This window comes from Pseudolabrys sp., assembly GCF_050250095.1.
GTDB lineage: Bacteria > Pseudomonadota > Alphaproteobacteria > Rhizobiales > Xanthobacteraceae > Pseudolabrys.
Genome location: NZ_JBFWPH010000003.1, coordinates 279795 through 335735, shown reverse-complemented (window position 1 = coordinate 335735; position 55941 = coordinate 279795). Strand labels below are relative to the sequence as shown.

Below are 55941 nucleotides of genomic sequence, written 5' to 3'. Positions count from 1 at the left end.
GCTCGCCTCGGCAAAACGTTGGTGGAAGTGCTGAAAGGCTGATCCTGCGGGGCCGAGCGGCCCGGCGATCAAAAACTCAAAAATTTTTTGCGAAGCCCTCGGACCCTCGCGGTCCGGGGGCTTTTCCATGTGTGCCAAGGACGCTCGTATTTACGGGCGGAAAATGCATTTAGTGCCCATGTTCTGCCTACTTCCGGCACGGCATAGAAATGAATTTATATTCAGTTCTTAACCTCCCCTTGTCTTACAAGCGTCCTAAATAGGTTGAAGGATCGAAACCTAGCAATTGAGCCGCCGCTCGCCGGCCCGCGCTCAAGGATCGGGGCAGCCGTCCCGTCAGGATCAGGATTTCCATGTCACGCCAGGACGCCAACGCGACGTTCGCCCGTACATCCTTTTTGTACGGCGGCAACGCCGCCTATATCGAAGACCTCTACGCCCGCTATCAGAACAATCCCGGCTCGGTCGATGCCGAGTGGCAGGTGTTCTTCCAGGCGCTGCAGGACGATCCCGGCGCCGTCGCCAAGAGCGCGCAGGGCGCGTCGTGGCGAAAGCCGAACTGGCCGGTGCGCGCCAATGGCGATCTCGTCGCTGCGCTCGACGGTCAGTGGGCCGAAGCCGAGAAGGGTCTCGGTGACAAGATCAAGGCGAAGGCGCAGGCGAAGGGCGTCGACATTTCCGCCGGCGACGTGCAGCAGGCGACGCGCGACTCGATCCACGCGCTGATGCTGATCCGCGCCTATCGCGCGCGCGGTCATTTCCACGCCAAGCTCGATCCGCTCGGCATCGAGCCGGAGAAGAGCGAAGAAGAACTCGATCCGAAATCCTACGGCTTCACCGAAGCCGACATGGATCGCAAGATCTTCCTCGACAAGGTGCTCGGCCTCGAATTCGCGTCGATGCGCGAGATCGTCGCCATCCTCCGCCGCACCTACTGCGAGACCGTCGGCGTCGAGTTCATGCACATCTCCAATCCGGCGCAGAAGGCGTGGATCCAGGAACGCATCGAAGGCAAGGACAAGGAAATCACCTTCACGCGCGAGGGCAAGCGCGCGATCCTCAATAAGCTCGTGGAAGCGGAAGGCTTCGAGAAGTTTCTCGACGTCAAGTTCACCGGCACCAAGCGGTTCGGTCTCGACGGCGGCGAGGCGCTGATCCCGGCGCTCGAGCAGATCATCAAGCGCGGCGGCAATCTCGGCGTGAAGGAGATTTGCTTCGGCATGCCGCATCGCGGCCGCCTCAATGTGCTCACGCAGGTGATGGGCAAGCCGCACCGCGTGCTGTTCCACGAGTTCAAGGGCGGCTCGGCGACTCCGGACGAAATCGAAGGCTCCGGCGACGTGAAGTATCACCTCGGCGCGTCGGCGGACCGCGAATTCGACGGCAACAAGGTGCATCTGTCGCTGACACCGAATCCCTCGCATCTCGAAATCGTCGATCCGGTGACGCTCGGCAAGGTGCGCGCCAAGCAGGACCAGCATGGCGCGACGCCGGAAGAGCGGACGATGGTGATGCCGCTGCTGATCCACGGCGACGCGGCCTTCGCGGGCCAGGGCGTGGTCGCGGAATGTTTCGGCCTGTCGGGGCTGAAGGGCTACCGCACCGGCGGTTCGCTGCACTTCATCGTCAACAACCAGATCGGCTTTACGACCTATCCGCGCTATTCGCGCTCGTCGCCTTATCCGTCCGACGTCGCCAAGATGATCGAGGCGCTGATCTTCCACGTCAACGGCGACGATCCGGAAGCGGTGGTGTTCGCCGCCAAGGTCGCGACGGAATACCGGCAGAAGTTCCAGCAGCCGGTCGTCATCGATATGTTCTGCTACCGGCGGTTCGGCCACAACGAGGGCGATGAGCCGTCGTTCACCCAGCCGCTGATGTACAAGAAGATTCGCGCGCATGCCTCGACGCTCGAGATCTATTCCAAGAAGCTGATCGCCGAGGGCGTCGTCACCGACGCCGAGGTCGACAAGATGAAGGCCGACTGGCGCGCGACGCTCGAAGTCGAGTTCGAGGCCGGCACCAGCTACAAGGCCAACAAGGCCGACTGGCTCGACGGCCGCTGGTCCGGCCTCAAGGCCGCCGGCGACGTTGAGGACCCGCGCCGCGGCAACACCGGCGTCTCGCTCGACGTGCTGCGCGACATCGGCAAGAAAATCACCGCGGTGCCGGAGGGTTTCAAGGTCCACCGCACCATCCAGCGCTTCCTCGACAATCGTTCGAAGGCGTTCGAAACCGGCAAGGATATCGACTGGGCGACCGGCGAGGCGCTCGCCTTCTGCACGCTGCTGAAGGAAGGCCATCGCGTGCGCTTGTCGGGTCAGGACAGCGAACGCGGCACCTTCTCGCAGCGCCATTCGGTGCTGTTCGACCAGGAAAACGAGGAGCGGTACACGCCGTTCAATCATCTCGGCGGCGAGCAGGCCCGCTACGAGGTGCTCAACTCGATGCTCTCGGAAGAGGCCGTGCTCGGTTACGAATACGGCTATTCGACCTCGGAGCCCAACGCGCTGACGATGTGGGAGGCCCAGTTCGGCGACTTCGCCAACGGCGCGCAGGTGGTGTTCGACCAGTTCATCTCCTCGGCGGAGCGCAAGTGGCTGCGCATGTCCGGTCTCGTCTGCCTGCTGCCGCATGGCTATGAGGGGCAGGGGCCGGAGCATTCCTCGGCGCGGCTCGAGCGCTTCCTGCAGATGTGCGCCGAAGACAACATGCAGGTCGCCAACTGCACGACGCCGGCAAACTACTTCCACATCCTGCGCCGGCAGTTGCGCCGCGAAATCCGCAAGCCGCTGATCCTGATGACGCCGAAGTCGCTGCTGCGCCACAAGCGCGCGGTGTCGCGGCTCGACGAAATGGGGCCGGACACCTCGTTCCACCGCATCCTGTGGGACGACGCGCAATTGCTGCCGGACGAGAAGATCAAGCTGGTCGCGGACGACAAGATCCGCCGCGTCGTGCTGTGCTCCGGCAAGGTCTATTTCGACCTCTACGAGGAGCGCGAGCAGCGCGGCATCGACGACATCTACATTCTGCGCGTCGAGCAGCTTTACCCGTTCCCGACCAAGGCGGTGGCGGCGGAGCTTGCGCGTTTCAAGCAGGCGGAGATCGTCTGGTGTCAGGAGGAGCCGCGCAACATGGGCGCCTGGTTCTTCGTCGACACCTTCCTGCAGTGGGTGCTGAACCAGATCGGCGCGAGCCACAAGCGGCCGCGTTATGCCGGCCGTCCGGCGTCGGCGTCGACCGCGGTCGGCCTGATGTCGAAGCACCTCGCGCAACTCAAGCAGTTCATGGAAGAGGCGCTCGGCTAAACCCAACACTGTCATGCCCCGCGAAGGCGGGGCATCCAGTAACCAAGACAATGCAGTAATAACGGGCGTTCAAGTTTACTGGATCAGCCGCCTTCGCGGATGATGACGCCGAGAAAAAGCGGAAACTAACATGACGGATATTCGCGTTCCCACCCTCGGCGAGTCGGTCACCGAAGCGACGGTCGGCAAGTGGTTCAAGAAGCCGGGCGATCCGGTGGCGGTCGACGAGCCGCTGGTCGAACTCGAGACCGACAAGGTGACGCTCGAAGTGCCGGCGCCTGCCGCCGGCGTGCTCGGGGAAATCGCCGTCAAGGACGGCGAGACCGTCGCGGTCGGGGCGCTGCTCGGCCAGATCACCGAAGGCGCGGGCGGCGCTGTTGCCGCCAAGACCGCGCCGGCCGGTGCGCCGGACCAGAAGACCGAGACGACCAAGCCGATCGGCGCCGGGGCCGAACAGCCCACGCCGCGTGCCTCGTCATCCGCGCCCGCCGCGACGACGCAGCCGCCGTCGGTGCGCAAGCTCGGCGCGGAGTCCGGTGTCGATCCTTCGAACGTTGAGGGTTCCGGCAAGCACGGTCAGGTGACCAAGGGCGACATGCTCGCCGCCATCGAGCGCGCTGCCGCCTCGCCTGCGCCGGCCCAGGCGCCGGTGCAGATGCGCGCGCCGTCGCCGGCCGACGATGCCGCGCGCGAGGAGCGCGTGCACATGACGCGGCTGCGCCAGACCATCGCGCGCCGGCTGAAGGATGCGCAGAACACCGCCGCGATGCTGACGACCTTCAACGAGGTCGACATGACCGCGGTGATGGCGATGCGCAACCAGTACAAGGATTTGTTCGAGAAGAAGCACGGCGTGAAGCTCGGCTTCATGGGCTTCTTCACGCTGGCCTGCATCCAGGCGCTGAAGGAAATCCCGGCGGTCAACGCCGAAATCGACGGCACCGATCTCGTCTACAAGAACTATTATCACGTCGGCATCGCGGTCGGCACCGACAAGGGCCTCGTCGTACCGGTGGTGCGCGACGCGCAGGACAAGTCGCTGGCCGACATCGAAAAGACCATCGGCGATCTCGGCCGCCGCGCCCGCGACGGCCAGCTCAAGATCGACGAGATGCAGGGCGGCACCTTCACCATCACCAATGGCGGCGTCTACGGCTCGCTGATGTCGACGCCGATCCTGAACGCGCCGCAATCCGGCATCCTCGGCATGCACAAGATTCAGGAGCGGCCGATGGTGGTCGGCGGCAAGATCGAGGTGCGGCCGATGATGTATCTCGCGCTGTCCTACGATCATCGCATCGTCGACGGCCGTGAGGCGGTGACCTTCCTCGTGCGCGTCAAGGAATGTCTCGAGGATCCGGCGCGGCTGGTGCTGGATCTGTAGTTTTTCTCCGTCATGGCCGGGCTTGTCCCGGCCATCCACGTCTTGCTTTCTCGATCTGGAACGAAGACGTGGATGCCCGACACAAGGTCGGGCATGACCATGGATAGGTAATTGTCCCATGTCCTACGATCTCATCGTCATCGGCACCGGTCCCGGCGGCTATGTCTGCGCAATCCGCGCGGCGCAGCTTGGGCTGAAAACCGCAGTGGTCGAGAAGAACCCGACCTTCGGCGGCACCTGCCTCAACATCGGCTGCATTCCGTCGAAGGCGCTGCTGCATGCCTCGCATCTGTTCGACGAGGCCGGGCACGACTTCGAGAAGATGGGCATTGGCGTCGGCAAGCCGAAACTCGACCTGAAAGCCATGATGGCGTTCAAGGACGAGGGAGTTTCCGGCAACGTCAAAGGCGTCGAGTTCCTGTTCAAGAAAAACAAGATCGACACCTATGTCGGCGCGGGCCGCGTCGCAGCCGCCGGTAAGGTCGGGGTCAAAGCGGCTGACGGCAAGACGCAGACGCTCGAGACCAAAGCCATCGTCATCGCCACCGGCTCGGATGTCGCGCGGCTGAAAGGCATCGAGATCGACGAAAAGCGCGTGGTGTCCTCGACCGGTGCGCTGACGCTCGACAAGGTGCCGGAGAAACTGGTCGTGGTTGGTGCCGGCGTGATCGGGCTTGAGCTTGGCTCGGTGTGGAAGCGGCTCGGCTCGGACGTGACGGTGGTAGAATTCCTGGACGGCGCGCTGCCCGGCATGGACGGCGAGGTGCGCCGTCAGGCGCAGCGCATCTTCGAGAAGCAGGGCATCGCCTTCAAACTGTCGTCGAAGGTGACGGCGGTGGACACATCCGGCAAGCGGTTGAAAGTCACGGTCGAGCCCGCGAAGGGCGGCGCAGCGGAAACGCTCGATGCCGATGTTGTGCTCGTCTCGATCGGCCGGGTGCCCTACACCGAGGGGCTCGGCCTCAAGGAAGCCGGCGTGAAGCTTGACGAGCGCGGCCGCGTCGCGACCGACGCGCACTTCGCCACCAACGTGCCGGGCGTCTATGCGATCGGCGACGCCATCGCCGGGCCGATGCTCGCGCACAAGGCGGAAGATGAAGGCGTCGCGGTTGCCGAAATCCTCGCCGGGCAGGCGGGGCATGTGAATTACGATGCGATCCCGAGCGTCGTCTACACCGCGCCGGAAATCGCCTCGGTCGGCAAGACCGAAGAGGAATTGAAGGCTGCCGGCGTCGCCTACAAGGTTGGCAAGTTCCCGTTCACCGCGAACGGCCGCGCCAAGGTCAACCGCACCACCGACGGCTTCGTGAAAATTCTGGCCGACGCCAAGACCGACCGCGTGCTCGGCGTGCACATCATCGGCGCCGAGGCCGGCACGCTGATCGGCGAGGTGACGCTGGCGATGGAATTCGGCGCGTCGTCGGAAGACATCGCCCGCACCTGCCATGCCCACCCGACGCTTTCCGAAGCCGTGAAAGAAGCGGCCCTCGCGGTCGACAAACGCGCGATTCATATGTGATTGCGTGCGCGTCGTCGTTCTCTCCGCTGTCGTCCCCGCGAAGGCGGGGACCCAGTAAACACAAGGATCGCGGTGATTACTGGATTGCCCGCCTGCGCGGGCAATGACAGATGAGTATGCTTGCGCGTCGCGTGGCGATGACAAATGATGGATGCGACTCAAGACCGTATTTCACAAAGAGAAAATCGCATGGCCAAGGGACATCAGGGAAAAACCGCGCTCATCACCGGCGCTGCGAGCGGGCTCGGGCAAGCCTTCGCCAAGCGGCTCGCCGAGGATGGTGTCGATATTGCCGCGGTCGATCTCAACGACGCATCCGCGACCGTAAAGATGGTCAAGGCCGCCGGCCGCAGCGCGGTCTCGTTCACCTGCGATGTGTCGTCGCCCGACTCGGTTGAGAAAATGGCGGCGGAAGCCCGCAAGGCGTTTCCGAAAATCGACATCGTCGTCAACTGCGCCGGCATCTTCCCGCAGGTCCCGCTGGAGAACGTCACTTACGCCGAATGGCGCCGCATCGTCGGCACCAATCTCGACGGCACGTTCCTCGTCAGCATGGCCTTCGTGCCGGGCATGAAGGCGCGGGGCTGGGGCCGCATCGTCACGCTGTCGTCGAGCACGGTCGGCGCGGTGGTGACCGGTTTCGTGCCTTACGTCGCGAGCAAGCTCGGCATCGTCGGCTTCACCCGTGCGCTGGCGAGCGAACTCGGACCGTTCGGCATCACCGTCAACGCAATCCAGCCGGGCCTCACCAAGACACCGGGCGCGACCGGCCGGCCGCCGCGCGCCGGCTTTGCCACGATGGACGACGAGTTCAACGACGTCGCGCAGAAGTTTCAGGCCATCAAGCGGATCGAGACGCCGGACGATCTCGCCGGCGCGGTGTCGTTCCTGACCAGCGACGACTCGGCCTTCATCACCGGGCAGACGCTCGCGGTCGATGGCGGACGGGTACGGCTCTAAGGATTCGTCGGCTCACACACGGCGTCGCCTTTCAGCGACACCCAGAGTAGTGCGCCGAAGCCGACAAGCTGGAACAGCGTGTTGACGGCGTGGCCGGTTTCCCCATTGCAGCCGCGTCGCCGCCCAGTCGTCCGGCGGATGCGCGGTGAGCCAGGTTGCGAGTTCGAGATTGGCGGGAAACACCACCGCGAGCCAGCCGAGCAGCGCCAGCAGATAGAGCCCGGCGCCGATGGCGGCGAGGCGAAACTCCGCCGTGCCGCGCAGCAGCAGCGCGAGGATGCCGGCGCTGCCGATCGCCGCGAGATCGATCGCCGCGCCGACCGTGCCGAACATGCGATAAAGCCCGCCTTGCACGGTCGCGCCGACCCACAGCGCCTGGTCCCACGACATACGCGCCGGCATTTCCATGACGTGACAGATCCCCATGCCGAGCGTGAGCGCGCACAGCATGAGCGCGACGAAGCGCCAAAGCTTGATGGAGTGTGATTGCATGATGACCTCCTTCGGTTGCGAAGGTGGCCCGCAATCAAGACGAGGCTATGGCGCGTTTTGCGTCAGACGATATGGACGGCGTGCGGCGCCCAGATCGCGATGCCCATAAATACAAGCCCAAGAATGCCGAGCCCGCCGGCGAGATAGGCCAGCACCGCCATGCCGGTGATGATCATCGCCGAAGCGAGCACGATGGCGATCTGGAACGCCGCCGAGGCGACCTCATAGTGATGATAGCGCGCGAGCTGCGTATTGCGCTGATGCTCGTAATGCTCGGCCTTGGCGCGCAGTTCCTTGCGGCCGTCTTTTTCCTTGGGGTCCGACTCGTAGCGCGCCACCGTCGCCTGCCAGGCTTCGGCCTGCTTCTGCATGGCGGCCTTCAGCGCCGGGTCGGTCACCGCCGACGCATGCGCGGTCAGGCCCTCGGCCGCGGCGCGCAATGTGGTCTGCCGGATGGTCTTGGCCTGAAAGAAGTTCCAGGTGTCGGACGCTTCGATGTTCAGGCTGATACTTTCGGTCTGCGCACTTTTGCCGAGCGTTTCGGAAAACGCCAGGCACAGCGCAAGCAGTGAAATCAGCAGCGCGATCTTCTTGTTGGAATGGCCGGCATGCTGCGCATGCTCGGCATGTTCGAGGTTTTCGTGCGATCCAGCCATGGTTCCCCCTCCCGGTCAGAGCGCGAGGGCCGGACGATGCTCCCGGCTCGCGAAACTCCGCAAGGGGCGGCGCGCAAATTTATGTGCAGATTATCCGGCGCGGCGGGTTTGCTTCGCACTTTGCGCGCGGGGGTGCGCGCTGCGGTAGGCGTCGAGCAGCTTTTCGGCGTCGACCGCGGTGTAAATCTGCGTGGTCGACAGCGAGGCGTGCCCGAGCAGTTCCTGGATCGCGCGCAGGTCGCCGCCGCGCGCGAGCAGATGCGTGGCGAAGGAATGGCGCAGCGCGTGCGGCGTCGCGGTGTCGGCGAGGCCGAGCGCGCCGCGCAGCCGCTCCATCGCCAGTTGTACGATGCGCGGCGACAGCGGCCCGCCGCGCGCGCCGAGAAACAGCGGCCCGTCGTGGCCAAGGTCGTAAGGGCAGGCGGCGGCGTAGTCCGCGATCGCGGTCAGCACCTGCGGCAGCACCGGCACCATGCGCTGCTTGTTGCCTTTGCCGGTCACCGTGATGACATCGCCCTTGCCGGGCGCCGGCACGTCCTTGCGCTTCAGGCCGAGCGCCTCGGAGATGCGCAGACCGGAGCCGTAAAGGAGCGCAAGCACGGCGGCGTCGCGCGCCAGCACCCACGGCTCGCGGTTTTCGCCGGCGCGCAGGTCGGCGTCGGTGATGCGGGTCGCGGCGGAGGCGGCAAGCGGCTTCGGTAGCGATTTGGCGATCTTCGGCGCGCGCACGGCGGCAAGCGCGCCGAGCCGGCCCTTGCCGTTGCGTTCGAGATAGCGGGCGAAAGAGCGGCTGCCTGCCAGCCCGCGCATCAGCGAGCGGCTGCCGACGCCGTCCGCGCGGCGCGCGGCCATGAAGGCGCGCACATCCTGCGGGGTCAGCGCGGCGAGATCCTTGAGGTTCGGCGCGCCGCCGAGGTATTCGCCGAGGAAACCGAGAAACTGGGAAACGTCGCGCTGGTAAGCCTCCAGCGTCCGCCCGGACATCCGCCGCTCGGCGCCGAGATAGGCGAGCCAGCCGCGGATTTCCGCGGCAACGTCCGGCGCGATGGCGGAAAGTTCTTTCGTCATTATGTGGAGACTGTCACCGCTTCCTTCACCCTTCCTTAAAGGCCCGGAATCGTCCAGATCATGGGCATGCCCAACAGTCCGGCCAAACGCACGGTCGATGTCCTGGTGCCGGTCGCGCTCGATCAGGCTTACAGCTATCGCGTGCCCGCCGGCATGGAGCTGAACGCCGGCGATTTCGTCCGCGTGCCGCTCGGGCCGCGTGTCTGCACCGCCGTGGTGTGGGGCGAGGGCACGGCGCGGCCCGGCCTCGACAACCGGCTGAAGGATGTCGAGGACAAGCTCGATATTCCGCCGCTGAAATCCGAGTTGCGCGAATTCGTCGATTGGGTCGCGCGCTACACGCTCGCGCCGCGCGGCATGGTGCTGCGCATGACGATGCGCATGGGCGAGCATCTCGGCCCCGCGCGCGAGCGCGTCGGCGTGCGGCTCGCCGGACCGCCACCGGCCCGCAAGACACCGGCGCGCGCGCGCGTGCTCGCGTTGTTGGCGGACGGGCTGACGCGCGCCAAGGCGGACGCCGCGCAGGAAGCCGGCGTCAGCGCCGGCGTGATCGATGGTCTCGTCGATGAAGGCACACTCGAAACCGTGGTGCTGCCGCCCGATCCCGTCGCGTCGGCGCCCGATCCCGATTTTGCCAAGCCCGAGTTCTCGCTGGCGCAGCTTGCGGCGGCGGATGCACTGCGCGTCGCCGCGGCGCAGGGCGGCTACACGGTGTCGCTGCTCGACGGCGTCACCGGCTCCGGCAAGACCGAAGTCTATTTCGAAGCGGTCGCGGAGAACATTCGCCGCAAGCGGCAGACGCTTATTCTGATGCCGGAGATCGCGCTCACCGCGCAGTTCCTCAATCGCTTCTCGGAACGCTTCGGCACCCGGCCGGCGGAATGGCATTCGCAACTGTCGCCGCGCAAGCGCGCGCGGACCTGGGCGGCGGTTGCCGCCGGCGAAGTGAGCGTCGTGGTCGGCGCGCGCTCGGCGCTGTTCTTGCCCTATGCGGACCTCGGCCTGATTGTGGTCGATGAGGAGCACGACCCTGCCTACAAGCAGGACGAAGGCGCGAGTTATCACGCGCGCGACATGGCGGTGGTGCGCGGCTCGATCGAGAAAGTGCCGGTCATTCTTGCCTCCGCGACGCCATCGGTGGAATCCGAAGTCAACGCGCGGCGCGGCCGCTACCGGCGTATCCAATTGCCGGAGCGCTTCGGCGGTGCGCATCTGCCGTCAATCGATGCGATCGACCTGCGCAACGAAGGTCCGCCGCGCGGCCGCTTCATCGCGCCGCGGCTCGCGGAAGCCGTGCGCGACGTGCTGGCGCGCAAGGAGCAGGCGCTGCTGTTCCTCAACCGCCGGGGCTATGCGCCGCTGACGCTGTGTCGCGCCTGCGGCTTCCGCATGCAGTGCCCGAACTGCGATGCCTGGCTGGTCGATCACCGCTTCCGCAAGCGGCTGGTGTGCCATCACTGCGGCTTCGCCAAGCCGATGCCGGAGGAATGCCCGAACTGCCACGAGGTCGAGAGCTTTGTTGCCTGCGGCCCCGGCGTCGAGCGCCTCGAGCATGAGGCGGCGGAGCTGTTTCCCGAGGCGCGCATTCTCGTGCTGTCGAGCGACATGGTGGAGTCGTTCGAGCGATTGCGCTCGGAACTCGAAGACGTCGCGGAAGGCCGCTTCGATATCGTCATCGGCACCCAGCTCGTCGCCAAGGGGCACCATTTCCCGAAGCTCAATCTGGTCGGCATCGTCGACGCAGATTTGGGCCTCGGCAACGGCGATCCGCGCGCAGCGGAGCGCACGTTTCAACTGCTGCATCAGGTGACGGGCCGCGCGGGGCGCGAGGAAGGCCGCGGCATCGGCTTTTTGCAGACGCATCAGCCGGAGCATCCGGTGATGCGCGCGTTGATCCTCGGCGACCGCGAGGCGTTCTACAAGAACGAGATCGAGTTGCGCGAGCGCACGCTCTATCCGCCGTTCGGGCGGCTCGCGAGCATCGTCATCACCGCGAACGAGCGCCACGAAGCCGAGGGCTATGGCCGCGCTCTGGTCGCCTGCGCGCCGCGCGACGAGAATGTGAAAGTGCTCGGCCCCGCCGAGGCGCCGGTCGCGGTGGTGCGCGGCCGGCATCGCTTCCGTCTGCTGGTGAAAGCGCTGCGCGCTTACGATCTGTCAGCTTACCTGCGCGAGTGGCTGGTCAACGCGCCGAAAGTGCGCGGCAATGTACGCTATTCGGTCGATGTCGATCCGCAGAGCTTCTTTTAAATCAAGAGACCATCTTGAGGCCGACCAGCCCCGCAACGATCAGGCCAATGCAGCCGAGCCGTGCGATATCGGCGGACTCCCCGAACAGATAAATGCCGAGCGCGGCCGTGCCGACCGCGCCGATGCCGGTCCACACCGCATAGGCCGTGCCGACCGGCAGCGACTTCAGCGCGAGGCCGAGGAAGGCGAGGCTGATGATCATGGCGCCGACGGTTGCGACCGACGGCCACAGCTTGCTGAAACCTTCGGTGTATTTCAGGCCGATTGCCCAGCCGATTTCGAACAGTCCAGCGATTGCGAGATAAATCCAGGCCATGATGATGTCTCCGTGGCGTCGTCGCGCGGCGACGACAATAGCCGATTATTCCGGCAGTTCGGTGTGCCGCACATTCGGCCGCAGCAGCACGCAAGCCGCGGCGGCGAAGATCAGCGCGAAGCCGACATAGTCGGTCAGCGTCGGCCGTTCGCCAAGGATCGCGGCAGACGCCGCGATCCCGACGACCGGAACGAGCAGCGAGCCGAGCGAAGCCGTCATCGCCGGCAGCCGCCCGACGATGGTGAACCACAGTGAATAGGCGAGACCGAAGCCGATCAGGCCGTTGTAGACCAGCGGGCCGATGGTCGTGACGTGCAGCGCCGTGACGTCCGGCGGCGGGCCTTCGAATATCAGCATGCCGGCGCCGATGAAGATCCAGCCGACCAGCAATTGCCAGGCGGTGATCGTGATCGCGTCGGCGTCGATGTCCGCCCATTTCATGTAGACGGTGCCGATCGCCCACGCGAAGGCGCAACCGAGCGACAGCAGCGCGCTGAACGGCAGTCCGTGCTGCGCCAGCGGCCAGATCAATGTGACGAGACCCGTCGCGCACAGCAGCAGCGCCAGTACCCGGACGCGGTCGAAAACCTCGCCGACGGTGAGCCAGGCCATCAGTGCCGCCCAGATCGGCATCGAATAAGCGATCACCACCGCGCGCGAGGCGTTGCCCGAGGCGATCGCCTCGATATTGAGGATGTTGAAGGCGGCGACGTTGAAGAAGCCGGCGACGGTGACGTGGATCAGGTTCGCCGGCCGAATGAGCAGACGGCGGCGGCTGATGACCACGACCATGAACAACACCAGCGTTCCGAGGCCGAGGCTCAGGAAGCGCGTGCCCCACGGCGGCAACTCGGCCAGCGTCAGCCGCGACATCGGCCAGTTGAGGCCCCAGGCCAGCGCCAGCAGCAGGACGAGCAGCCGCGCGCCCCGGATCGAGGCGTTGGGATCTGCGGTGGTGGTTTTGGCTTTGTCGGTCGTGCTCAAGGCAATCTTGGCTCAGGGGGCGCCCGGCAGGGGTGTTGCGCGGTCCGGGGGAGGCTGTGCGGCCTTTGCCGCGGGGGCGGAGCCTAGCCCTGCCGGTCCCGCTTCGCGAGGTATGGCGGCTATGCGGCGGGCCGTTTTGCCGCGGGAGCCCGGCGTTTTCGACCTTTTCCTGAGGCCGGATCGTGTTGCACGGCGAAAGACCGTGTGATAGCAAAACCCGCGATTTTGCGAGGTTTCCGCGCTCCCCGCGGTGGTCCCTCGCAGTCAGAATTCCCGTTTGGATTCCATAGGCTTGCGCCGCCTTCCGCGACGGTGCCGCGCTTGTGGGTATGTGAGAGACGAGCGTCACAGTGGCAGGCGAAGACCCGACGATCTCCGGCATGGCTGGCCGTTACGCCACCGCCCTTTTTGAGCTGGCCCTCGAGGAAAAGGCCGTCGATCAGGTCCGCAAGGATCTCGACAGTTTCGACGCCCTCGTGGCCGGCAGTCCCGACCTCGAGCGGCTGGTCCGCAGCCCGGTGTTCGGCGCCGACGAGCAGGCCAAGGCGCTTGCCGCGGTGCTCGACAAGGCCGGCATCAAGGGCCTCGCCGCCAAATTCCTTCAGGTCATTGCGCGCAACCGCCGTCTGTTCGCGGTGCGCGGCATGATCCGCGCGTTCCGCGCGCTGGTCGCCAAGCACAGAGGCGAAGTCACCGCCGAGGTGACGGTCGCCGAGAAGCTCAGCGACGCCAATCTCGACGCGCTCAAGGGCGCGATCAAAAACGTCACCGGCGGCAAGGACATCGACTTCAGCGTGAATGTCGATCCGGCCATCATCGGCGGCCTCATCGTCAAGGTGGGCAGCCGGATGGTCGACACCTCGCTGCGCACCAAACTCAATGCGATCAAGATTGCGATGAAAGAGGCACGCTGATGGATATCCGCGCCGCAGAAATCTCCGCCATTCTGAAGGACCAGATCAAGAATTTCGGCCAGGAAGCCGAAGTCTCCGAAGTCGGACAGGTGTTGTCCGTCGGTGACGGCATCGCCCGCGTCTACGGTCTCGACAAGGTTCAGGCCGGCGAGATGGTCGAGTTCGAGAACGGTACGCGCGGCATGGCGCTGAACCTCGAAACCGACAACGTCGGTATCGTGATCTTCGGCAGCGACCGCGAGATCAAGGAAGGCCAGACTGCCAAGCGCACCGGCGCCATCGTCGACGTGCCGGTCGGCAAGGGTCTGCTCGGCCGCGTGGTCGACGCGCTCGGCAATCCGATCGACGGCAAGGGCCCGATCAAGGCCGAGAAGCGCGCCCGCGTGGACGTCAAGGCGCCCGGCATCATTCCGCGCAAGTCGGTGCACGAGCCGATGGCGACCGGCCTCAAGGCGATCGACGCGCTGATCCCGATCGGCCGCGGCCAGCGCGAGCTGATCATCGGCGACCGCCAGACCGGCAAGACCGCCGTGGCGCTCGACACCATTCTGAACCAGAAGCCGCTCAACGCGCAGCCGGACGAGAAGATCCGGCTGTATTGCGTCTATGTCGCGGTCGGCCAGAAGCGTTCCACCGTCGCGCAGTTCGTGAAGGTGCTCGAGGAGCAGGGTGCGATGGAATATTCCATCGTCGTTGCCGCGACCGCCTCCGATCCGGCCCCGATGCAGTTCCTGGCGCCGTTCGCCGGCTGCACGATGGGCGAGTACTTCCGCGACAACGGCATGCACGCCGTCATCATCTATGACGATCTGTCCAAGCAGGCCGTCGCCTATCGCCAGATGTCGCTGCTGCTGCGCCGCCCGCCGGGCCGCGAAGCCTATCCGGGTGACGTGTTCTATCTCCACTCGCGCCTCTTGGAGCGCGCCGCGAAGATGGGCGACGCCGCCGGCAACGGTTCGCTGACGGCGCTGCCGGTCATCGAGACGCAGGCCAACGACGTCTCGGCCTACATCCCGACCAACGTGATTTCGATCACCGACGGCCAGATCTTCCTCGAGACCGACTTGTTCTATCAGGGTATCCGTCCGGCGGTGAACGTCGGCCTTTCGGTGTCGCGCGTCGGCTCCTCGGCGCAGACCAAGGCGATGAAAAAGGTCGCCGGCAAGATCAAGGGCGAGCTCGCGCAGTATCGCGAAATGGCGGCCTTCGCGCAGTTCGGCTCCGACCTCGACGCCACCACCCAGCGCCTCTTGGCGCGCGGCTCGCGCCTGACCGAGCTTCTCAAGCAGGCGCAGTTCTCGCCGCTGAAGATGGAAGAGCAGGTCGCGGTGATCTACGCCGGCGTCAACGGCTATCTCGACAAGTTCGATGTCGGCCGCGTGCGCGCCTTCGAGCAGGGCCTGCTGGCGCTGCTGCGCAACGAGAAGAGCATCCTCGAGGACATCCGCAAGACCAACGACCTGACGGCCGACACCGAGAAGAAGCTCAAGGCCGAAGTCGACAAGTATGCCGCCAGCTTCGCGTAAAGGAACGGCTTAAGTCCGATGGCTTCACTCAAGGACATGCGGGTCCGCATCGCCGCGACCAAGGCGACGCAGAAGATCACCAAGGCCATGCAGATGGTCGCGGCGTCCAAGCTGCGCCGCGCGCAGGCCGCGGCCGAGGCGGCGCGTCCCTATGCCGAGCGCATGGAGCGTGTGCTCGCCAATATCGCGAGCGGCATGGCCGGTTCCGACGGCGCGCCGAAGCTGCTTGCCGGCACGGGCAATGACCGCGTCCACCTGCTGATCGTCGCGACCGGCGAGCGCGGCCTTGCCGGCGCCTTCAACTCCTCGATCGTGCGGCTCGCCCGCGAGCACATCAATCGTCTGGTGGCCGAGGGCAAAGAGGTGAAAATCCTCACCGTCGGCAAGAAGGGCTACGAGCAGCTCCGCCGCAACTACGAGAAGCTGATCGTCGACCGCGTCGAGCTGCGCAACGTGCGCGTGCTCGGTTACGGCAACGCCGCCGATATCGCCGACAAGGTGCTGGCGATGTTCGAGCGCGGCGAATTCGACGTCGCGACGCTCTTCTACGCGCAGTTCAAGTCGGTGATCTCGCAGGTCCCGACCGCGCAGCAGATCATCCCCCCGAAGTTCGAGGGCGGCGAGGCTGCCGGCACGGCGTCTTACGAATACGAGCCGGAGGAAGACGAAATCCTCGGCGAATTGCTGCCGCGCTACGTGGCGACGCAGATTTTCCGCGCGCTCTTGGAAAACAATGCGTCGTTCTACGGCTCGCAGATGTCCGCGATGGACAACGCGACCCGCAACGCCGGCGACATGATCCGCAAGCAGACCATTACCTATAACCGCACACGGCAGGCGATGATCACGAAGGAACTGATCGAGATCATCTCCGGCGCCGAAGCGCTCTAAGCGCACAGATAAAAGAGAGTAACGAGGACGAACATGGCCACACAGGCAACTTCCAACCGGACGGGCAAGATCACGCAGGTCATCGGCGCGGTCGTCGACGTGCAGTTCGAGGGCGCCCTGCCGGCGATCCTGAACTCGCTGGAAACCGACAACGGCGGCAACCGGCTGGTGCTCGAAGTCGCCCAGCATCTCGGTGAGTCGACCGTGCGCACGATCGCGATGGACGTCACCGAAGGGCTGGTGCGCGGCCAGCAGGTCACCGACACCGGCCTGCCGATCGCGGTGCCGGTCGGCCCCGGCCTTCTCGGCCGCATCATCAACGTCATCGGCGAGCCGATCGACGAAGCCGGCCCGGTGAAGTCCGAGGACAAGCGCCCGATCCATGCGGAAGCGCCGAAATACACCGACCAGTCGACCGAAGCGCAGATTCTCGTCACCGGCATCAAGGTCGTCGATCTGCTCGCGCCTTACGCCAAGGGCGGCAAGATCGGCCTGTTCGGCGGCGCCGGCGTCGGCAAGACGGTGCTCATTCAGGAACTGATCAACAACGTCGCCAAGGCGCACGGCGGTTATTCGGTGTTCGCCGGCGTCGGCGAGCGTACCCGTGAGGGCAACGACCTCTATCACGAGTTCATCGAATCCGGCGTCAACAAGAAGGGCGGCGGCGAAGGCTCAAAGTGCGCGCTGGTGTTCGGCCAGATGAACGAGCCGCCGGGCGCCCGCGCCCGCGTCGGCCTCACCGGCCTCACGCTGTCGGAATATTTCCGCGATCAGGGCCAGGACGTGCTGTTCTTCGTCGACAACATCTTCCGCTTCACGCAGGCGGGTTCGGAAGTGTCGGCGCTCTTGGGCCGTATTCCCTCGGCGGTGGGCTATCAGCCGACGCTCGCGACCGACATGGGCGCGCTGCAGGAGCGCATCACCACCACGACCAAGGGTTCGATCACCTCGGTGCAGGCGATTTACGTGCCGGCCGACGACTTGACCGACCCGGCGCCGGCCACCTCGTTCGCGCACTTGGACGCGACCACCGTGCTGTCGCGCGATATCGCGGCGAAGGGCATCTATCCGGCGGTGGACCCGCTCGACTCGACATCTCGCATGCTGTCGCCGCTCGTCGTCGGCGAGGAGCACTACGCGGTCGCCCGTCAGGTGCAGCAGGTGCTGCAGCGTTACAAGGCGCTGCAGGACATCATCGCCATCCTGGGCATGGACGAACTCTCCGAAGACGACAAGCTGACGGTGGCGCGCGCCCGCAAGATCGAGCGCTTCCTGTCGCAGCCGTTCCACGTCGCGGAAGTGTTCACCGGCGCGCCGGGCAAGCTGGTCAGCCTCGAAGACACCATCAAGGGCTTCAAGGGCCTCGTCGAAGGCAAGTACGACCATCTGCCGGAAGCCGCCTTCTACATGGTCGGCACCATCGAGGAAGCGGTCGAGAAGGGCCGCAAGCTCGCGGCGGAAGCGGCCTAACGGCCGGGCAGGAATCGCGTCATGGCCACTTTCAAGTTCGAACTGGTCTCGCCGGAGAAGCTGCTGTTCTCCGGTGACGTCACCCAGGTCGATGTGCCGGGCATCGAAGGCGACTTCGGCGTGCTCGCCGGCCATGCGCCGATGGTGGCGACGCTGCGGCCGGGCATCCTCACCGTGCATGGCGACGGCGGTCCGAAGAAGATCGTCGTGCTCGGCGGTTTTGCCGAAGTTTCGCCGACCGGCCTGACCGTGGTCGCCGACGTTGCGGATACGGTGGAGGCGATCGATACGGCGATGGTCGCGCAGCGCATCAGCGATCTCGAAGCGCGTGCGGCGAAGATGGAGCAAGGCTCCGAGCTGGACAAGCTCATCACCCGGCTCGACCACTTCAAGGAAGTGAACCGCCATCTCACCGGTACGGCGATGCACTGATCGCTGCGGCATTCTGAAATAAAAAATGCCCGGCTGATGCCGGGCATTTTGCTTTTAGGAACGCTGCTCCGTCAGCCCGCCAGCGCCGTCGGCTTGCCGGACGCCGGCACGGTCGCGCCCTCGATCGTCGCGTGCAGGTGCTTGACCAGCGCATCGTCGAGATTGAGTCGCGCGGCGAGCAGCGAGAGGTAGGCGCGCTCGGAGGCGTTGTCGACATCGATCGCCAGCAGCGATGCGGTGTAAAGGCTGGCGGCTTCCTCCGGCGTGCGCGCGCCACGCGCCACGGCGTCGACGTCGAGCGGCCGGCGCAACTCGTCCATCACGAAAGCCTTGTCCTCTGCCGACAGCGGCAGCCTGTCCATCTCGGTGAAGATCGCGGTCTGTTCCGCGGCGTCGATGTGGCCGTCGGCCTTCGCGGCGGCGATCATCGCGCGCAACAGATGGCGGCCGAGCGATTGCTGCGCGCCGGTCTCCGTCGGCGCGAACGGCGTATCGGCCGGCGGCGGCAGCAATCCGGCGGGGCTCGATGCCACGGCGCTCGATTGCGCGACCGAATTGCCGGCCTGCCAGTTCTGATAGGCCTTGTAGGCCAGCGCGCCCACCACGGCCATGCCGCCGTACTGTAACGCGGTGCCGGCGACCTTGCGGCCGCTTTTCGAGCCGAGCAGCAGCGCGGCAAGCCCGCCTGCAACCGCGCCGCCGCCGATGCCGCCGAGATTGTTGCCGAGCATGCCAGCGAGGCCGCCGAGTTGGCCGCCCGCGCCTTGCTGCGGCTGGCCGGGCGCGCCCGGTGCGTTGCCGGCATTGCCGCCGAGGAACTGGTCGAGAAGGTTCTTTGCGTCGAACATTGCGTCAGGTTCTCCCAATGATGCGGGAGTGACCTAAGGGACGCCGGTGGCGGCTTCGCGGCATGTCGACGTGGCGAAATGCCCTGCGGCAAACTGGAGCGTTTTCGAGCGAAGTGGGCACCGGTTCGCGTGAAGAAAACGCGACAAGGAGAAAACTCTACACAAGCGATGCGAAGGCGCTGATGACCTGGTCGTAGAGCGGTCGTTTGAAAGGCACCACCAGCGCGGGGACGTTTTCGATCCGCTCCCATCGCCACGCGATGAATTCCGGCTCGTGGCTGCCACCGGGATTTTCGACGTCGATCTCGCTGTCGTCGCCGGTGAAGCGCAGCGCGTACCATTTCTGCTTCTGCCCGCGATACTTGCCCTTCCAGGCCTGTCCGGCGATGTCGGGCGGAATGTCGTAGTGCAGCCAGCCAGGCACTTCACCGATTTTCTCGACCGACTTGATGTTCGTCTCTTCGTAAAGCTCGCGCAGCGCGGCGCGATAAGGGTCTTCGCCCTCGTCGATGCCGCCTTGCGGCATCTGCCATGCGTGCAGGTCGTCGACATGCTCGGGCCCGCCGGAGCGGCGGCCGATGAAGACGAGGCCTGCGCGGTTCAGCACCATGATGCCGGCACAGGGGCGATAGGGAAGGGATTCATAGTCCGGCATTTGAAATCCTGTCGTGCGCCGCCGCGCGTGTCCGCGCCGTCAGCTCTGCTTCGCCTTGTTGGCGACCATGCTGATGGGGACGAGAAGAATGCCGCGGGTCTCGGCCTTTTTCGCCCATTCGGCGATGTGGTTGACCGCCGCCGGCAGCGCCGCGGCGATGCCGACTGCGCTGCCGTGACGCCGGGCGGCGGCCTCCAGCCGGTTCAGCGCGGCGTCGATCTCCGCCGTGGCCGGCACCGCATCGATGACGATATCCGCGCGCGCGAAGGGCAGGCTCTGGCTGCCCGACAGTTGGCTAGCGACGCTGCGTTGCGACGCGCCGTTATCGACATAGATCAGCCCGCGCTTGGCGGCTTCGCGCATGATCGGCGACAGCGCCTGATCGGAGGCGGAGAAGCGCGCGCCCATGAAGTTGACGATGCCGACATAACCCTGCACGCGGCTCATCTGCCAATGCAGACGGTCGATATTCTGCTCGACGCTGAGCGAGGTCAGCAGCGTCTGCGGGCCGGGATCGTTGTCGGGATAGTCGAACGGCTCCATCGGAACCTGAAGCAGCAGCTCGTGGCCGCGTGCGGCGGCCTGACCGGCGAGCCGGTTGGCGTCGGTGCTGTAGGGCGACAGTGCAAGGGTCACGGTGGCGGGAAGGCGAGAGAGGGCGTCGGCCGTGCCGGACGCGCTGACGCCCAGGCTGCCGACCACGATCGCGACCTTGGGAAAATCCTTGCGGGCGGGGTCGATCGGCACCGGCCTGGCGAATGCCGTCGACGGCCGGGTGCCATCCGCCGCAATGCGCGGGATGGCGCCATGCCGGGTCGTCTCCAGCAACTTCGGATCGACGGCAATTCCTTGCGAGCCGCCGTGGGGGCCGCCCTGCGGTGCGCCGTTCTGTGAAAGACCCTGCGGCCCGCGGACGGCGCCGTTGCCTTGCGGCGGCAGCAACACTTCCTCGCGCTTGCCGCTCGAGCCGTCGATGATGGTCACGGTCTTGCTGCCGGGCGGCGGCGGCTGGGTCGTCTTGGCGGCGGGCACCGTGACGCCTGTACCAGCCGGGCGCGGCTGTCCCGGCGTTCCGGCCTGAACGGCGGCGGCGACCGAATGATCTTTCTGCGTTGCGAGGTCGATCGAACCGGCCGGCACCACCGCGACCGGCTCGCCGCCGTAAGGATCGCTGGCGAACATCGTCCAGAGTCCGATCGCGACGATCGACATGGCGAGCGCGCCGGCCAGCAGTTGCGGCGGCGTGAACGGCAGTTTCAGCCGCTTCGAGGTCGTCTTCTTGCCGAGGGGGGCGTCGAATTCATCCACGGCCGCGGCCCTGTTCCTCGCGAATCATCGGGGGACTCTACCACGGCAATTCCGGCGCTCGCCGGCTCGCGCTTTTCAGGGTTGACCGACGGTCAACGAAAAAGGGCGGCCCTGAGGCCGCCCTTCACGCCGATATTTCTGAGCGATCAGTTCGGCACGGCCGAAGCCGGGTTCGGCGGGAAGGCCGAGTTCTTCTGGGTGCCGCGCAGCAGGTCGTAGGCGGTGTTGAGCGCCTTGTCGTTCTTGGCATCAGGCGGGATGTAGGCCTGCGAGCCGGTCTGCTCCTGGCCGTCCGCCTTCAGGTGACCGCGCAGCGAAGCTTCGCCCTTGGTGTCGGAGCGCGACTTCATCTCGTCCGGCACGTCCTGCAGCACTTCGATGTCGGGAACGATGCCCTTGGCCTGGATCGACTTGCCGGACGGCGTGTAATAGCGCGCCGTGGTCAGGCGCAGCGCGCCGTTGCCGGAGCCGAGCGGGATGATGGTCTGCACCGAGCCCTTGCCGAACGAGCGCGTGCCGAGGACGGTCGCGCGCTTGTGGTCCTGCAAGGCGCCGGCAACGATCTCGGAGGCCGAGGCGGAGCCGCCGTTGACGAGCACGATCACCGGCTTGCCGCCGGTCAGGTCGCCGGAGCGGGCGTTGTAGCGCTGCGTCTCCTCGACATTGCGGCCACGGGTCGAAACGATCTCGCCCTTCTGCAGGAAGGCGTCGGACACCGCGATCGCCTGATCGAGGAGGCCACCCGGATTGTTGCGCAGGTCGAGCACATAACCCTTGAGCTTGTCCTTGGCGACCTTGGCGTTGATGTCGGTGATCGCCTTCTTCAGGCCCTCGGTGGTCTGCTCGTTGAACTGGGTGATGCGCACATAGCCGACATCGTCGCCCTCGACGCGCGAGCGCACCGAGCGGACGTGGATGCGGGCGCGGGTCAGCGTGACCTCCACCGGCTTGTCGACGTCCTTGCGGCGGATCGTCAGCTTGATCGTGGTGCCTTCGCGGCCGCGCATCTTCTCGACCGCCTGCTGCAGCGTCAGGCCTTGCACCTGCTCGTCGTCGAGCTTGAGGATGAGGTCGTTGGCGAGCACGCCGGCCTTCGCGGCGGGCGTATCGTCGATCGGCGCGACGACCTTGATGAGGCCGTCTTCCATCGTGACCTCGATGCCGAGGCCGCCGAACTCGCCGCGGGTCTGCACCTGCATGTCGCGGAAATTCTTCGGATCCATGTAGCTCGAATGCGGATCGAGCCCGGCCAGCATGCCGTTGATCGCGGTTTCGATCAGTTTCGAGTCGTTCGGCTTCTCGACGTAGTCGGCGCGCACGCGCTCGAACACGTCGCCGAACAGGTTGAGTTGCCGGTACGTGTCGGCGGCGGCTGCGTTGGCGCTCGCGCCGACGAGCATCAGCCGCGGCTGGGTGGCGAGAATCGTCACCGCCGCGCCTGCGACCGCACCGAGAAGAATGAGAGATGTCTTGCGCATCATCCGCGAACCTTTTCTACTTCGCCTGCTGCCCACCATGGGCCTGGATCGAACGGCGTTCCGTCTTTGCGGAACTCGACATACAGCACCGGTTGCGAAGCTCCCGTCGCCAGAATAGCTGCGATGTGTGAGCTGTTTCCCATCGCCGCAACCGGTTCTCCGGCCAGCACGAACTGTCCGAGATCGACTGAAATCCGTTCCATTCCGGCGAGCAAGACATGATACCCGCCGCCGGCATTGAGGATCAAGAGTTGCCCGTAGGAGCGGAACGGCCCTGCGTAAACCACCCAGCCATCCGCCGGCGCGGTGACTTGCGCGCCCGCCCTGGTTGCAATGGAAAGGCCCTTTTCGGTGCCGCCGACGGCGTCAGGCGAGCCGAAGTCGCGAATCTTGACGCCGTTAACCGGTATCGGAATGTGGCCGCGGAGTGACGCGAAAGACACGGCCGGCGCCAGCCGGCCGGGGTCGCGGGATACCGCAAGCGCGGGGTTCGAATTGATTCGTGCCGCCTCGCGCGCGGCGCGCGCCGCGCTGTCGAGATTCTTTTCCAGCTTGGCGATCAGATCCTTCAAATTGTCGGCATCGCGGGCGAGCTGCGTCGCGCGGGCGCGCTCCGCGTCGAGCGTTTTCTCCCGATCAACTTGCTGCTTCTGACGCTCCTCGACCAGTGCAGCGATGCGCTTGCGGTCCTTGTCGAGCGCGGCGACCTCGCCGTCGAGCCGCGTGCGTTCGGCGGCGATGTCCTTGCGCACATCGACCAGCGAGGACAGGTCGCTCGCCAGCGCTTTCACCTCGGTGCGCATCTCGGGTAGCACGGCGCCGAGCAGCATCGCGGTGCGCACCGATTGCAGCGCGTCTTCCGGCGTCGCGATCAGCGCCGGCGGCGGCCGGCGTCCCATACGCTGAAGCGCGGCGAGCACTTCCGAGATGACCGCGCGCCGCGCCTCGAGCGACTTGCGGATGGCGGCTTCCTTGCTGTCGAGCGGCTTCAACCGCGCCTGCGTCGCCGCGATCGCGTTTTCGAGCTTGCGCAGCCGCGCGGCGGTATCGACGAGGTCCTGGTTGAGCTTGCGGCGGTCGGTGCCGAGATTCTCGATCTCGCGCTTCAGCATCGCTTCGGCTTCGTGTGCCTTGCGCTGCTCGTCGCGCAGCTTTTCGAGATCCTGATCGTGCTTCTTAATCTGCTCGAGCGCGCCGGTCTTGTCGCCCGGTTTGGCGGTCTGCGCGAGCGCCGGCTGGCCGGCCGCGATCGACAATCCGACGACGAGCGATGCCGCCAAAAACCGGTGCCTGCGGGCATCGGCAAGGCGCCGGCTTGGCGCCGGCCGAATCGTCTGTGCCTCGATCATTTCTTCGAAATTACGCCAATGGTCGCAGCCGGCAAGCATCGGGCGGCACCTGCCGGCAGGATTGCCGCCAAATTAAGTCCAAACCGCGGTTCAACTACGGTGGTAAGGGTGGCCCGACAGGATCGTGACGGCGCGGTAGATCTGCTCCAGCAGCAGGACGCGCACCAGCTGGTGCGGCCAGGTCGCGGTTCCGAATGCGATCCGCAAAGCCGCCTTGTCGGCAAGGGCGGGGGCAAGCCCGTCGGCGCCGCCGATGATGAAGACGGTGGCCGGCTTGTTGGCGGCCCGCCATTGCGAGATCAGCGTGGCGAATTTGGCGCTGTCGGTATTCTCGCCGCGCTCGTCGAGCAGCACGGTCGCCGCGCCGTCCGGGATCACATTGGCGAGCGCGATCGATTCCTCCAGCATGCGCGTCGGCGCATCCTGCGCGCGGCTTTCCCGGATCTCGACGATCTCGACATCGCGCAGGCCGAGCGAGCGGCCGGCTTTCGCCGCGCGGTCGCGATAGCGCTCCGCGAGCTCGGTTTCGGGCCCCCGCTTGAGCCGGCCGATGGCGGCAACGACGATACGCATCGCGCCGCCGGTCCGCTCAGCCGGTCTGGCGCGTGCCGCGTCCCGGCGACCACATCTTCTCGAGGCCGTAGAAGGCGCGCGATTCCGGCCGGAAGACGTGAACGATGACGTCGCCGGCGTCGATCAGCACCCAGTCGCATTGCGGCATGCCTTCGACGCGCACGCCGCGAATGCCGGCGCCGGCCATTTCCTTGACGACGTTATCGGCGACCGCGCCCACATGCCGCTGCGAGCGGCCGGTGGTCACGATCATGTAATCGCCGATCGAGGATTTTCCGGTGAGGTCGATGGTGACGCTGTCCTCGGCCTTCATGTCATCGAGGCAGTCGAGGATCAGGCGGAGCGTCTCCTTGGCGCTCGGGCGCTGGGAGACGGCGGGCGAACGACGTGCCGCCCGTGAGATCACATGGGTCGACAGGGGTTTCGATCCTTTCCGGGTGTCGCGGTTGCTCTCGTGCTTGGTCGTGTCAGGCTCGATATCGGTACGCTTGAACGCATCATCAAGATAGCGATTAGCGGCGTTTCTTGCCACTCGGCTTTTTACCTTTTGCGGCAACGGTCGCCCGGCGCTTTGCGCCGGCGGTCTTTTTGGCGGACTTTCCGGCCGCCGGTTTCGTGGTACCAGTCTTGATGCCCGCTTTGGCGCCCGGCTTCCCGGTCGATGCTCTGGCGGGCTTTCTGGCGGTCGTGCCCGACCAGCCCTTTTTGCGCAGAGCGCGCAGCGCAGTCGAAGACAGCGCGGATTTCAAGCCGTGCAGATAGGTCCAGGCCGGCGCCCGGCGGCTCGGCAAGGAGCGCGCCGCTTCCTCCGGAATGCGCCAGCGCGCCAGCGCGTGGGCGGCGGGACTTGCCGCGGCATAGAGGCTCGGCCCCAGCCGGTCGACCACGACGAAGGGAATGAGGCTCGCGATCTCGCGCCAACGCTGCCAGCGGTGAAAGCTCCGCAGATTGTCCGCGCCCATGATCCAGACGAAACGAACGCCCCGGCATCGGCGCACCAGCCACGCCAGAGTATCGTGCGAATATCTCGTCTTGATGACGGCTTCGATGCCGCTGACGTCGATGCGCGGATGATGGGTCAGCGACCGCGCGGCGGCGATGCGGCTTGCCAGCGGCGCAAGCCCGCTCGTGTCCTTCAGCGGATTGCCGGGCGTGACCAGCCACCAGACCCGGTCGAGATTGAGCCGCTTCATCGCCAGCAGTGTCGCGCCGAGATGGGCCCGGTGCGGCGGATCGAAGGTTCCGCCGAACAGGCCGATCCGCATGCCGGGCGAGAAGGGTGGCAACGACAGCTCGTTGCGGACGATGACAGGGGACTTCACGGACGAATCTGGCCGGTGCCGCGGATACGATATTTGAATGTCGTGAGCTGCTCGACGCCGACCGGGCCGCGCGCATGCAGTCGGCCGGTGGCGATGCCGATCTCGGCGCCGAAACCGAACTCGCCGCCATCGGCAAACTGGGTCGAGGCGTTGTGCAGAACGATCGCCGAGTCGACTTCGCGCAGGAATTTCTCCGCGGCTTCGTCGTCGTCGGTGATGATCGCGTCGGTGTGGTGCGAGCCGTAGCGGTCGATATGGGCGATGGCGGCGTCGATGCCGTCGACCACTTTGCAGGAGATGATGGCGTCGAGATATTCGGTCGACCAGTCATCCTCGCTCGCAGATTTGACCCGCGGATCGGCTGCCTGGCTCGCCTTGTCGCCGCGAACCTCACAGCCCGCTTCGATCAGCATGGCGATCAAAGGTTTCAATTCGGTTGCCGCCGCCGCCTTGTCGACCAGCAGCGACTCGGCCGCGCCGCACACGCCGGTACGGCGCATCTTGGCGTTGAACACGATCTTGCGCGCCATCTCGAGCGAGGCCGCCTTGTCGATGAAGACATGGCAGACGCCCTCGAGATGAGCAAACACCGGCACCCGCGCCTCGTCCTGCACCCGGCCGACCAGGCTCTTGCCGCCGCGGGGAACGATGACGTCGATATTGCCGTCGAGGCCGGCCAGCATCATGCCGACGGCGTCGCGGTCGCGAACCGGCACGAGCTGGATCGCGTCTTCGGGCAGGTTGGCGTCGCGCAGGCCGGTGGCGAGCGCGGCATGGATCGCGCGGGCCGAGCGCAGGCTGTCCGAGCCGCCGCGCAGGATCGCGGCATTGCCGGACTTCAGGCACAGCGCGCCGGCGTCCGCCGTCACATTCGGGCGGCTCTCATAGATGATGCCGATCACGCCGAGCGGCACGCGTACGCGCTCGATGGTCATGCCGTTCGGGCGCGTCCAGCGCTCGGTGACGGTGCCGACGGGATCGAGCAGCCCGGCGACGGTTTCGAGGCCCTCCGCCATGCCGCCGATCCGCTTTTCGTCGAGGCTGAGGCGGTCGATATAGGCGGCGGTCTGACCGCCGGCGCGGGCCTCGGCGACGTCCTCCCGGTTGGCGGCGAGGATCGCGGAACTCTGTGCGCGCAGCGCCGCCGCCATGGCGTGCAGGGCGCGGTCCTTCTGCTCGGCCGGGGCGAGCGCCAGCACCCGCGCGGCCGCGCGGGCGCGCCGGCCGATGCCCTGCATCAGCGTGGCGATATCGGTGGCCGGATCGACCGATTTCAGAGGCGCGGTCATTGGAATTACAGGGGTTTCCCGGTCATTTCGTGAGGTTCCTCCTAACACGTCGGACCGCAAGCGGCGAGGTCGCCGAATCCGTCCGGGAACGGTGCAAAAATGCCCTGAATCTGTGGATAACCCGAAGGATGGGCCGAACCTTCGCCGGGCCTACACATTGGTAGGGGACGATTGGCGATCAAGGAGAGTGTCATGGCGTCCCGATCTGCCCGCTTGCCCGACCGGTTTCCCGTCGGAACCAAACTCGTCATCGAAGGCCGCCGCGGCGGTCCGGTATCGCGCTATCTCGAATTTCCCGACGGCACCTTCTGCCCGCTGCCGGCGCGTCCGGCAGGTCCGATGAATCGCAAGGCGCGGGCCGCCAAGCGGCGCACCGCCCGCATCGTCAGCCGCCGGGCCTGACGGTCCCGCCGGCGTGTCGCGGCAGCGCGGCGCGCAAAAAAAAGGGGCCCGACTGGGCCCCTGGGGGATAGTTTCGTCGTCAAGTCTTATGTCCTAGGGCTCACGCTCTAGGACTGTCTTTGAAAACCATATCGTCCGCACGGACAACCCGTCGGCGGGTGCCAAAACGTCGCATCGATACAATCGGTCGCACCTCGCCGCAGCGAGGCCGTGGGTCTCACGTTTGCGAGTGGCCGTTTTTCAACCGGGGTCGATTTTTCGGAAGATCAATGCGGCAGAAAGCCCGGCCTGCGCAGGGCCGGGCTTGCCGGGCGATCGGTCAATCGCCTTTGCGTCATTGAGTCAGTATCGCGTCGTGTCTAAATAACGCGGCACGGCAAGACGGGTTCCCGCCGCCGCGAGGATTTTCCGGCGTCAGCCGTTGCCGATGACGAGGTCGTCGCGGTGGATCATTTCGGCGCGGCCGGTGTAGCCGAGGATCACCATAATATCGGCGCTCGATGCGCCGCGGATTTTTTCGGCGTCCGCCGCGTCATACGCGACAAGGCCGCGGCCAACCTCCGTGCCGTCAGGCCCGCGTACGACAACCGCGTCGCCACGTTCGAATTCGCCTTCGATCTTGATGACGCCCGCCGGCAACAGGCTCTTGCCGGTGCGCAGCGCGCGTACTGCGCCGGCATCGATCATGATGGCGCCGCGCGGCTCAAGCGAGCCGGCGATCCACTTCTTGCGCGCGGCGACGGGATTGGCCGGCGTCAGGAACCATGTGCAGGCCGCACCTTGCGCGATCGCGCGCAGCGGATGATCGATCCGGCCCGACGCGATCACCATATGCGTGCCGGCGCTGGTCGCGATCTTGCCGGCTTCGATCTTGGTCACCATGCCGCCGCGCGACAGTTCGGAGCCCGACGCGCCGGCCATGTCCTCGATCTCGCGCGTGATGCGCGCAACCACCGGCACGAGCTTGCCGCCGCTCTCGGTCGGCGGCTTGTCGTACAGCCCATCGATGTCGGACAACAGCACCAGCAGATCGGCGCTTGTCATGGTGGCGACGCGCGCGGCGAGGCGGTCGTTGTCGCCGTAGCGGATTTCGTTGGTGGCGACGGTGTCGTTTTCGTTGATGACGGGCACCGACTTCCATTCGAGCAGCTTGTCGATGGTCGAGCGCGCGTTGAGATAACGGCGGCGCTCCTCGGTATCGCCGAGCGTGACGAGAATTTGTCCCGCGGCGAGGCCGTGCGCGCCGAGCGCCTCCGACCACGAGCGCGACAGCTCGATCTGCCCGACCGCGGCGGCGGCCTGGCTGTCCTCGAGTTTCAGCGGGCCGGCGGGAATTTTCAGCACCGCGCGGCCGAGTGCGATCGCGCCCGAGGACACCACGAGGATGTCGCGCTGGCCCTTGTGCAATTCGGCGATGTCGGCTGCGAGCGAATCGAGCCAGTCACGCTTGAGCCTGCCCGCGCCTGAATCGACCAGCAGCGACGAGCCGACCTTCACGACGATGCGGCGGAACGATTGCAGGGACGGCGTTTGCGGCATGGACAGGGTTCAATCCGGTTGGCATCCCTGTCCCATACCGGCGAAAACTTTGCAATCAGAAGAGGTTGAGCGGGTGTCCGGGGTCCGGCTTGACGTTGCCGGCGGCCGGCAAAGCTTGCGCGGCAGGCCGAACTTGATAAGCCTGCCTGCAGCAAGGGTGGCCTCGCCGCCCCGGACCGTGCCATGCAGATTTTCGCCCTGATCGCCGTCGTGTTCGTGTCGCTCATCAGCGTGATGATGGGGCTCGACGAGGTTTCGCCGCCGCCGGTGTCCGTCGCGCCGCCGGCGGTGTCGGCCGGAGCGCCTGCCGCGCCGGCGGCCGTGGTGCCGCAGGCCGTTCCGCAGGCGCCTGCGCCGCCGCTCCCGCCGCCGCTGACCGATGGCGGCGGCACCGCGCCGATCGTGATGCCGGAATTTCCGCGTGCGGCCGGAACGGCGGCTCCGAAGTGCAACATCGAGGCCTGCAAGGCGGCCTATCGCAGCTTCACGGAAGCCGACTGCACCTATCAGCCGCTGGACGGGCCGCGCCGGCTTTGCACCAAATAACGGCCGTGCCGCGGGGCCTTTTTTGCGCCCCATAGGCTTGAGAGAATTCGGAACTCCGGAAGCGCCGCGCGCGTTAGCGACAGCAGGCGGCATTGTCGAAACGCACGAGCTTGCATCGGTTTTGCGATGCGACGGCAGCGCGTCCGGGCGAAAACCGGCGAAATGTCAGCAGGGCCGGCAGGTCAAAAACGCAATCCAAGAATGCAGGGTTGCAGTTCCGGACTGGTCCGTTGCTTGCTTGGATTTGTTCGTCGGGAAGGAAAATCGGGGGCGTGACCGAGAGAATGTCCGTTCGCGGCTGTGCGCCGCGCGCGGAAAGCCCTGACGAGGTGTCCTATGGCCAATCTGTTCGACTACGTGCCGATCCTGCCGGCGGCGCTGATGGTTGCCACCATCATCTGTCTTCCGTTGCTGGCCGATCGAGAGCCGGGCTCGGAAGAGGAAGAGCGGCGCATCCGGCACCAGAAGGTCATGGCACGAATTTCGCGCGGCCCAACGGTGCCTTACGTGTCGCAGCGTCGGACGCGCGACGACCGGTAGACGATCAGTAGACCACCACCGAACGGATCGACTTGCCTTCGTGCATCAGGTCGAAGGCATCGTTGATCCTGTCGAGCGGCATGGTGTGGGTGATCAGGTCGTCGATATTGATCTTTCCCTCCATGTACCAGTCGACGATTTTGGGCACATCGGTACGGCCGCGCGCGCCGCCGAACGCCGTGCCCTTCCACACGCGGCCGGTGACGAGCTGGAACGGGCGCGTCGAAATTTCCTGACCCGCGCCGGCGACGCCGATGATGATGCTCTCGCCCCAGCCGCGGTGGCAGCATTCCAGCGCCTGTCGCATGGTGTGCACGTTGCCGATACATTCGAACGAGAAATCCGCGCCGCCGCCGGTGAGGTCGACGATCGCCTGCACCACCTTGTCGCGGCCGACCTCGTCCGGGTTGATGAAATGCGTCATGCCGAACTTTTCGGCCATTGCTCGCTTCGAAGGATTGAGATCGACGCCGATGATCTTGTCGGCGCCGACCATGCGCGCGCCCTGGATGACGTTGAGGCCGATGCCGCCGAGGCCGAACACCACGACATTGGCGCCGGGCCACACTTTCGCGGTGTAGATCACCGCGCCGATGCCGGTCGTCACGCCGCATCCGATGTAGCAGATCTTGTCGAACGGCGCGTCCTCGCGAACCTTCGCCAGCGCGATTTCCGGCAGCACGGTGAAGTTCGAGAAGGTCGAGCAACCCATGTAATGAAACACTTGGTCGCCATCGCAACGGAAACGTGAGGTCGCGTCCGGCATCAGGCCCTTGCCCTGCGTGGCGCGAATGGCTGTGCAGAGATTGGAGCGGCGGGAGAGGCAGGTTTTGCACTGCCGGCATTCCGGCGTGTAGAGCGGAATGACATGATCGCCCGGCTTGAGCGCCGTCACACCGGCGCCGACCTCGCGCACGATGCCCGCACCTTCGTGGCCGAGGATCGCGGGAAACAGACCTTCGGGGTCTTCGCCTGACAGCGTGTAGGCGTCGGTGTGGCAGATGCCGGTCGCCTTGATCTCCACCAGCACTTCGCCCGCCTTCGGGCCGTCGAGGTCGATGGTCTCGATGGTGAGCGGTTCGCCGGCTTTCCAGGCGACAGCGGCGCGGGTTTTCATGGATATCCTCCGGTCAGTTCAAGGCTGCCAGGCAGCGTCTTTCGATTGTGCCGCGTGAGGCTCGCCGGCGCGCGCGTCTTCGATCACCGTCATCAGCGCGCGCAGGGCTTCCTGAATGCCGGCGCGCGACTGCGAGGACAGCGTCAGCGGGGTCTTGCCGCAGGTCTTTTTGAGCTTGGCGACCTGTTCCTTGATTGTTTCCGGCGTCAGCGCGTCGATCTTGGTCAGCGCGACGATCTCCGGCTTCGTCATCAGGCCGTGACCGTAGGCGTCGAGTTCGCCGCGCACGATGCGATAGGCCTCGCCGGGATCTTCCGCGGTGCCGTCGACCAGATGCAGCAGCACGCGGCAGCGCTCGGTGTGGCCGAGGAAGCGGTCGCCGAGCCCGACGCCCTCATGCGCACCTTCGATCAGCCCGGGCAGGTCCGCCAATACGAATTCGCGGTTGTCGATGCGCACGACGCCGAGCTGCGGATGCAGCGTGGTGAAGGGATAGTCGGCGATCTTCGGCTTTGCCGCGGTAACGCTGGCGAGGAAGGTGGACTTGCCCGCGTTCGGCAGGCCGACGAGGCCGGCGTCCGCGATCAGTTTCAGCCGCAGGCGGATCGTGAGTTCTTCACCCGGCAGCCCGGGATTGGCGCGGCGCGGCGCCTGGTTGGTCGACGACTTGAAATAGGCGTTGCCGAAGCCGCCATTGCCGCCCTTGGCGATGGTGACGCTCTGGCCGACTTCGGTGAGATCGGCGAGCAGCGTCTCGCCATCTTCCTCATAGACCTGCGTGCCGACCGGCACTTTCAGCACCGCGTCGTCGCCATTGGCGCCGTGGCGGTCCTTGCCCATGCCGTTGCCGCCGCGCTCGGCCTTGAAATGCTGCTGGTAGCGGTAGTCGATCAGCGTGTTGAGGCCGTTGACGGCTTCGATGAGCACGTCGCCGCCGCGTCCGCCGTCGCCGCCGTTCGGTCCGCCGAACTCGATGAACTTCTCGCGGCGAAACGACACGCAGCCGTTCCCGCCATCGCCGGACTTGATATAGACCTTGGCCTCGTCGAGAAATTTCATGTCTTCGGTCTGGGGATTTCTTAGGGGCCTCAGCGCGATGACATCATCGCGCGTCAGGTTCCCGCTTTCTGCGCCAAGCTCTAGCATGGCTGCCGTGACGAAAAAACCTATGCCATCGCAGCGGCGCGGCTTGCCAAGGTGAAGGCGGCTTGGCTTAATCCCCCGCGGTTTTTTGGGGCACGGACGACGTGAAAACGTGGCGGCACAGTTTGCGAGGCGTGGCGGTCGCGCTGACCGTCGCCTATGCGCTGTTCGCTCAGGCCTTCCTCGCCAGCATTGTCGTTACCCAGGCCGTTGCCTCCGGCGACGTCAACATCATCTGCCTTGGCGGCGATCCCGGCGCGCCGGGCCACGGCAAGACACTGCCGCCCGGCGGCGACAATTGCATCCTTTGCAGTCTGTCGGCTTGCAGTGCGGCTGCCGGCGCGGCCTTGCCTGTCGTTCCGGCAGGCATCACGCCGCCGCAGCCCGCCGAAGCGCGTGTTGTGTCGGCCGCGCTGGAAGCGCTGCTGCTGCCGCAGCCGCCCCGGACTCCCAAACTCTCGCAGGCTCCTCCGCACGCGATGTGATTTCGCCGGCCAGAAGGCCGCTTCATCACATCGCAACCGGAGTCTGTCATGTCACGTCGCATACGCGCGCTGGGCGCGGTGCTGGCCATTGCGGCCGCGCCGGGAGTGCCCGCATTCGCGCAAACTACCGAGCTGCCCGCCATCAATGTCACCAGCACGGACTCGTCCGCCAGCCTGGTGTCGCCCAATACCGCCGAGGCGCGGCGGCAGATCGAGCAGACGCCCGGCGGCGTCGCGCTTGTGCCGGATGCCGCTTTCAAGGATACGCCGGCGCTGATCATCAAGGACATTGTCGGTTTCGTGCCCGGCGTCTGGGCTCAGCCGAAATGGGGCGACGACACGCGCCTGTCGATCCGCGGCTCGAGCCTGTCGCGCAATTTCCATTTGCGCGGCATCCAGCTTTATCTCGACGGCATCCCGATCAATACGGCTGACGGCTACGGCGATTTTCAGGAAATCGATCCGAGCGCTTATCGCTATGTGGAGGTCTACAAGGGCGGCAACGCGCTGCGCTACGGCGCGAACTCGCTGGGCGGCGCGATCAACCTCGTGACGCCGACCGGCCGGGATGCTTCGCCGTTCGACGTGCGGCTCGATACCGGCTCGTTCGGCTATGTGCGCAGCCAGGCGAGCACCGCCGGCGCCAAAGGGCCGTTCGACTGGTTCGTGACCGGCTCCGCGCAAAGCACCGACGGCTATCGTGACCACAGCGACGGCCACGGCATGCGCGGCAGCGCCAATGTCGGTTATCGCGTGTCGGACGACTTCGAGACGCGCTTCTATCTCAACGCCAACACGGTACGGCAGCGCATTCCGGGTTCGGTGACGCGGGCGAGTGCGCTCAATTCCCCGAAAGCCGCCGCCGCAGGCAACGTGCTGCTCGATCAGCAGCGCAACATCGACACGCTGCGTGTCGCCAACAAATCGACGTTGCGGCTCGGCGATACGACGACGCTCGATGTCGGCCTGTTCGGCGTCGACCGGCACCTGATGCACCCGATCTTCCAATGGCTCGACTACCGCTATGCCGACTATGGCGGTTTCCTGCGCCTCAACGACGAGCGGTTGCTGGCCGGCCATCGCAACCGGCTGGTCGCCGGCGTCAACCTTCACAACGGCGATATCGACAACCGGCAGTTCGCCAATCTGCCCGGTGCGGTGAAGGGCGCTCTCTTGTCGTCGTCGCGCGACCGTTCGCAGAATTATTCGGCTTATCTGGAAAACAGCTTCTACGTGCTGCCGCAGCTAGCGCTGGTGGCGGGTACGCAGTTCCTCCATGCGGTGCGCGAGCGCAAGGACCGTTTCTTGACGAATGGCGATCAGTCCGGCAGCCGCAGCTTCGACGTCTGGAGCCCGAAGCTCGGCGTATTGTGGGAGGACGGCGCCGGCCGGCAGGTCTTCGCCAATGTCTCGCGCAGCGCCGAGGTGCCGAGCTTCGGCGAGAACACCTTTGCCACGTCGGCGCTGTCGAGCATCGAGACGCAGATCGCGACCACCTACGAGATCGGCACCCGCGGCCGGATGCCCGATGTGACCTGGGATCTCGCGATCTACCGCGCGGAGATTCACAACGAGCTGCAGTGCCTCACGAACCCGTCGACACCCGGCGCCTGCGCGGTGACCAATGCGGACCGCACCGTGCATCAGGGCATCGAGGCGGGCCTCGGCGTCGCTGTGCTGAAAGGCATCGCCACGCAGGGCGATCGCGTCTGGCTGAACGTCGCTTACACGTTCAGCGATTTCCGCTTCGACGGTGACGCGCGCTACGGCAACAATCAATTGCCCGGCGCGCCGCGCCACTATCTGAAGGCCGAGGCGCTCTACAAGCACCCGTCCGGCTTCTACGCCGGGCCGAATGTCGAATGGGTGCCGCAGGCCTACTACGTCGACAATGCGAACAGCCTGCGCACGGATGCTTACGCGCTGCTGAATGTCCGCGTCGGCTACGACAGGGGCGAGCAATTCTCGGCCTATCTCGAAGGCCGCAACCTGTTCGACACCCGCTACATCGCCAGCGCGAGCATCGCGGAGACGGCGAATGCCGCCTCGGCGCTGTTCGAGCCCGGCACCGGCCGCGCGATCTACGCCGGCATTCGCTATCGCATGTGAGGGTTGATCATGCTCAACATCATAAAAGTTGCGTTGCTGTGCGGCGTCGTTGCCACGGTGGCAGCGCCCGCTTCAGCGCATATCGTGCTGGAGCGCAAGACAGCCGCGCTCGGCGCGTCCTACAAGGCGGTTCTGGCGGTGACCCACGGCTGCGAGGGCTCGCCGACCGTCAAGCTGCGGGTGACATTGCCGGAAGGCTTCATCGCGGCAAAGCCGATGGCCAAGCCCGGATGGAGCATCCAGACCGTGAAGGGGGCTTATGCGCGCAGCTATACGTATCTGCACGGCATGGCGATCAAGGCGGGCGTGCGTGAGATCGTCTGGACCGGCAAGCTACCGGGAGGTTTCTACGATGAATTCGTGTTCGTCGGCTTCGTCGCCGACGCGCTCGCAGCCGGCGACACGCTCTATTTCCCTGTCACTCAGGAATGCGAGGCGGGACGCCATGACTGGACGCAAGTTCCGGCGCCGGGGCAGGACGCACATGCATTGAAGCAGCCGGCTCCGGCGCTGCGGCTTGAGGGCGCAGCCGGGCATCAACACGCGCACTGACGCGCCGCTATCGCGCTGCCGCGGCTTTCGCTACAAAGCCGCGACCGGGGCCTTGTCATGACGTCCAGTTCCAGCGCGCAATATCCAAAAGACGCGCACGCGCCGCGCCATCTCGCCGGCATCGGCCTGATGGCGCTCGGCATCTTCCTCTTTGCGTTGAACGACGCGCTCGGCAAGTGGCTGATCGCGACCTATTCGGTCGGGCAGTTGCTGCTGATCCGCAGCGCCGCGGCGCTGGTATTTCTGGCGCCGCTGATCTGGCGCGAGCGGCTCGTGTCGTTCACCGCCGCACCGCGGCCGTTCATCCAGCTTCTGCGCGCGGTGCTCGCGACGCTGGAGGTCGCCTGCTTCTACTGGGCGCTCGCCTATATGCCGCTCGCCGACGTGATGACGTTCTATCTCGCGGGTCCGATCTATGTCACCGCGATGTCGCCGTTTCTGCTGGGCGAGAAGGTCGGCTGGCGGCGCTGGGCGGCGGTGCTGGCGGGCTTCTTCGGTGTGATGATCGCGCTCAACCCGTCGGGGCAATCGCTGTCGCCGGCTGCTCTCGTCGCCATCGCCGGCAGCTTCTCGTTTTCGCTGCTGATGATCTGCACGCGGCTGGTGCCCGGCACGTCGGATGTCGTGCTGGTGACGAGCCAGACCGTCGCTGCGCTGATCTTCGGCGTCGTCGTCGCGCCGTTTGCGTGGACGCCGCCGCGCCTGGAGGACAGTCTGTTGCTGATCCTGCTCGGTGTTACCGCGATGATGGCGCATATGTGCATCAACCGCTCGCTCAAGATCGCGCCGGCGACGGTGGTGGTGCCCTATCAATACACCACGATCGTCTGGGCGGTCCTGCTCGGCTTCTTCATCTTCGGGGATATTCCGACGGTGTCGATGCTCGCCGGTGCGGCCACGATCATCGCGGCGGGACTCTATATTTTCGTGCGCGAGCGCGTGCGGGCGCGGCCGCACGCGGTCGCCGAGCCGCCTTAACAGTAAGAAGGATGCTCAGGCGACAATGGCGTCGGCCTCGATCTCGACCAGCCAGGCAGGGTCGATCGCCTGCACGATCTGGATGAAGGTCGAGGCCGGACGAATGTCGCGGAAGAACTCGCCGTGGGCGCGCGCGGCGTCCTCCCAGCCTTTCATGTCCTTCAGCATCACGCGCGTGCGCATGATGTGTTCACGTTTCCCGCCGGCGTCGTTGACGGCTTTCTCGATGATCGCAAGACAGCGCAGCGTCTGCCCGTAAAGATCGCCGGGGCAGGCGCCGCCGCCGCCCGGCGCGATCGGCGCCGTGCCGGACACCGCGATATGCGGGCCGACACGCACCGCGCGCGAGAAGCCGATCTGCGGCTCATAGACCGCGCCGGACGAAACGAGACGGCGTTCCATCACTGCACCCGCTTGCTGCGGCTCCAGCCCTTGATCGCCGACCAGATGCCGCGTTCGAGGCGGAAGCGGTCGATCGGCGCCGAGCTGCCGAGCGCGCGGATGCGATAGAGGCCGACGCCGGTCCACTGGAAGCCGCACTTCTCCAGCACGCGGCGCGAGGCCGGGTTGGTGACGCGCGCGCCAGCCTGCAGCGCCGGGTGATCGAATTCGTCGAACGCGAAGTCGATCAGCGCATGCAGCGCCTCGGTGGCGTAGCCCTTGCCCCAATACGCTGCGCCGAGCCAGTAGCCGAGTTCCGGCGGCTGGCCGTCGACCGGGACGGCGCCGCAGGCGCCCATCACGGTGCCGTCGCGGCCCGCGATCAGGAACACGACCTCGCCGTCGGCTTTGTTGGCGCCGGCAATGAAACTCTCTGCATCCGTCGTTTTGTACGGATGGGGAATGCGCGCGGTGTTTTCTGCGATGCGACGATCGTTGGCGAGCGCCGTCACGGCTTTAGCGTCCTCGATGCACGGCGCGCGCAAGGTGAGCCGCTTCGTTTCGAGGACGGGGATACTCCTCTCTTGAAACGGGCCTCTTTGTATCTCTTCCAGCAGTGTCATGGTCTTCGAGCTCCCTAGAAATGCATCGAGGGGGAGCCGGCATCCCGTCTCCCCCTCAAGGAACCCGAATTCGGGTCCGCCGGTTCGACTGGATGTCGGGGCGGACCTCGATGTGATCCGCCTTTTACTCGGCCGCAGCCTCCGTCATCGGAACAACCGATACGAACGTGCGGCCTTTGGCTTTGGTAGCGAACTGAACTTTTCCGTCGATGAGCGCGAACAGCGTGTGATCCTTGCCGATGCCGACATTCTGGCCGGCATGCCACTTGGTGCCGCGCTGGCGCGCAAGGATATTGCCGGCGAGACAGGCTTCGCCGGCATACAGCTTCAGACCAAGGCGGCGGCCCTGGGAGTCGCGTCCGTTACGTGAGGAGCCGCCTGCTTTTTTGTGCGCCATCGTTATTCTCTCGAATTCGTCAGTCTTCTAACCCGATTCCGTTACGGAATCATCTCACTTCTTTTTACCTTTTGTGGCCGGCTTCTTGGCCGCCGCCTTGCCCGCGCTCTTGGCGGGCTTCTTGGCTTTGGCGCTCGCGGCTTTCGCCTTCGGCGCCTCGTCCTCCGAGCCCTCGGCCGCGGTGTCGGCCGCCGGCTTCGGCTTGGCCTCGCGCTGCGGCCGCGGTGGCGGCGTCTGCGAGGGCTTGGCCCCGCCGGTCAGGATCTCGGTGATGCGGATCACCGAAAACTCATGCCGGTAGCCGCGCTTGCGGCGCGAATTCTTGCGGCGGCGCTTCTTGAAGGCGATCACCTTGGCGCCGCGCTCGTGAGCGAGCACTTCGCCGGCAACCGTCGCGCCGGACACGGTGGGCGTGCCGATCGTCGGCGTGTCGCCGCCGACGGCGAGCACCTCGCCGAATTCAACAACTTCACCCGGATTGCCGCTGACGCGGTCGATCCGGATCACATCTTCAGCCGCGACGCGGTACTGCTTACCGCCGGCTTTGATGACTGCGAACATCGTTTTTCCTCAGTGTTCGATTCCGGCGTTCGGGCAGGCCCGGACCGGCTTCTTTCAGTCGATTGTGGTGTGTTTGAAAGGGCTTAAATGCCCCTCAAAAAGCACGCGGACCTGACGGCCCGCGGCGGCATGCTTATGACGGGTAAAGGGCCGCCCTGTCAAGGAACCAAGCCGCGCCGGCAGGACGGGCCGCGGGTGCCGTCAAAACGGCTAATTCGCTGATTTAACAGCGCTTTCCGCCGTTGTGGCTGTTGCATTATCGGGTTCGCTGCCCGATTGGGCGAGGCGGTAGCCGACCCCCAGCTCGGTCAGCAGGATGCGCGGGATGTTGGGATCGGGTTCGATCTTCTGGCGCAGCTTGCGCACGAAAATCCGCAGGTAGTGGGTGTCGTGGACGTGGATCGAGCCCCAGACCTCCTTGAGAAGGTGCTGGTGAGTGACGACATTGCCGGCGTGCTGCGCCAGCACCTGAAGCAGCCGATATTCCTTCGGCGTCAGCGTCAGCCGTTCGTCGTTGAGTGTGACCGAACGGGTCGCGAGATTGATCGCCAGGGGACCGACCTTGACGACCGGCTCGCCGCTCGCGGCGCGCATCTGCCGGCGCATCGCGACGCGCACGCGCGCCATCAATTCGGCCATGCCGAACGGCTTGACGATGTAGTCGTCCGCGCCGAGTTCCAGCAGCTTGACCTTTTCCGACTCATTGGAGCGCACCGACAGCACGATGATCGGCACGCTCGACCACGACCGGATGCGTTCGACGATCTCGGAGCCGTCGATGTCCGGCAACGCCAGATCGGTGATGACGAGATCGATCGGCTGCAGCGTCGCGAGGCGGATCGCCTCGGTGCCGGTTCCGGCTTCATGCACGGAATAGCCGTTCAGCTCGAAGCCCGTGCGCAGGAAGCGCCGGATCTGAACTTCGTCGTCGACGATCAGCACCACGGTTCCAGGGTTACTCATCGGAGTCATTGTCCACGTTTGTCATGGCGGCTTCCGCCACCGGAAGTTCGATTGTGATTGCCGAGCCGAGGTCGGGTCCGTCGCTGTTGGTGATCAGCCGGCCGCCATTGGCGTCGACGAAAGCGTTCGCGATCCACAGGCCGAGGCCGGAGCCGCTCGTCGTCGCAACATGGCGCTCGCCGCGGAAAAAGCGATCGAGCATCGATGTCTTGTCGGATTCGGTCAGCCCGGCGCCGTTGTCGTTGACCGTGATCGAAATCTGTTTGCCGAGATTCTTCACCGCGACATCGATCGGCGCGCCGGGCGAAGAATATTTCGCGGCGTTGTCGAAGACCTGCACGAGCGCCTGCTTCACCAGCACCGGATCGACGTGCAGAAGCGGCAGGTCGGGCGGTACATTGAGCGATACCGGATGTCCTTCGAGCCGGCGGCGGCAGCGGTCGAGTGCGGAGTTGATAATGTCGCCCGGATCGGCCCATTCCGCCTTGGGATTGATGCCGTCGCTGCTGATACGGCTCGCATCGAGCAGGTTCTGAATGTCGTGATTGAGCCGTTCGGCCTCGTCGTGCACGTCGGTGACAAGGGCCTTGAGCTTGCCTTCGCCGGCCAGCGCCGGGGCGGAGCCGAGCACGGTCGCAGCGCCCATGATCGAGGCAAGCGGCGTGCGCAGTTCGTGCGAGACCGATCCGATCAACGCCTCGCGCAACTGGTCGGTCTGCGCCCGCATGCGCGCTTCGCTGATCGCATGGGCGACGCCGAGTCGTTCCAGTGTCGCGGTTGCGTCCGCCAGCGCGGTTTCGACGCGAACCCGCAATTCGTTGATGACGTTGTCGTGTTCGCGGCCGAGATTGACGGCGACGATGCCGAATTCGGGACTCTTCGGCGACACGGCGCGGACGAGCCATGTTTCCTTCTGTCCGGTCTTGACCAGCGCGCTTCCGGTGGAGGTTTGCGGATTGGCTGCGATCTCGACGACCTTGGCGCGCACTTTTTCGGGGATCGCTGTGCCGCCGCGGCGGCCTCTGCCGCTCGCGGCTTCCTGCGCGTTGGCAAGCAGGATCACCCTGCGTTCGGTAACCGATGCGAGATGATCTTCGATCGCGGCGTGAATTTCCGGAACGCCGAAGGCGACTGCGAGACGGCGCGAGAACGCGTAGAGATCGCGAACGTCGATCTCGCGCTGCCGGGAAATCTCGATCTGACGCTTGAGCTGCGACGACAGGTGGCTGGTCACCACCGCCACGAAAATATAGAGCAGCGAGCGAATGATGCTTTGCGGTTCGCTCATCGAGAAGCTGTAGAGCGGGTAGATAAAGAAGTAGGCGGAGATGGCGATACCGCCGGCCGCCGCGGCAAGCGCCGGGATGAGGCCCCAGCGCGATCCTGCGACCAGCACCGGGATGATGAACAGCATCGAGCTTTGGAGCGGGTAGCCGATCTCTCGCAGAATCCGCATGACGGCGGCGACGCCGACGACCATCAGCATCGCGTAGGCGATGCCGATCAGGTTGGACTGGAGACGCTCGAGGGTCATCGAATGCACATTGCGGGTCCGTCCCCACGACGGATCCCTAGCGAACCTGCCGCGGCAGAATAGCGCGCCGGACCCTTGTTTGTCTCCGGGGCCTTGGTTAGAAATCGGACCGATTAACCACTGTGACTTGCGGGTTTCCCCCGCGGCACCCCGGAGAGGTGGCAGAGTGGTTGAATGCACCGCACTCGAAATGCGGCATACGGGCAACCGTATCGGGGGTTCGAATCCCTCCCTCTCCGCCAATTAAAAGCCCCGCCAAACAGGCGGGGTTTTTAGTTGGCGGGATGGGATATCGAACCCCCGATCCTTTGCGCGCGGCGGCGTGTGTCGCACGCCGCCTCGCGCCAGTACGGCCCTGCTGCGCAGGGCCTTTTGGGTTCGAATCCCTCCCTCTCCGCCAACTAAAAGCCCGCCAAATTGGCGGGGCTTTTAGTTGGCCGGTACCGGCTGGCCGGCCGCCACAATTGGGCCCGGCGGCGGCCGCTCCGGGCTTCCTCATTAATATGCCGGATGGCGGCAAGGGGGTGTGGGGTGCCGCCCGTAAGCGGCTAGCGTCGCACCGGGGCGAGGTAAGTCTTTTCCAGCATCAGGTGGACGCCCTTGTTGGCGTTCACCACCTGGGTGATCCGCAGGTCGCCCACAAGGCTCAGCAGCGAATAGGCCTGGTAGCGATCCATCCCCGTGCGTTCGCAAACAAGGTCGATCATCTGACGAAGCGCGGTGACGACGCAGTTGTCGAGGTCGGGATCGAACGCCATCGTGATCACATGCGTCGGCGTTTCGGCGCGCGGCCACTGCAGCGTGAGGTCGTCGCGCACCGTGAGGCGGAACGTGCCGACGAGGCCGGTTTCGACCGCGGTCAGGCAGACTTCGCCGTCGCCCTGCGCGCCGTGTCCGTCCCCGACCGAGAACAATGCGCCGTCGGTGAAAATCGGTAGATACAGCGTCGCCCCTTCGACGAGTTCCTTGTTGTCGATATTGCCGCCGTTGCGGCGCGGCGGCACCGTCGGCAGCGCTCCCCATTCGAGCGCCGGCGCGACGGCCATGATGCCGAAGAACGGCCGCAGCGGCACTTCAGGGCCCCACGGCAGTTTCCACATCCTGCGCTGGCGATCGAGCGTGAGATGGACCACGCGCGCCTCGGCGAAGTCCGCCGGCAAGGCGCCGGTCAGCGGGCGGATCTGATTATAGGCCCAGTCGTAATAGGGGTCGATTTTTTCGATATCGACTTGCAGCACTTGGCCCGCCTTGGCGCCGCGCACCGCGACGGGCCCGGTGCACATGTGGCCGAAGAAGCGCTGCGGGCCGTTCTTGGCATGGATCGCGGGAAGGGCGGACGGCACTTCCATCGGCGGCGGCGGCAGCAGGTCGGCCGAGCCCGACACCGTCGAGATGGTGACCCGCTCGCCGCTGTCGATCGTCAGGACCGGAGAAAGGCGCGCGTCGAAATAGCCCCAATGCACGGTGTCTGCGCCGGCATCCAAACGTGCAACTTCCGAGGCCTTGTTCATTCGCACACCTTTCCGCCGGTCCGACGCTCGGCGGTCCTTCGCTGATTATCGCTGTTCGACCGGCACTTCCTTCGCGCCGACATTGAGGATTCCGCGATCCTTCAGCGAGCGCAGCCCATACAGGAAGCCAAGCTCGAAGAACGAGTCGATGAATTTGAACAGGATCTGAACGAGGACCATGTTCAGCAGCACGCCGAAGCTCATTACGCCGGCGAACGCCATCAGGACGAACAGGATCGAGTTCACGGTCATCGACACGATGTTGGCGGAGAGCGCGCGCAGCCACATCATGCGCTCGCCGGTGAGATTGCGCACCGCGTCGTAGACGTAGACCATCACCAGGCCGGTGATCCACGTCGCGATGATGCTCGCGATCGCAATGCGCGGCACGATGGCGTTGAGGCTGACGAAGTTCGCGTGGTTCTGCTCGAACTTCGGCGGGTAGGGCAGCAGGAACAGGAAGGCGAGCAGCGCCGCCGTGATGATGCGGCACACGAGCTGCGCGTTCACCGACGTGCGCGAAACCTTCAGGCCGTAGAACTCGCTCAGGTAGTTCTGGCCGAGCTCCAGCGTCGGATAAACCAGCGATCCGGCGATGGTGATGAAGGTTACGCCGCCGATCACCAGTCCGACGAACTGTGCCGAGGTGAACGAAATGAAGACCTGAAACGCGCCTTGAATCGCGACGATCCAGAGCACGGCATGCTGCCGGCCGAAGATCTCGGCGACGATGATGCCGATGCCGACAGCGGCGAAGCTGACGAAGATCGTCGCAACAATCCAGAAAAGACCAGCCCAGTCAGCGAAAATCATGACTTCCCCCTTGTGTGAATCGCGCTGCCGGCAGCGCCGGCGGCGAGGACTTCGCGCCGGATTGGAATTCGCGGCAGGCCGTCCCGATCGGGAGGGTCGATATGGCCGCTACGTTCCGCACCAGCAGGCGCTTCGTTTCGCGGGACGGCATTGCTCGGCATCGACCGGTCTGCGCCGGCCTTGCGCTGAGACGCGCTCCGCGATCTCCCGGGGCAAACCGTAGTCCGGGGAAAATCCCTGTCAATAATAATTTCGAAAAAAAATGATATCACTGATAATATTACAAAAGGCGGTTTTACAGAGATTTACGGAATTTCCGGGCGAGCCGGCGGTTGTCCTGCCCGATCTTTGGGCAGTTTCGGCAGGCTACCTGGATTAGGCGTCGGCGCCTTGCGGCGTGGCAGGGGTTGGCCTGGCCGTCACATCCACTTGGAAACGGTGATCGGCGTGAAGCTGCCGAAACGATCCAGCAGGGCGTCCGGCCCGGCTTCGACGATCAGCATGTCCTTCTGCTGCGGCGGCAGGAAGCCGCGCGCGATCATCGAGTCGATGAAAGCAAGTATGCCATCGAAGAAGCCGTCGACGTTGTAGAGGCCGAGCGGCTTCTTGTGGCCGTCGAACTGGGCGTCGACCCACATGTCGAACAGTTCCTCGATCGTGCCGATGCCGCCCGGCATGGCGATGAAGGCATCTGCGACCTCGGCCATGCGGACCTTGCGCACCGCGCGGTCCGCCACCACGTCGGCCACGGTCAATTTTGGATGCTGCTGGCCCTTCTCGACCAGATTGCGGGGAATGACGCCGTGGATTTCGCCGCCGGCATCGAGCGCCGCATCGGCGACGACTTTCATCAGGCCTTTATTGGTCCCGCCGAAAACGAGGACGTTGCCTCTTGCGGCAAGAGCGCGGCCGAGTTCGACCGCGCTCTCGCGATAGATGTCCGATTTGCCGAAGTTCGATCCGCAGAAGACGGCGACGCGCATGGACGAAATCCTAGCGGCGGACGTATCGCCGCGCCATCCTTCTCCGCGGCGGCAAGGTCAGTCGAAGGTCTGCGCGCCGGCGATTGCCGCGACGCCGACCTTGGCGACTTCGAGATCCTCTTCGCCGGTCTGCGAACCGACGCCGACGCCGCCGATGGTCACGCCGTCGACGATGATTGGCAGACCGCCTTTCAGGTTGACGAGCTTGCCGGACGTTGCGTGGGCAAGGCGGAATTCGAGGTCGCCCTGGATGCCGCCGGTCGGTCCGCGGCTCGAGGCGGCTGTCGCGGCCTTGCGGATCGAGGACTCGATGCTCAGCACCTTGCCGCCGTCCATCCGCGTGAAGGCGAGCAGGTTGCCACCTTCGTCGACGACGGCGATGCATTGCGGCTTGCCCATCGCGGTCGCCTTGGCGACCGCCGCATCGATGATCTTCTTCGCCCCGGCCGAGGTCAGCCGCAGATGCTTTTCAACGTCCATGTTCCGGCTCCAATTTCGGTCAGTCTTTCGCTTCGGCGACAACGCAGATCAGGTTGGCGCCCGGAGGACCCTGATGTTCCGCGCCGGCCGAAGCCAGGAAGAGGGTGTCGCCCACGACCGACCCGACGACGGCATGCGCCACCGCCTTGGCCTGGATGCCGCTGAACGGCGCGAGGAAGTCGGAATGCAGTACATGACGGCGGCCGCGGACGTTGGTGACGTAGTCCGCGCCGGCATTGACGAGCACGGCGGCGACGCGTTTGCGGTCGCCCTCCGCGAGAATGCCGTTCTTCAACTCCAGTCCGGCCGCGGCGAAAGCCTGGCGTGCGCCCTCGACGTCGAGTTGGTCGCGCATCATGCCGTGCGCGGCAACCAGGCGGCCCGGCACGCCGTCGGCATTGCCGATCACCATGACGCGGGAGGCGACCTGCTCGCCGCCGGCCGAGGTGGAGGCGATCGACGAGAAATAATTCTTCTCGACGTTGATCATGCCGTCCTTGAGCTTGTCGCGCGGAACCTCACCGGTCGCGACCGCGACGCCGAGCGCGCAGGCGCCCTTGGCGAGCGAGGACGCGACGGCCGGATTGCCGGCGACCACCTTCTGACCGCGGCTTTCGGCGTCGGCTTGCCGCGCCGGCGTCATCGCCGGGCATTTCACTTCGACGCAATGGATCTGCGACGGGTCGGTAATGCCCGCGTCGGCCATCGCCTTCTTCACGGTTTCGGCGACGAGATCGACCTGGACCATCGTGCCGTATTCCTCGGGCTTCAGTTCGCGCGTGCTGGCGACGCCGATGGCGAGGCGCTTGCCCTTCGCCGCCGGCGCCGACGACGGCTGCTTGATGAACAGGTAGATGTGCGGCGACATGATGCCGCCGACGCCGCCGATCATCATCATCGGAATCTTGTCGAACACCTGCTTGCGGGTGATGCCGAGCCGTTCCGAGAGCAGAACCTCCATCGCCAGCGTCGCGTAGCCGCGCGCATAGGCGTCGCCTTCGGTCTGCGCCATGATCGCGACGACATGCGCCGGGTCGACTTCATTCTTGTCGAACAGCGCAGCGACCTGCGATACGTCGCCGGGCGAGGCCATCGGCACGCAAATGACTCGGGATTCCAGATTCCGATTGTCGGGCATATGTTTTTTTCTCCGCGTGGGCCGGCGCCGGGGCGCAACCGCCGTGCGATCGCATGCGACAGAGGTGCGCGCCGCCGGCAACCGGGCGCTCCGGGGGAGCGCCTCATCGAGGCCCGATAATCAACGTTTGTTCGGCGGAGTCAATATATTTCGAAATTCTGGCAAAGATCGAAAGAATGGTCAGAATCGCTGGCGCATGGCCTCATGGGCGCTTTTTGTCGCGCGCGGAAAAGCTGCGGCATCGCGATCACTTTGCCGCGATCCCGGCGGACACCGCATCCGCGGCAAGAGCCGCGCCGGCCAGGGTGTCCCAGCCCGAAGAATGCCCGATTTTCGCAACGCGCTGCAGAGCGCCGGCAAGGCCGTCGCCACCGGCGCCGATGGACGATACGGCGTCCCACAGCGGCGCGGTCAAGCGGCCGCCGGAGGCGGCGCGCAGATGCGCATTGCTGATGATGCTAGTGCCGGTAGCTGCCGCCGGAAGCACGACGGCGGCAAGCTGCGCCGCGGCGTCGGCATGACCGAAGAAATTCAGGCCGGCCATCAGCCCGCCTAGCATGTCGTCGCCGGACGGCGTCAGACCGGGCCCGAGGCCGACAAGCTGCGACACAATGGCCGAGAGTCTGTCGCCATGCCGGTCGAACGTGAACAGCATGGTTCGCAGTTCGCGGATGGCCGGATAGATGCCGAGCGCATCGTCCGGGGCTTCGGCGGCATTGGTCAGGATCGGCGCGATCAGCGGGCCGATACCGCCGGGACTGTGGCTTTGCAATTCTCCCGCAAGCGCCGACAAACCCCGGCGAACGGCGGCCGGATCGATCCGGCCGGGACGTACTGGCTGCCAAGGCTCCGCGCTCGAACAGTCGAAGCTGCAAAGCGATCCGATCGTCAGCAGCGACGAGCGACAACTTGCTTCGGCGCCGGCGGACAGCCGGTCGGACCACGGAAATTCGCCGCCGCGCGCGTAAAGCAGATTGAGCGGCCCGGACTCGAGTTCGGCCGGGCCGACGCAGACGAGATCCTCGCCGAATTTGACGTAGAAGCTGCGGCGGAAGACGGCGAGAACCACGCCGTTCCGGTCGTGGGTCAGCACGTCTGTTGCGATCGTGCCGATGGACGTCGTCGGAATGGCGGGCTGAAGCGACGTTTTCACGCAGCGGTTCCGGATTGGCGGGCCTTCCGGCGGCCGGTTTCGGCCCGGCCCGGGTCCAGGGTGCAGCCGTCGAAAGATTTCGTTGTTTGGAAAAAAATCGAATTCATTGCCGCATGTGGCCGATCTGTTGTATCCGTTGATATCGGCGGCAGGTCTTCGCCGGAGCGAAGAATTATATCATCATAGCAATCATGGCTCGGGCGACCTCCAACGCTGCTGAAGTTGAGCCGTTTTACGACACGGCGGACCGGCCCGCGCGTACGCTCGCCATCGAGGTTTTCGAGAAGCTGCGGGCGGACATCCTGAGTTCGCAGTTGCCGCCGGGCAAGAAGTTGCGCTTCGAGGAACTGCGGAAAGCCTATGGCGTCGGCCTCAGCCCGCTGCGCGAGGCGCTGTCGCGGCTTGCCGAGAATCGGCTGGTGGTGGCGACCGGACAGCGCGGCTTCCGCGTGCCAAGCGTGTCGGTGCAGGACTTCATGGACATCGCCATGGTCCGCAAGGAGATCGAGGACTTCGCGCTGCGCCTCTCGATCAAGAATGGCGACGACGCGTGGGAAGCGCGCGTGGTGGCCGCGCATTACAAGATGAATTTGCTGGCCAAGACCGGCAAGGAACACGGCGAGGATGTGTGGGAGCGCCGTCATCGCGAGTTCCACTACACGCTGGTATCGTGCTGCAATTCGCCCTGCCTGCTGCACCTGCACGGGTTGCTCAACGACCTGTTCGATCGCTATCGCCGCCGCGCCTTGCCGACCCATCTGTGGAGCGCGGCGCGAACGTTGATGCATCAGCGCATCGTCGATGCGGCGCTTGCCCGCGACGCGGATGCTGCGGCGAACCTGCTCGCCGATCACATCGACCAGGCGACCAAGCTGGTGGTCGATAATTTTCAGACCGCCGACCGGCGGCGCAAGCCGCAGAAGGTTCGCGCGAAGAAGCCGCGCCGGTAAGATTTCAAGCCGCTTTTGCCGGATCGCGGGCGGCGCTGCCGTCCGCCGAAAGGCCGCGCTTATTGCGCGGCCTTCAGGAGTTCGATCGCCAGTTCCGCAGCATGGGCGTTCGACGGCGCGACGATGACGCCCGCGGCTCGCAGCGCTTCCACCTGGCGGCTGTAGCCCTGCGGATCGGTCTCGGTGCCGCACACCGACGCGACGATGGCCGCGAGCCTCGCGTCCTGCGGCGGCAGCTGCGCGACCAACTCGCCGGCCGGATCGGCATGCGCGCCGTGGCCGATCACCACGTCGACGAGGATCACGGCGGTCTGACGGTCGTCCAGCGTCTTCTTCAGCATGTCGTTGCGCAGCGACGGGTCGATCATCGGGTGCGGGCGGCCGACCGTGTACTCGTCGTCGCCGAGGTCGAGCAGCGCATGCGCCCGCGGCGCCTCGGCCGGTTTCTTGACGCCGGTGATCGGCACGTTCGATGAAACCTCGAGGCCGGCGCGGCGCAGCACGACCTGAGCCTCGGCGCACATCGTGCCGCCGCTGAACAGCCCCTTGATGCGGTTGCGGCCGGGCGCGATGCGCTTGGCGGTCGCCGCGACGTCGGGACGCTTGCCGTCCCAGTCGATTCGCGCCTTCGGCAGGCACGCTGCTGCCGCCGACCGCAGGTCCGGAACGAGCTGGGCGTTGGCCGGGACGTCGGCGCTGTCCATCCCGAGGAAGCAGAGCGTGAAATGCTTCTTGCTCTTCGCGATGCGCTGGAGAATGCGGTCCGCCACCGCTTTTGCCGGCGGTTTCGAAATGATGACGATTTGCTTGGTGGCGCTGTCGCGGTCGAGCGCGTCGAGCGCCATCAGCGTCATGATGCCGCCGACGGCCTCCTTGAGATCACGACCGCCGACGCCGATCGCGTGCGAGACGCCGCTCTTGTAACGGGCAATCAGCGTCGAGACTTCCTGCAGGCCGGTGCCGGAGGCGGCGATGATACCGATTTCGCCGCGCGGGACTTCGTTGGCGAAAGCGAGCGGCACGCCGCCGATGATCGCCGTGCCGCAGTCCGGTCCCATCAGCAGCAGGCCGCGCTCGCGCGCCTCGTTCTTGAGCGCGACCTCGTTCTCGATCGGAACGTTGTCGCTGAACATCATGACGTGCAGACCCTTGCCGAGCGCGCGGCGGGCTTCCGCCGTCGCAAACTCGCCGGGAACCGAAATCAGCACGACGTTGGCGCCGGGCAGTTGCTGCATCGCCGTATCGATGGTCTTCGGATTGTATTTCTGCGCTTCTCCTTCAACCGTCGCCGGCTTGTTGAGCAGCGTCGTTGCCTCGGCGATGGCCGCTTCGGCATTCGCCGCGGTGTCGGCGCGAACGGCGAGGATCAGGTCGTTCGGGCCGGCCTGGCCGCCGTCTGCGTCAAGAAGCCCCGCGTCTTCCATCAGACGCTTGTTCGTCGTGGAGCCGATCATCAGCGCCGCGGCATCGACGCCGGAGAGGGCGGTCACCGCGCGCGAGATGCGCATGAGCGCCACGGAATCCATGTAAAACCCGCGGCGGACTTGGTTCTTGAGGACGGTCATTGTTACGCGGCTCCATAAAGTTCAGCGAAGGCCGTCAGCGCTTCCTCGAAGCAGGCCAGCGGCGGATGAACGACGCCCGCACCGATCTGGCCCTTGCCGGGCCGGCGATTGGTGATGGCGGTGTTGATGACCGGCAATGTGTCGGTCGCCAGCACCTTGCGAATGTCGATGGCGGTCGGAACGCCCATCATGTCGAGCGTCGGAAGCCGCCATTCGGGGTTGGGGCCGATGGTGATTTCCGTCATCCGTCGCGTATACGCGATCGCGTCCGCCATCGAGCCGGCGCCGAGGAATCCGACGACGGCGGGGGAAGCGGCCATCGCGAATCCGCCGAGGCCGACGGTTTCGGTAATGCAGGAGTCGCCGATGTCGGGATTGGCGTCGGCCTCGGTGAAGCCGGCAAACAACAGGCCGCGCGCGTGCTGCGCCGGCCCGGTGAACCAGCGATCGCCGGTCGAGCTGACGCGGATGCCGAAATCGGTGCCGTTGCGCGCCATCGTCGTGACGACGGTGGAATAGGGGATGCCGTGCGCGGGCGCGGCGATGGCCTTCGCTGCCGCCATCACGACGTTCAGGAAGAACATGTCGTTGCCGGAGATGAATTTCAGGATACGCGCAAGATCGGGTGCGTTGGTCTCGGCGAGGTCGCCGGCGAGCTCGCGCAGGATCAGGCCGCAGCACGCGGCGTTGCGCATGTGCATCTCGTCCCCCATCGTCAGCCCGCGGGCGATCACGTTTTTCAGCGGAATACCGCCGCGATTGCGCACCGCCTTGCCGAGCGCGGGACCGGCGACCTTGCTCATCCACTGCAGGCGCTCGATCACCTCGCGGTCGTTGCCGCCGAAGCGCATCACGTTGCCGAGGCCCTCGTTGACCGTGCAGTAGGACTTGATGCCGAAGACACGGTTTTCGACCACGAGCACCGCCATGTTCGGCGTGGTGATGCCGGTCATCGGTCCGACACCGCCGAAATGATGGTTCGGCTGGAAATTCACCTTGCCTGCGGCGGCCAGCGCGTTGGCCTGCTCGATGTCGGGCGCCCAGCCCTCGAACACGATCGCGCCGGCGACGGCGCCCTGCATCGGGCCGCACATGCGATCCCAGGTGATCGGCGGACCGGCGTGCAGGATCGTGCGTTCGGGAAAGTTCGGAATGACCTGCGATGCGGACTGGACGTCGACCAGCGCCGGGTCGCCGGCGAGCATGCGCCGGTGCGCTTCGCGATTGGCTTCGTCGATGCGGTCGGCGAGGGAGGCCGTCATTTCAGCTTCCCATTTTGGCGAGCAGCGCGGCGATCTTCGGGTTCTTTACGGCCGGCGGCGACCATTCCACATGAACCACCGGGGTCTTGCGCGCCTCGAGGTCGCGCGCGAATTCGCGCAGGCCGACATTGATGACGCGGATTTCCGCCTGAAGGAGCTTGTCGATTTCCATTTCAACCTCACGAATAGGAAGCCATTGCGGCCTGCCTGACATCACTACGAAACGTCGCGCGCCTTACGGGTCGGCGACGATATGGGTGCCGGTCTTGCCTTCCATCACCGGCACGGCGTCTTCGAGACGGCCGATCATGACGCGCTTGCCGCCGCCCTCGATGAACTGCATCGCGGCGTCGATCTTGGGACCCATGCTGCCGGGTGGAAAGTGACCCTCGTCATGGAGCTTGCGAATATCCTTCAACGTCACCCGGTCGAGCGCCTGCTGGTTCGGCTTGCCGAAATTGATCGCGACGCGCGGCACCGCGGTCAGGATCATCAGATCCTCGATGCCGAGCACGTTCGCCATTAGCGCGGAGGTGCGGTCCTTGTCGATGACGGCTTCGATGCCGTGGCGCTGCTTCATGGGGCCACGCACCACCGGTACGCCGCCGCCGCCGCCCGCGATGACGACCGCGCCACTCGCCGCGAGCGTGCGCACCAGTGAAATGTCAACGATGTGCTTGGGCTGCGGGGACGGCACGACATGCCGCCAGCCGCGGCCGGAATCCTCGCGCATCAGCCAGCCCAGTTCGTCCTGAAGGGCGCGGGCTTCTTCCTCGGTATAGAAGTAACCGATCGGCTTCGACGGATTGGCGAAAGCCGGGTCGTTCGGGTCGACCTCGACCTGGGTGAGCATGCAGACGACGTGGCGCGGGTTTGCCTTGGCGCGCAGCGCGTTTTCCAACGCCTGCATCAGCAGATAGGCGATGCCGCCCTGGCTGTGGGCGACGCAGATATCGAGCGACATCGGCTCGACCCGATGCCGGGCGAGCGATTGCCGCATCAGGATCTTGCCGACCACCGGGCCGTTGCCATGGGTGAGGATGAGTTCGTTGTTGAGCTCCATCACCGGCAGCAGCGACTGGCCGAGCTGCGCGGCGACGTCGGCCTGTTCGGTCGGCGTTCCCCGGATTCCTTCCGGGTGCGTGGCGTTGCCGCCGATGGCGATCACGAGCCTCTTGGGAATTCCTGCGGACACGTCCGTCTCCCCTCGCAAGACAGTCGATCATCCGTGGCGGGGCCACGGAAGTCGAATATTACTGATTTTGCGGGTGGTGACAAATAATTTCGAAAAAAATGATTATCTCACCTTTATTGATTTGTGTCCCAAGCTCACCTATCGTCGTCCGGAATTCACAGAAGTATCGTGCCAAACATGACTTCTTCGCCGGCTTGTGCGTTTGTGCCGGCGTCCCGGCGATGCAAAAGGAACGTGCGATGGAAGCGATCGAAAAGGCGAATGCAGAGGCCCTGCGGCGGATCTTCGCGGCGGAGACCGTCCTGGTCGACGTGAAGCCGGCGGGAGAGGTCATTCCCGGCCTGAAAAAAGGGATGATCCTGCATGCCGGCCCGCCGATCACCTGGGACCGGATGTGCGGCCCGATGCGCGGCGCGGTGTGCGGCATCGCCGTGTTCGAGGGCCTCGCGCCTGATCTCGCGGTGGCCGAAACGGCTGCTGCTGCCGGAAAATTCGCCTTCCATCCCAATCATCACTTCGGCGCCGTCGGCCCGATGACCGGAATGGTGACGCCGACGCAGCCGGTGCTGATCGTCGAGAATAAGGCCTTCGGCAATCGCGCGTTCTGCACCATCAATGAAGGTCTCGGAAAGGTGTTGCGGTTCGGCGGCAACGACAAGGAAGTGCTCGACCGCCTGCGCTGGACCGCAACCGTGCTCGGGCCGGCCTTGTCCGCTGCGCTGCAGCGCGCCGGCGGCATCCCGCTCAAGAACATCATCGCGCGCGGCCTCTCGATGGGCGATGAAATGCACCAGCGCAACATCGCCTGCTCTGCGCTGTTCATGCGCGAGATCGCGCCCGCGCTCGGCCAGTGGCTCGACGAGAAGCTGACCGGCGTTCTGAAATTCGTCGGGCAGAACGACCAGTTCTTCCTCAACATCGCGATGGCGATGGCGAAGTCGATCATGGACCCGGTCCGCGATATCCCGAATTCGACCATCGTGACGGCGATGTGCCGCAACGGCACCGACTTCGGCATTCAGGTGAGCGCGACAGGATCGGAATGGTTCACCGCGCCGGTGGAAATGCCGGTTGGCATGTATTTTCCCGGCTATTCGGAAAAGGATGCGAATCCCGACATGGGCGACTCGGCCATCGTCGAAACGATCGGCCTTGGCGGCTGCGCGATGGCGACGTCGCCTGCGGTCGCCGGCTTCGTCGGCGCCGGCAAGGCGAGCGAGGCGGCGCAATACACGATGGCGATGTACGAGATCACCGCGGGGCGCAGCCCCGACTGGACGATGCCGAACCTCGATTACGCGGGGCTTCCGACCGGCATCGACATCCGCAAGGTGCTGCAGACCGGCATCACGCCCTACATCAACACCGGGATTGCGCACCGGCTGCCCGGCGTCGGCCAGGTCGGTGCCGGTATCGCGCGCGCGCCGCTCGCCTGTTTCGAGAAGGCGCTGGAGCGCGTGGCCGAGGTGCTGACCTGACCGTTCGGCTTCACCGGGGAGGGTGCGACATGCGCTCTCCCGGCGAGTTCTTTCCCGTCGCGTGCGCGAAAGCGCGCGACGTGGAAATCGTCAGCCCTCCGGCCGGCTTCCGCCGATCAACTCGGTGATCTCGGCAGCGGCGCGCTTCACCATCGGGCCAAGCTCGCCGAGTCTTTCTTCGCTCATCCGCACGGTCGGTCCGGAAATCGAAATCGCGCCGACCGCCTCGCCGTGCTCGTTGAAGATCGCGGCGCCGACGCAGCGCAGCCCGTCAGACTGCTCCTCGTCGTCGACCGCCCAGCCGCGCGCCCGCGCCGCCGCCAGATCCTTGAGCAGTGCGTCGGGGTCGATGATCGTCTTCTTCGTGAGCTTCTGCATGCCGGCGCGATGCAGGCGCTGCGCCACGCCGTCCTCCGTCTGCGTCGCCATCATCGCCTTGCCGAGGCTCGATGCGTGCAGCGGGCCGCGCGCGCCAGGACGATGAAAGGCGCGGATCGCCTGATGGCTCTCGACCTGCGAGACGAAGACGACGAAGCCATCGTTCTCGATCGCCATGCTGACGGTTTCACCGCTCGCTTCCATGAGCTGGCGCATGACGCGCCGGCCGACAATCGCCATCTTGCGGTTCCGCAAAAACGCACTGCCGATGCGGAAGGCCTGTGCGCCGACGAAATAGCGGTGCGTGTCGTCGCATTGCACGAAGCCGCTCGCCTTCAGCGTGCTGAGAATCCGGTGCGCGGTGGAGGCGGCGATGCCGGCGCGCTGGGCGATCGTCGTCAGTGACAGCCCGTCACCCTCTGCGATCAGCGCCATGAGGTTGAGGCCGCGCTCGAGCGCCTGCACCGAGCCGCCCATCTGGGCTGTGCTCGAGGCCTCGCTTGTTGTCCGGGGTCGTCCGACCATCAAAACCTCTTCCGATTCGAATGGAATTCTAATATTCGCCCATTCGATTACGAGCGTCACTATAATATATTGTTTTATAAGGTATTTTTTCAACATGCGAGTATCTTGAAAAATAGAAACGATTTCCATTTTCAGGAAAAACGTGTTGGCATACATTATTCCAGAGAGGGCGAGCCATGCAGAACACGTCACGACTGCAAGTCGGCAAAGACGGAACGGGGAGCGGGGCCAAGGGTGGGGCGCCGGATTTCTTCGCGGCCGAGCTGGCGCAGGCGGACCCGGTTCTCGCCGCCAGCCTCACGCGCGAGCTCGACCGCCAGCGCAATGAGATCGAGCTGATCGCGTCGGAGAACATTGTCAGCACCGCGGTGCTGAACGCCGCCGGCTCCGTGCTCACCAACAAATACGCCGAAGGCTATCCCGGCCGCCGCTATTACGGCGGCTGCCAATATGTCGACGAAGTCGAGGCGCTCGCGATTGCGCGCGCGACCGAACTGTTCGGTTGCGCTTACGCCAACGTTCAGCCGAGTTCCGGCAGCCAGGCCAACCAGGCCGTGCTGCTCGCGCTGACCAAGCCGGGCGACACCATCCTCGGCATGGCGCTATCGGCCGGCGGGCATCTCACCCACGGCGCGGCGCCCAACCTGTCGGGCAAATGGTTCCGCGCGATCTCCTACGGCGTGCGCGCCGGCGACAATCTCATCGACATGAACGAGGTTGCGAATCGCGCCCGCGAATTCCTGCCGAGAGTGATCATCGCGGGTGGCTCCGCCTATCCGCGCGAAATCGATTTCGCTGCGTTCCGCGCCATCGCCGACGAGGTCGGCGCTTACCTTATGGTCGACATGGCGCATTTCGCGGGTCTCGTCGCCGGCGGCGTCTATCCGTCGCCGCTGCCACACGCCCATGTGGTGACGACGACGACCCACAAGACGCTGCGCGGTCCGCGCGGCGGCATGATCCTGACCAACGACGGCGAGATTGCAAAGAAGATCGATTCGGCCGTCTTCCCCGGCCTGCAGGGCGGGCCGCTGATGCATGTCATCGCCGCGAAGGCCGCCGCATTCGGCGAAGCCTTGCGGCCGGAATTCAGGGATTACGCGCGCGCCGTGGTCGAGAACTGCAAGGTACTCGGCACCGTTCTGAAGGAGGCGGGCTTTGCGATCGTCACCGGCGGCACCGACAGCCATCTGATCCTGGTCGATCTGCGGCCGAAAAATCTGACCGGCGCCGCGGCGGAAAAGAGCCTCGGCCGCGCGCACATCACCTGCAACAAGAACGGCGTGCCGTTCGATACCGCGAAGCCGACGGTGACCTCGGGTCTGCGGCTCGGCACCGCAGCCGGCACCACGCGCGGCTTCGGCGTGACGGAATTCCGCGCCATCGGCCACATGATCGTGGCCGTGCTCGACGATCTCGCCGCGCGCGGCGAGGTCCACAATGCGTCGGTCGAGCAATGGGTGAAGGCGCAGGCCATCGCGCTGTGCGAACGGTTTCCGATCTACCCCGCTCACAACTGATTTTCACGTCTCAACCGCACGGAGGGTGCAATGTCTGGCTTTCATGGTCTTTTCGTTCCCGGCCCCACCAACATGCCGTTCAGTGTGCGGCAGGCCATGGACATTCCGCTCGAGGACCAGCGTTC

Annotated in this window: 56 protein-coding genes and 1 tRNA gene (2 of these 57 running past the window's edge); 23 read left to right on the top strand and 34 right to left on the bottom strand. The window is 65.4% G+C overall.

What is annotated here, in order from left to right; genetic code table 11:
• The 5 genes from sucD to AB7F10_RS11035 form a co-directional block, all read left to right on the top strand.
• On the top strand, positions 1–42 hold the 3' end of the coding sequence (gene sucD / locus AB7F10_RS11055; protein ID WP_428560752.1) for a succinate--CoA ligase subunit alpha. Its footprint begins 843 nt before the window's first position; only the last 42 of its 885 coding nucleotides appear in the window; the start codon falls outside the window, past its left edge; it ends in the stop codon at positions 40–42.
• A 311-nt stretch (positions 43–353) separates the two neighbouring features.
• The gene (locus tag AB7F10_RS11050) at positions 354–3311 is read left to right on the top strand and encodes a 2-oxoglutarate dehydrogenase E1 component (protein WP_428560750.1); all 2958 of its coding nucleotides are present in this window, start codon (positions 354–356) and stop codon (positions 3309–3311) included.
• A gap of 130 nt (positions 3312–3441) precedes the next feature.
• Entirely contained in the window at positions 3442–4695 is a 1254-nt protein-coding gene (odhB, locus tag AB7F10_RS11045; protein WP_428560747.1) for a 2-oxoglutarate dehydrogenase complex dihydrolipoyllysine-residue succinyltransferase, read from the top strand.
• A 118-nt stretch (positions 4696–4813) separates the two neighbouring features.
• A complete protein-coding gene (gene lpdA, locus AB7F10_RS11040) occupies positions 4814–6214 on the top strand; it encodes a dihydrolipoyl dehydrogenase (protein ID WP_428560745.1) in 1401 nt (466 codons plus the stop codon).
• 189 nt (positions 6215–6403) lie between these two features.
• A complete protein-coding gene (locus tag AB7F10_RS11035; RefSeq protein WP_428560742.1) occupies positions 6404–7174 on the top strand; it encodes an SDR family NAD(P)-dependent oxidoreductase in 771 nt (256 codons plus the stop codon).
• Positions 7175–7186: 12 nt separating this feature from the next.
• Here AB7F10_RS11035 and AB7F10_RS11030 read toward each other — a convergent pair whose 3' ends face one another.
• The 3 genes from AB7F10_RS11030 to AB7F10_RS11020 all read right to left on the bottom strand — a co-directional run bounded on the left by AB7F10_RS11030 (position 7187) and on the right by AB7F10_RS11020 (position 9390).
• A complete protein-coding gene (locus AB7F10_RS11030; protein WP_428560740.1) occupies positions 7187–7666 on the bottom strand; it encodes a DUF1772 domain-containing protein in 480 nt (159 codons plus the stop codon).
• A 62-nt stretch (positions 7667–7728) separates the two neighbouring features.
• Positions 7729–8322, bottom strand: coding sequence for a DUF4337 domain-containing protein (locus AB7F10_RS11025; RefSeq protein WP_428560737.1), 594 nt, complete (start codon positions 8320–8322; stop codon positions 7729–7731).
• 90 nt (positions 8323–8412) lie between these two features.
• Positions 8413–9390 (bottom strand): tyrosine recombinase XerC, encoded by a 978-nt coding sequence (locus tag AB7F10_RS11020; RefSeq protein ID WP_428560736.1) that lies wholly within the window; start codon positions 9388–9390, stop codon positions 8413–8415.
• Between the two features lie 66 nt (positions 9391–9456).
• On the opposite strand from AB7F10_RS11020, the gene AB7F10_RS11015 reads away from it, so the two are divergent.
• Positions 9457–11640, top strand: coding sequence for a primosomal protein N' (locus tag AB7F10_RS11015; RefSeq protein WP_428560733.1), 2184 nt, complete (start codon positions 9457–9459; stop codon positions 11638–11640).
• Between the two features lies 1 nt (position 11641).
• On the opposite strand, the gene sugE is transcribed toward AB7F10_RS11015, so the two are convergent.
• Together sugE and AB7F10_RS11005 are read right to left on the bottom strand one after the other, a co-directional pair.
• Positions 11642–11956: a quaternary ammonium compound efflux SMR transporter SugE gene (gene sugE, locus AB7F10_RS11010; RefSeq protein ID WP_428560731.1), complete on the bottom strand. Its 315-nt coding sequence runs from the start codon at positions 11954–11956 to the stop codon at positions 11642–11644.
• A gap of 45 nt (positions 11957–12001) precedes the next feature.
• Complete coding sequence (locus tag AB7F10_RS11005; protein ID WP_428560729.1) at positions 12002–12940, bottom strand: DMT family transporter; 939 nt, start codon at positions 12938–12940, stop codon at positions 12002–12004.
• A 350-nt stretch (positions 12941–13290) separates the two neighbouring features.
• Between AB7F10_RS11005 and AB7F10_RS11000 the strand changes: the two genes are divergently transcribed.
• Genes AB7F10_RS11000 through AB7F10_RS10980 form a run of 5 tightly spaced genes read left to right on the top strand, consistent with a single transcriptional unit; the run spans position 13291 to position 18173 of the window.
• Complete coding sequence (locus AB7F10_RS11000; protein WP_428560727.1) at positions 13291–13854, top strand: F0F1 ATP synthase subunit delta; 564 nt, start codon at positions 13291–13293, stop codon at positions 13852–13854.
• Positions 13854–15380 (top strand): F0F1 ATP synthase subunit alpha, encoded by a 1527-nt coding sequence (gene atpA, locus AB7F10_RS10995; protein WP_428560725.1) that lies wholly within the window; start codon positions 13854–13856, stop codon positions 15378–15380. The genes AB7F10_RS11000 and atpA overlap by 1 nt, the downstream gene beginning before the upstream one ends.
• An 18-nt stretch (positions 15381–15398) precedes the next feature.
• A complete protein-coding gene (locus tag AB7F10_RS10990; RefSeq protein ID WP_428560723.1) occupies positions 15399–16271 on the top strand; it encodes a F0F1 ATP synthase subunit gamma in 873 nt (290 codons plus the stop codon).
• A gap of 33 nt (positions 16272–16304) precedes the next feature.
• Complete coding sequence (atpD, locus tag AB7F10_RS10985; protein ID WP_428560721.1) at positions 16305–17741, top strand: F0F1 ATP synthase subunit beta; 1437 nt, start codon at positions 16305–16307, stop codon at positions 17739–17741.
• Positions 17742–17762: 21 nt separating this feature from the next.
• Positions 17763–18173: a F0F1 ATP synthase subunit epsilon gene (locus AB7F10_RS10980; protein WP_428560720.1), complete on the top strand. Its 411-nt coding sequence runs from the start codon at positions 17763–17765 to the stop codon at positions 18171–18173.
• A 71-nt stretch (positions 18174–18244) separates the two neighbouring features.
• Here the strand turns inward: AB7F10_RS10980 and AB7F10_RS10975 are convergent, their stop codons facing one another.
• The 9 genes from AB7F10_RS10975 to AB7F10_RS10935 form a co-directional block, all read right to left on the bottom strand.
• The gene (locus AB7F10_RS10975) at positions 18245–19021 is read right to left on the bottom strand and encodes a tellurite resistance TerB family protein (protein WP_428560718.1); all 777 of its coding nucleotides are present in this window, start codon (positions 19019–19021) and stop codon (positions 18245–18247) included.
• 157 nt (positions 19022–19178) lie between these two features.
• Complete coding sequence (locus AB7F10_RS10970; protein ID WP_428560715.1) at positions 19179–19676, bottom strand: RNA pyrophosphohydrolase; 498 nt, start codon at positions 19674–19676, stop codon at positions 19179–19181.
• A gap of 39 nt (positions 19677–19715) precedes the next feature.
• The gene (locus AB7F10_RS10965) at positions 19716–20984 is read right to left on the bottom strand and encodes a divergent polysaccharide deacetylase family protein (protein ID WP_428560713.1); all 1269 of its coding nucleotides are present in this window, start codon (positions 20982–20984) and stop codon (positions 19716–19718) included.
• A 146-nt stretch (positions 20985–21130) separates the two neighbouring features.
• A complete protein-coding gene (locus AB7F10_RS10960; RefSeq protein ID WP_428560711.1) occupies positions 21131–22465 on the bottom strand; it encodes a S41 family peptidase in 1335 nt (444 codons plus the stop codon).
• Positions 22462–23742, bottom strand: a complete 1281-nt coding sequence (locus AB7F10_RS10955; RefSeq protein WP_428560709.1) for a murein hydrolase activator EnvC family protein — start codon at positions 23740–23742, stop codon at positions 22462–22464. Before AB7F10_RS10955 ends, AB7F10_RS10960 begins: the two co-directional genes overlap by 4 nt.
• Before the next feature lie 159 nt (positions 23743–23901).
• The gene (rlmH, locus tag AB7F10_RS10950) at positions 23902–24384 is read right to left on the bottom strand and encodes a 23S rRNA (pseudouridine(1915)-N(3))-methyltransferase RlmH (protein WP_428560708.1); all 483 of its coding nucleotides are present in this window, start codon (positions 24382–24384) and stop codon (positions 23902–23904) included.
• A gap of 16 nt (positions 24385–24400) precedes the next feature.
• The gene (rsfS, locus tag AB7F10_RS10945; RefSeq protein ID WP_428561563.1) at positions 24401–24787 is read right to left on the bottom strand and encodes a ribosome silencing factor; all 387 of its coding nucleotides are present in this window, start codon (positions 24785–24787) and stop codon (positions 24401–24403) included.
• A 109-nt stretch (positions 24788–24896) separates the two neighbouring features.
• The gene (locus tag AB7F10_RS10940; RefSeq protein ID WP_428560705.1) at positions 24897–25706 is read right to left on the bottom strand and encodes a nicotinate-nucleotide adenylyltransferase; all 810 of its coding nucleotides are present in this window, start codon (positions 25704–25706) and stop codon (positions 24897–24899) included.
• A complete protein-coding gene (locus tag AB7F10_RS10935) occupies positions 25703–26995 on the bottom strand; it encodes a glutamate-5-semialdehyde dehydrogenase (protein WP_428560703.1) in 1293 nt (430 codons plus the stop codon). The genes AB7F10_RS10940 and AB7F10_RS10935 overlap by 4 nt, the downstream gene beginning before the upstream one ends.
• Before the next feature lie 192 nt (positions 26996–27187).
• Here AB7F10_RS10935 and AB7F10_RS10930 point away from each other — a divergent pair, with 192 nt between their 5' ends.
• Positions 27188–27397: a hypothetical protein gene (locus AB7F10_RS10930; RefSeq protein WP_428560701.1), complete on the top strand. Its 210-nt coding sequence runs from the start codon at positions 27188–27190 to the stop codon at positions 27395–27397.
• A gap of 414 nt (positions 27398–27811) precedes the next feature.
• Here AB7F10_RS10930 and proB read toward each other — a convergent pair whose 3' ends face one another.
• Complete coding sequence (gene proB, locus AB7F10_RS10925; RefSeq protein ID WP_428560699.1) at positions 27812–28936, bottom strand: glutamate 5-kinase; 1125 nt, start codon at positions 28934–28936, stop codon at positions 27812–27814.
• Positions 28937–29119: 183 nt separating this feature from the next.
• On the opposite strand from proB, the gene AB7F10_RS10920 reads away from it, so the two are divergent.
• Both AB7F10_RS10920 and AB7F10_RS10915 read left to right on the top strand, forming a co-directional pair.
• Positions 29120–29482 (top strand): BA14K family protein, encoded by a 363-nt coding sequence (locus AB7F10_RS10920; protein ID WP_428560696.1) that lies wholly within the window; start codon positions 29120–29122, stop codon positions 29480–29482.
• A 336-nt stretch (positions 29483–29818) separates the two neighbouring features.
• On the top strand, positions 29819–30022 hold the full coding sequence (locus tag AB7F10_RS10915; RefSeq protein WP_428560694.1) for a hypothetical protein: 204 nt from the start codon (positions 29819–29821) through the stop codon (positions 30020–30022).
• A 4-nt stretch (positions 30023–30026) separates the two neighbouring features.
• Here the strand turns inward: AB7F10_RS10915 and AB7F10_RS10910 are convergent, their stop codons facing one another.
• Positions 30027–31139 carry an S-(hydroxymethyl)glutathione dehydrogenase/class III alcohol dehydrogenase gene (locus AB7F10_RS10910; RefSeq protein ID WP_428560691.1) on the bottom strand — a complete coding sequence of 371 codons (1113 nt, stop codon included), beginning with the start codon at positions 31137–31139 and terminating at the stop codon, positions 30027–30029.
• A gap of 18 nt (positions 31140–31157) precedes the next feature.
• Complete coding sequence (obgE, locus tag AB7F10_RS10905) at positions 31158–32198, bottom strand: GTPase ObgE (protein ID WP_428560689.1); 1041 nt, start codon at positions 32196–32198, stop codon at positions 31158–31160.
• A gap of 218 nt (positions 32199–32416) precedes the next feature.
• On the opposite strand from obgE, the gene AB7F10_RS10900 reads away from it, so the two are divergent.
• From AB7F10_RS10900 to AB7F10_RS10885, 4 genes are read left to right on the top strand one after another with little or no spacing between them, the layout of a single operon-like run.
• Positions 32417–32767, top strand: a complete 351-nt coding sequence (locus tag AB7F10_RS10900; RefSeq protein WP_428560687.1) for a hypothetical protein — start codon at positions 32417–32419, stop codon at positions 32765–32767.
• Positions 32768–32815: 48 nt separating this feature from the next.
• The gene (locus tag AB7F10_RS10895; RefSeq protein ID WP_428560685.1) at positions 32816–34876 is read left to right on the top strand and encodes a TonB-dependent receptor family protein; all 2061 of its coding nucleotides are present in this window, start codon (positions 32816–32818) and stop codon (positions 34874–34876) included.
• Positions 34877–34885: 9 nt separating this feature from the next.
• Positions 34886–35428, top strand: a complete 543-nt coding sequence (locus AB7F10_RS10890) for a YcnI family protein (RefSeq protein WP_428560684.1) — start codon at positions 34886–34888, stop codon at positions 35426–35428.
• Positions 35429–35485: 57 nt separating this feature from the next.
• Positions 35486–36406 carry a DMT family transporter gene (locus AB7F10_RS10885; protein WP_428560682.1) on the top strand — a complete coding sequence of 307 codons (921 nt, stop codon included), beginning with the start codon at positions 35486–35488 and terminating at the stop codon, positions 36404–36406.
• A gap of 15 nt (positions 36407–36421) precedes the next feature.
• Here the strand turns inward: AB7F10_RS10885 and AB7F10_RS10880 are convergent, their stop codons facing one another.
• The 6 genes from AB7F10_RS10880 to AB7F10_RS10855 form a co-directional block, all read right to left on the bottom strand.
• Positions 36422–36808: a RidA family protein gene (locus AB7F10_RS10880; protein ID WP_428560680.1), complete on the bottom strand. Its 387-nt coding sequence runs from the start codon at positions 36806–36808 to the stop codon at positions 36422–36424.
• A complete protein-coding gene (locus AB7F10_RS10875; protein ID WP_428561561.1) occupies positions 36808–37404 on the bottom strand; it encodes a GNAT family N-acetyltransferase in 597 nt (198 codons plus the stop codon). The genes AB7F10_RS10880 and AB7F10_RS10875 overlap by 1 nt, the downstream gene beginning before the upstream one ends.
• Before the next feature lie 130 nt (positions 37405–37534).
• Positions 37535–37807 carry a 50S ribosomal protein L27 gene (gene rpmA, locus AB7F10_RS10870; protein ID WP_428560677.1) on the bottom strand — a complete coding sequence of 91 codons (273 nt, stop codon included), beginning with the start codon at positions 37805–37807 and terminating at the stop codon, positions 37535–37537.
• 54 nt (positions 37808–37861) lie between these two features.
• A complete protein-coding gene (gene rplU / locus AB7F10_RS10865; protein WP_428560675.1) occupies positions 37862–38368 on the bottom strand; it encodes a 50S ribosomal protein L21 in 507 nt (168 codons plus the stop codon).
• A 210-nt stretch (positions 38369–38578) separates the two neighbouring features.
• Positions 38579–39331, bottom strand: a complete 753-nt coding sequence (locus tag AB7F10_RS10860; RefSeq protein WP_428560673.1) for a response regulator — start codon at positions 39329–39331, stop codon at positions 38579–38581.
• Positions 39324–40865 carry a sensor histidine kinase gene (locus AB7F10_RS10855; protein ID WP_428560670.1) on the bottom strand — a complete coding sequence of 514 codons (1542 nt, stop codon included), beginning with the start codon at positions 40863–40865 and terminating at the stop codon, positions 39324–39326. Before AB7F10_RS10855 ends, AB7F10_RS10860 begins: the two co-directional genes overlap by 8 nt.
• 152 nt (positions 40866–41017) lie before the next feature.
• Here AB7F10_RS10855 and AB7F10_RS10850 point away from each other — a divergent pair.
• Positions 41018–41107 (top strand) — tRNA-Ser (locus tag AB7F10_RS10850).
• A 306-nt stretch (positions 41108–41413) separates the two neighbouring features.
• Here the strand turns inward: AB7F10_RS10850 and AB7F10_RS10845 are convergent.
• The 6 genes from AB7F10_RS10845 to AB7F10_RS10820 form a co-directional block, all read right to left on the bottom strand.
• Positions 41414–42376, bottom strand: coding sequence for an acetamidase/formamidase family protein (locus AB7F10_RS10845; RefSeq protein WP_428560667.1), 963 nt, complete (start codon positions 42374–42376; stop codon positions 41414–41416).
• Between the two features lie 45 nt (positions 42377–42421).
• Positions 42422–43189, bottom strand: a complete 768-nt coding sequence (locus AB7F10_RS10840) for a queuosine precursor transporter (RefSeq protein WP_428560665.1) — start codon at positions 43187–43189, stop codon at positions 42422–42424.
• 419 nt (positions 43190–43608) lie between these two features.
• Positions 43609–44172 (bottom strand): TIGR00730 family Rossman fold protein, encoded by a 564-nt coding sequence (locus AB7F10_RS10835; RefSeq protein WP_428560663.1) that lies wholly within the window; start codon positions 44170–44172, stop codon positions 43609–43611.
• A gap of 57 nt (positions 44173–44229) precedes the next feature.
• Entirely contained in the window at positions 44230–44652 is a 423-nt protein-coding gene (locus AB7F10_RS10830; RefSeq protein WP_428560661.1) for a GlcG/HbpS family heme-binding protein, read from the bottom strand.
• Positions 44653–44671: 19 nt separating this feature from the next.
• Positions 44672–45790: a ring-opening amidohydrolase gene (locus AB7F10_RS10825; protein WP_428560659.1), complete on the bottom strand. Its 1119-nt coding sequence runs from the start codon at positions 45788–45790 to the stop codon at positions 44672–44674.
• A gap of 247 nt (positions 45791–46037) precedes the next feature.
• On the bottom strand, positions 46038–46943 hold the full coding sequence (locus AB7F10_RS10820) for a DUF2877 domain-containing protein (RefSeq protein WP_428560657.1): 906 nt from the start codon (positions 46941–46943) through the stop codon (positions 46038–46040).
• A gap of 191 nt (positions 46944–47134) precedes the next feature.
• On the opposite strand from AB7F10_RS10820, the gene AB7F10_RS10815 reads away from it, so the two are divergent.
• Positions 47135–47893, top strand: a complete 759-nt coding sequence (locus AB7F10_RS10815) for an FCD domain-containing protein (protein ID WP_428560655.1) — start codon at positions 47135–47137, stop codon at positions 47891–47893.
• A 59-nt stretch (positions 47894–47952) separates the two neighbouring features.
• On the opposite strand, the gene fdrA is transcribed toward AB7F10_RS10815, so the two are convergent.
• The 4 genes from fdrA to AB7F10_RS10795 form a co-directional block, all read right to left on the bottom strand.
• A complete protein-coding gene (gene fdrA, locus AB7F10_RS10810) occupies positions 47953–49458 on the bottom strand; it encodes an acyl-CoA synthetase FdrA (RefSeq protein ID WP_428560653.1) in 1506 nt (501 codons plus the stop codon).
• Between the two features lie 2 nt (positions 49459–49460).
• Positions 49461–50720: a DUF1116 domain-containing protein gene (locus AB7F10_RS10805; protein ID WP_428560650.1), complete on the bottom strand. Its 1260-nt coding sequence runs from the start codon at positions 50718–50720 to the stop codon at positions 49461–49463.
• Position 50721: 1 nt separating this feature from the next.
• Positions 50722–50892, bottom strand: a complete 171-nt coding sequence (locus tag AB7F10_RS10800) for a hypothetical protein (RefSeq protein ID WP_428560647.1) — start codon at positions 50890–50892, stop codon at positions 50722–50724.
• A gap of 63 nt (positions 50893–50955) precedes the next feature.
• Entirely contained in the window at positions 50956–51915 is a 960-nt protein-coding gene (locus AB7F10_RS10795) for a carbamate kinase (protein WP_428560645.1), read from the bottom strand.
• Positions 51916–52154: 239 nt separating this feature from the next.
• Between AB7F10_RS10795 and AB7F10_RS10790 the strand changes: the two genes are divergently transcribed.
• Positions 52155–53393: a DUF1116 domain-containing protein gene (locus AB7F10_RS10790; RefSeq protein ID WP_428560643.1), complete on the top strand. Its 1239-nt coding sequence runs from the start codon at positions 52155–52157 to the stop codon at positions 53391–53393.
• Between the two features lie 90 nt (positions 53394–53483).
• Here the strand turns inward: AB7F10_RS10790 and AB7F10_RS10785 are convergent, their stop codons facing one another.
• Complete coding sequence (locus AB7F10_RS10785; protein ID WP_428560641.1) at positions 53484–54296, bottom strand: IclR family transcriptional regulator; 813 nt, start codon at positions 54294–54296, stop codon at positions 53484–53486.
• Between the two features lie 176 nt (positions 54297–54472).
• On the opposite strand from AB7F10_RS10785, the gene glyA reads away from it, so the two are divergent.
• Positions 54473–55816, top strand: coding sequence for a serine hydroxymethyltransferase (gene glyA / locus AB7F10_RS10780; protein WP_428560639.1), 1344 nt, complete (start codon positions 54473–54475; stop codon positions 55814–55816).
• Positions 55817–55846: 30 nt separating this feature from the next.
• Positions 55847–55941, top strand: partial view of an aminotransferase class V-fold PLP-dependent enzyme gene (locus AB7F10_RS10775; RefSeq protein ID WP_428560637.1) — the start only. 1099 nt of this gene lie beyond the right edge of the window; 95 of the gene's 1194 nt are visible here — the first part of the coding sequence; the start codon lies at positions 55847–55849; its stop codon lies off the right edge, out of view.

What these genes read in the sequence shown, in the direction of transcription:
- AB7F10_RS10920 (WP_428560696.1), top strand. Translation starts at nt 29,120, where the DNA reads ATGCAGATTTTCGCCCTGATCGCCGTCGTGTTCGTGTCGCTCATCAGC.
- AB7F10_RS11035 (WP_428560742.1), top strand. Translation starts at nt 6,404, where the DNA reads ATGGCCAAGGGACATCAGGGAAAAACCGCGCTCATCACCGGCGCTGCG.
- AB7F10_RS10885 (WP_428560682.1), top strand. Translation starts at nt 35,486, where the DNA reads ATGACGTCCAGTTCCAGCGCGCAATATCCAAAAGACGCGCACGCGCCG.
- AB7F10_RS10990 (WP_428560723.1), top strand. Translation starts at nt 15,399, where the DNA reads ATGGCTTCACTCAAGGACATGCGGGTCCGCATCGCCGCGACCAAGGCG.
- AB7F10_RS10855 (WP_428560670.1), bottom strand. Translation starts at nt 40,865, where the DNA reads ATGACCCTCGAGCGTCTCCAGTCCAACCTGATCGGCATCGCCTACGCG.
- lpdA (WP_428560745.1), top strand. Translation starts at nt 4,814, where the DNA reads ATGTCCTACGATCTCATCGTCATCGGCACCGGTCCCGGCGGCTATGTC.
- rlmH (WP_428560708.1), bottom strand. Translation starts at nt 24,384, where the DNA reads ATGCGTATCGTCGTTGCCGCCATCGGCCGGCTCAAGCGGGGGCCCGAA.
- obgE (WP_428560689.1), bottom strand. Translation starts at nt 32,198, where the DNA reads ATGAAATTTCTCGACGAGGCCAAGGTCTATATCAAGTCCGGCGATGGC.
- proB (WP_428560699.1), bottom strand. Translation starts at nt 28,936, where the DNA reads ATGCCGCAAACGCCGTCCCTGCAATCGTTCCGCCGCATCGTCGTGAAG.
- AB7F10_RS10785 (WP_428560641.1), bottom strand. Translation starts at nt 54,296, where the DNA reads ATGGTCGGACGACCCCGGACAACAAGCGAGGCCTCGAGCACAGCCCAG.
- AB7F10_RS10915 (WP_428560694.1), top strand. Translation starts at nt 29,819, where the DNA reads ATGGCCAATCTGTTCGACTACGTGCCGATCCTGCCGGCGGCGCTGATG.
- odhB (WP_428560747.1), top strand. Translation starts at nt 3,442, where the DNA reads ATGACGGATATTCGCGTTCCCACCCTCGGCGAGTCGGTCACCGAAGCG.
- AB7F10_RS10830 (WP_428560661.1), bottom strand. Translation starts at nt 44,652, where the DNA reads ATGGACGTTGAAAAGCATCTGCGGCTGACCTCGGCCGGGGCGAAGAAG.
- AB7F10_RS10825 (WP_428560659.1), bottom strand. Translation starts at nt 45,790, where the DNA reads ATGCCCGACAATCGGAATCTGGAATCCCGAGTCATTTGCGTGCCGATG.
- AB7F10_RS10895 (WP_428560685.1), top strand. Translation starts at nt 32,816, where the DNA reads ATGTCACGTCGCATACGCGCGCTGGGCGCGGTGCTGGCCATTGCGGCC.
- sugE (WP_428560731.1), bottom strand. Translation starts at nt 11,956, where the DNA reads ATGGCCTGGATTTATCTCGCAATCGCTGGACTGTTCGAAATCGGCTGG.
- AB7F10_RS10975 (WP_428560718.1), bottom strand. Translation starts at nt 19,021, where the DNA reads ATGTTCGACGCAAAGAACCTTCTCGACCAGTTCCTCGGCGGCAATGCC.
- AB7F10_RS10860 (WP_428560673.1), bottom strand. Translation starts at nt 39,331, where the DNA reads ATGAGTAACCCTGGAACCGTGGTGCTGATCGTCGACGACGAAGTTCAG.
- AB7F10_RS11050 (WP_428560750.1), top strand. Translation starts at nt 354, where the DNA reads ATGTCACGCCAGGACGCCAACGCGACGTTCGCCCGTACATCCTTTTTG.
- rplU (WP_428560675.1), bottom strand. Translation starts at nt 38,368, where the DNA reads ATGTTCGCAGTCATCAAAGCCGGCGGTAAGCAGTACCGCGTCGCGGCT.
- AB7F10_RS11030 (WP_428560740.1), bottom strand. Translation starts at nt 7,666, where the DNA reads ATGCAATCACACTCCATCAAGCTTTGGCGCTTCGTCGCGCTCATGCTG.
- AB7F10_RS10835 (WP_428560663.1), bottom strand. Translation starts at nt 44,172, where the DNA reads ATGCGCGTCGCCGTCTTCTGCGGATCGAACTTCGGCAAATCGGACATC.
- AB7F10_RS10890 (WP_428560684.1), top strand. Translation starts at nt 34,886, where the DNA reads ATGCTCAACATCATAAAAGTTGCGTTGCTGTGCGGCGTCGTTGCCACG.
- AB7F10_RS10815 (WP_428560655.1), top strand. Translation starts at nt 47,135, where the DNA reads ATGGCTCGGGCGACCTCCAACGCTGCTGAAGTTGAGCCGTTTTACGAC.
- AB7F10_RS11020 (WP_428560736.1), bottom strand. Translation starts at nt 9,390, where the DNA reads ATGACGAAAGAACTTTCCGCCATCGCGCCGGACGTTGCCGCGGAAATC.
- fdrA (WP_428560653.1), bottom strand. Translation starts at nt 49,458, where the DNA reads ATGACCGTCCTCAAGAACCAAGTCCGCCGCGGGTTTTACATGGATTCC.
- AB7F10_RS10880 (WP_428560680.1), bottom strand. Translation starts at nt 36,808, where the DNA reads ATGGAACGCCGTCTCGTTTCGTCCGGCGCGGTCTATGAGCCGCAGATC.
- AB7F10_RS10970 (WP_428560715.1), bottom strand. Translation starts at nt 19,676, where the DNA reads ATGCCGGACTATGAATCCCTTCCCTATCGCCCCTGTGCCGGCATCATG.
- AB7F10_RS10790 (WP_428560643.1), top strand. Translation starts at nt 52,155, where the DNA reads ATGGAAGCGATCGAAAAGGCGAATGCAGAGGCCCTGCGGCGGATCTTC.
- AB7F10_RS10935 (WP_428560703.1), bottom strand. Translation starts at nt 26,995, where the DNA reads ATGACCGCGCCTCTGAAATCGGTCGATCCGGCCACCGATATCGCCACG.
- AB7F10_RS10800 (WP_428560647.1), bottom strand. Translation starts at nt 50,892, where the DNA reads ATGGAAATCGACAAGCTCCTTCAGGCGGAAATCCGCGTCATCAATGTC.
- atpD (WP_428560721.1), top strand. Translation starts at nt 16,305, where the DNA reads ATGGCCACACAGGCAACTTCCAACCGGACGGGCAAGATCACGCAGGTC.
- AB7F10_RS10805 (WP_428560650.1), bottom strand. Translation starts at nt 50,720, where the DNA reads ATGACGGCCTCCCTCGCCGACCGCATCGACGAAGCCAATCGCGAAGCG.
- glyA (WP_428560639.1), top strand. Translation starts at nt 54,473, where the DNA reads ATGCAGAACACGTCACGACTGCAAGTCGGCAAAGACGGAACGGGGAGC.
- AB7F10_RS10840 (WP_428560665.1), bottom strand. Translation starts at nt 43,189, where the DNA reads ATGATTTTCGCTGACTGGGCTGGTCTTTTCTGGATTGTTGCGACGATC.
- AB7F10_RS10930 (WP_428560701.1), top strand. Translation starts at nt 27,188, where the DNA reads ATGGCGTCCCGATCTGCCCGCTTGCCCGACCGGTTTCCCGTCGGAACC.
- AB7F10_RS10910 (WP_428560691.1), bottom strand. Translation starts at nt 31,139, where the DNA reads ATGAAAACCCGCGCCGCTGTCGCCTGGAAAGCCGGCGAACCGCTCACC.
- AB7F10_RS10980 (WP_428560720.1), top strand. Translation starts at nt 17,763, where the DNA reads ATGGCCACTTTCAAGTTCGAACTGGTCTCGCCGGAGAAGCTGCTGTTC.
- rpmA (WP_428560677.1), bottom strand. Translation starts at nt 37,807, where the DNA reads ATGGCGCACAAAAAAGCAGGCGGCTCCTCACGTAACGGACGCGACTCC.
- AB7F10_RS10845 (WP_428560667.1), bottom strand. Translation starts at nt 42,376, where the DNA reads ATGAACAAGGCCTCGGAAGTTGCACGTTTGGATGCCGGCGCAGACACC.
- atpA (WP_428560725.1), top strand. Translation starts at nt 13,854, where the DNA reads ATGGATATCCGCGCCGCAGAAATCTCCGCCATTCTGAAGGACCAGATC.
- AB7F10_RS11015 (WP_428560733.1), top strand. Translation starts at nt 9,457, where the DNA reads ATGCCCAACAGTCCGGCCAAACGCACGGTCGATGTCCTGGTGCCGGTC.
- AB7F10_RS11025 (WP_428560737.1), bottom strand. Translation starts at nt 8,322, where the DNA reads ATGGCTGGATCGCACGAAAACCTCGAACATGCCGAGCATGCGCAGCAT.
- AB7F10_RS10960 (WP_428560711.1), bottom strand. Translation starts at nt 22,465, where the DNA reads ATGATGCGCAAGACATCTCTCATTCTTCTCGGTGCGGTCGCAGGCGCG.